Source organism: Desulfobacter postgatei 2ac9, assembly GCF_000233695.2.
GTDB classification, from domain to species: Bacteria; Desulfobacterota; Desulfobacteria; order Desulfobacterales; family Desulfobacteraceae; genus Desulfobacter; species Desulfobacter postgatei.
Genome location: NZ_CM001488.1, coordinates 3,252,896 through 3,293,341, shown reverse-complemented (window position 1 = coordinate 3,293,341; position 40,446 = coordinate 3,252,896). Strand labels below are relative to the sequence as shown.

The 40,446-nt window shown below is 47.5% G+C and carries 33 protein-coding genes; 5 read left to right on the top strand and 28 right to left on the bottom strand.

All coding sequences use genetic code 11. From position 1 onward, the window contains the following. Nucleotides 1-24: 24 nt before the first annotated feature. Genes DESPODRAFT_RS20670 through DESPODRAFT_RS21610 form a run of 3 tightly spaced genes read left to right on the top strand, consistent with a single transcriptional unit; the run spans nt 25 to nt 1,389 of the window. Nucleotides 25-546: a reverse transcriptase domain-containing protein gene (locus tag DESPODRAFT_RS20670; protein WP_245531934.1), complete on the top strand. Its 522-nt coding sequence runs from the start codon at nt 25-27 to the stop codon at nt 544-546. Then, a complete protein-coding gene (locus DESPODRAFT_RS21215; RefSeq protein ID WP_337833565.1) occupies nt 483-773 on the top strand; it encodes a group II intron maturase-specific domain-containing protein in 291 nt (96 codons plus the stop codon). The genes DESPODRAFT_RS20670 and DESPODRAFT_RS21215 overlap by 64 nt, the downstream gene beginning before the upstream one ends. Continuing rightward, nucleotides 766-1,389 (top strand): group II intron maturase-specific domain-containing protein, encoded by a 624-nt coding sequence (locus DESPODRAFT_RS21610; protein WP_337833559.1) that lies wholly within the window; start codon nt 766-768, stop codon nt 1,387-1,389. The genes DESPODRAFT_RS21215 and DESPODRAFT_RS21610 overlap by 8 nt, the downstream gene beginning before the upstream one ends. 194 nt (nt 1,390-1,583) lie before the next feature. Here DESPODRAFT_RS21610 and DESPODRAFT_RS15135 read toward each other — a convergent pair whose 3' ends face one another. From DESPODRAFT_RS15135 to DESPODRAFT_RS14995, 28 genes are all read right to left on the bottom strand, one after another. Next, nucleotides 1,584-2,594, bottom strand: coding sequence for an Rpn family recombination-promoting nuclease/putative transposase (locus DESPODRAFT_RS15135; RefSeq protein ID WP_004074524.1), 1,011 nt, complete (start codon nt 2,592-2,594; stop codon nt 1,584-1,586). A gap of 54 nt (nt 2,595-2,648) precedes the next feature. Next, the gene (locus DESPODRAFT_RS15130; protein WP_004074523.1) at nt 2,649-2,864 is read right to left on the bottom strand and encodes a hypothetical protein; all 216 of its coding nucleotides are present in this window, start codon (nt 2,862-2,864) and stop codon (nt 2,649-2,651) included. Between the two features lie 88 nt (nt 2,865-2,952). Beyond that, nucleotides 2,953-4,362, bottom strand: coding sequence for a mannose-1-phosphate guanylyltransferase/mannose-6-phosphate isomerase (locus DESPODRAFT_RS15125; RefSeq protein ID WP_004074522.1), 1,410 nt, complete (start codon nt 4,360-4,362; stop codon nt 2,953-2,955). Nucleotides 4,363-4,397: 35 nt separating this feature from the next. Next, complete coding sequence (gene fcl / locus DESPODRAFT_RS15120) at nt 4,398-5,363, bottom strand: GDP-L-fucose synthase (RefSeq protein WP_004074521.1); 966 nt, start codon at nt 5,361-5,363, stop codon at nt 4,398-4,400. A gap of 36 nt (nt 5,364-5,399) precedes the next feature. Next, entirely contained in the window at nt 5,400-6,512 is a 1,113-nt protein-coding gene (gmd, locus tag DESPODRAFT_RS15115; protein ID WP_004074520.1) for a GDP-mannose 4,6-dehydratase, read from the bottom strand. A gap of 19 nt (nt 6,513-6,531) precedes the next feature. Further along, nucleotides 6,532-6,801, bottom strand: coding sequence for a GDP-mannose 4,6-dehydratase (locus DESPODRAFT_RS21205; protein WP_245531933.1), 270 nt, complete (start codon nt 6,799-6,801; stop codon nt 6,532-6,534). Then, nucleotides 6,776-7,432: a GDP-mannose 4,6-dehydratase gene (locus DESPODRAFT_RS15110; RefSeq protein WP_245532077.1), complete on the bottom strand. Its 657-nt coding sequence runs from the start codon at nt 7,430-7,432 to the stop codon at nt 6,776-6,778. The genes DESPODRAFT_RS21205 and DESPODRAFT_RS15110 overlap by 26 nt, the downstream gene beginning before the upstream one ends. A gap of 136 nt (nt 7,433-7,568) precedes the next feature. After that, the gene (locus DESPODRAFT_RS15105; protein WP_157488499.1) at nt 7,569-8,387 is read right to left on the bottom strand and encodes a sulfotransferase family protein; all 819 of its coding nucleotides are present in this window, start codon (nt 8,385-8,387) and stop codon (nt 7,569-7,571) included. A gap of 237 nt (nt 8,388-8,624) precedes the next feature. Then, nucleotides 8,625-9,479 carry an IS1380 family transposase gene (locus DESPODRAFT_RS21200; RefSeq protein ID WP_052314677.1) on the bottom strand — a complete coding sequence of 285 codons (855 nt, stop codon included), beginning with the start codon at nt 9,477-9,479 and terminating at the stop codon, nt 8,625-8,627. Next, nucleotides 9,464-9,985: a hypothetical protein gene (locus DESPODRAFT_RS21195; protein ID WP_052314674.1), complete on the bottom strand. Its 522-nt coding sequence runs from the start codon at nt 9,983-9,985 to the stop codon at nt 9,464-9,466. Before DESPODRAFT_RS21195 ends, DESPODRAFT_RS21200 begins: the two co-directional genes overlap by 16 nt. 91 nt (nt 9,986-10,076) lie before the next feature. Then, the gene (locus tag DESPODRAFT_RS15095; protein WP_004074518.1) at nt 10,077-11,402 is read right to left on the bottom strand and encodes a sulfotransferase family protein; all 1,326 of its coding nucleotides are present in this window, start codon (nt 11,400-11,402) and stop codon (nt 10,077-10,079) included. 395 nt (nt 11,403-11,797) lie between these two features. Next, nucleotides 11,798-13,696: an HAD hydrolase-like protein gene (locus DESPODRAFT_RS15090; protein WP_004074517.1), complete on the bottom strand. Its 1,899-nt coding sequence runs from the start codon at nt 13,694-13,696 to the stop codon at nt 11,798-11,800. Continuing rightward, a complete protein-coding gene (locus tag DESPODRAFT_RS15085) occupies nt 13,690-14,643 on the bottom strand; it encodes a glycosyltransferase (protein WP_172635733.1) in 954 nt (317 codons plus the stop codon). Before DESPODRAFT_RS15085 ends, DESPODRAFT_RS15090 begins: the two co-directional genes overlap by 7 nt. A gap of 2 nt (nt 14,644-14,645) precedes the next feature. Then, nucleotides 14,646-15,425 carry a sulfotransferase domain-containing protein gene (locus DESPODRAFT_RS15080; protein WP_004074515.1) on the bottom strand — a complete coding sequence of 260 codons (780 nt, stop codon included), beginning with the start codon at nt 15,423-15,425 and terminating at the stop codon, nt 14,646-14,648. Between the two features lie 92 nt (nt 15,426-15,517). After that, nucleotides 15,518-16,774, bottom strand: coding sequence for a glycosyltransferase (locus DESPODRAFT_RS15075; protein WP_004074514.1), 1,257 nt, complete (start codon nt 16,772-16,774; stop codon nt 15,518-15,520). Between the two features lie 376 nt (nt 16,775-17,150). After that, nucleotides 17,151-20,687, bottom strand: coding sequence for a glycosyltransferase (locus DESPODRAFT_RS18800; RefSeq protein ID WP_004074512.1), 3,537 nt, complete (start codon nt 20,685-20,687; stop codon nt 17,151-17,153). Between the two features lie 238 nt (nt 20,688-20,925). Then, nucleotides 20,926-22,464 carry a zinc ribbon domain-containing protein gene (locus DESPODRAFT_RS15045; protein WP_004074511.1) on the bottom strand — a complete coding sequence of 513 codons (1,539 nt, stop codon included), beginning with the start codon at nt 22,462-22,464 and terminating at the stop codon, nt 20,926-20,928. A gap of 356 nt (nt 22,465-22,820) precedes the next feature. Beyond that, nucleotides 22,821-23,057: a hypothetical protein gene (locus DESPODRAFT_RS15040; protein WP_040016021.1), complete on the bottom strand. Its 237-nt coding sequence runs from the start codon at nt 23,055-23,057 to the stop codon at nt 22,821-22,823. A 153-nt stretch (nt 23,058-23,210) separates the two neighbouring features. Continuing rightward, nucleotides 23,211-23,339 carry a four helix bundle protein gene (locus DESPODRAFT_RS21890; protein ID WP_371905025.1) on the bottom strand — a complete coding sequence of 43 codons (129 nt, stop codon included), beginning with the start codon at nt 23,337-23,339 and terminating at the stop codon, nt 23,211-23,213. Nucleotides 23,340-23,408: 69 nt separating this feature from the next. Beyond that, complete coding sequence (locus DESPODRAFT_RS15035) at nt 23,409-24,092, bottom strand: RpnC/YadD family protein (RefSeq protein ID WP_245531932.1); 684 nt, start codon at nt 24,090-24,092, stop codon at nt 23,409-23,411. A gap of 464 nt (nt 24,093-24,556) precedes the next feature. After that, entirely contained in the window at nt 24,557-25,468 is a 912-nt protein-coding gene (locus DESPODRAFT_RS15030; RefSeq protein ID WP_004074508.1) for an RpnC/YadD family protein, read from the bottom strand. Between the two features lie 358 nt (nt 25,469-25,826). Continuing rightward, entirely contained in the window at nt 25,827-27,104 is a 1,278-nt protein-coding gene (locus tag DESPODRAFT_RS18795) for a class I SAM-dependent methyltransferase (protein WP_004074507.1), read from the bottom strand. Nucleotides 27,105-27,109: 5 nt separating this feature from the next. Continuing rightward, nucleotides 27,110-28,843: a coiled-coil domain-containing protein gene (locus DESPODRAFT_RS15020; RefSeq protein ID WP_040016020.1), complete on the bottom strand. Its 1,734-nt coding sequence runs from the start codon at nt 28,841-28,843 to the stop codon at nt 27,110-27,112. Further along, nucleotides 28,840-31,347 carry a coiled-coil domain-containing protein gene (locus DESPODRAFT_RS15015; RefSeq protein ID WP_004074505.1) on the bottom strand — a complete coding sequence of 836 codons (2,508 nt, stop codon included), beginning with the start codon at nt 31,345-31,347 and terminating at the stop codon, nt 28,840-28,842. The genes DESPODRAFT_RS15020 and DESPODRAFT_RS15015 overlap by 4 nt, the downstream gene beginning before the upstream one ends. Nucleotides 31,348-31,390: 43 nt before the next feature. After that, complete coding sequence (locus DESPODRAFT_RS15010) at nt 31,391-32,686, bottom strand: glycosyltransferase (RefSeq protein ID WP_004074504.1); 1,296 nt, start codon at nt 32,684-32,686, stop codon at nt 31,391-31,393. Beyond that, entirely contained in the window at nt 32,683-34,863 is a 2,181-nt protein-coding gene (locus DESPODRAFT_RS15005) for a glycosyltransferase family 2 protein (protein WP_004074503.1), read from the bottom strand. The genes DESPODRAFT_RS15010 and DESPODRAFT_RS15005 overlap by 4 nt, the downstream gene beginning before the upstream one ends. Next, the gene (locus DESPODRAFT_RS18790) at nt 34,860-37,196 is read right to left on the bottom strand and encodes a glycosyltransferase family 2 protein (protein ID WP_157488498.1); all 2,337 of its coding nucleotides are present in this window, start codon (nt 37,194-37,196) and stop codon (nt 34,860-34,862) included. The genes DESPODRAFT_RS15005 and DESPODRAFT_RS18790 overlap by 4 nt, the downstream gene beginning before the upstream one ends. Nucleotides 37,197-37,255: 59 nt before the next feature. Continuing rightward, the gene (locus DESPODRAFT_RS14995; RefSeq protein WP_004074501.1) at nt 37,256-38,527 is read right to left on the bottom strand and encodes a DUF4214 domain-containing protein; all 1,272 of its coding nucleotides are present in this window, start codon (nt 38,525-38,527) and stop codon (nt 37,256-37,258) included. Between the two features lie 291 nt (nt 38,528-38,818). Between DESPODRAFT_RS14995 and DESPODRAFT_RS21190 the strand changes: the two genes are divergently transcribed. After that, a complete protein-coding gene (locus DESPODRAFT_RS21190; protein WP_245531931.1) occupies nt 38,819-39,271 on the top strand; it encodes a helix-turn-helix domain-containing protein in 453 nt (150 codons plus the stop codon). Then, entirely contained in the window at nt 39,184-39,789 is a 606-nt protein-coding gene (locus tag DESPODRAFT_RS21185; protein ID WP_040016018.1) for an IS630 family transposase, read from the top strand. Before DESPODRAFT_RS21190 ends, DESPODRAFT_RS21185 begins: the two co-directional genes overlap by 88 nt. The last annotated feature ends 657 nt before the right edge of the window (nt 39,790-40,446 follow it).

Below are 40,446 nucleotides of genomic sequence, written 5' to 3'. Positions count from 1 at the left end.
AGTTCGGTATCACACGGATGACAGATGGGTGCTTCTGTATATAGAACGGTGGCTGAAAGCCCCTGTGATGATGACAGACCACACACTATTCCATCCAAAGAAGGGAACCCCGCAAGGAGGTGTTATCAGTCCCTTGCTGGCCAATCTCTTTTGCATTATGCATTTGACAACTGGATGGAAAGGCAGTGCCCGGCCACACCGTTTGAGCGTTATGCGGATGATGCAGTGTGCCATTGTAAAAGCCTTGCCCAGGCTGAATATTTGCTTAGAAAGCTGAATGAGCGAATGGAGAATGTGGGACTGGAATTACATCCGGAGAAGACGAAAATAGTCTACTGCAAGGATACAGACCGGCAAAAGGATTATGCCCTGACAAGTTTTGATTTTCTGGGTTATACATTTCGTGCTCGGAAATCAAAGAACCGATGGGGAAAATTCTTCATTAATTTTCTCCTGCTGTCAGCAATAAAGCAGCAAAAGCAATTCGGCAAACCTCACGAAAGTGGAATTGGCCCAGGCGCAGTGACAAGAGCCTGGAAGATTTAGCCCACATGTTCAATCCTGTCATTCAAGGTTGGATTAACTACTATGGCAGGTTTTATAAATCTGCACTCTACCCGGCCTTAAGGTGCCTGGATCGCCGGTTGGTGATTTGGGCAACAAGGAAATACAAACGTTTTAGGGGACATCGACGAAGGGCAAGTCAGTGGCTGGCTCGAATTGCACGAAGACAGCCAAATTTGTTTGCCCATTGGAGACTACTCTATGCATAGGCTGGTCAATAGGAGCCGGATGAGCGGAGACGTTCACGTCCGGTTCTGTGAGGGCCTGAGGGGGTGGTTCCCTCGGGCTACTCGACTTGTGATACTCTGTAAAGGTAAAATAGACGCACCGATACAAATGGTGAAGATGGTTCTGGATAGATGCGAACTCAGGCTCAATGATCAGAAAACCAAGATAATCAATGCCTATCAAGATAGCTTTGATTTCCTTGGGTTCCGATTTCAAATGAGACGCAGCCCCCGAAGCGGGAAGTGGTACCCACACACTGAGCCATCCAAACGCTCGGAAGAGCGCATCAAGGCAACGGTGAAAAGGTTAACTCACCGCCGAAGAACACCGGTATCGGTGCCGGACTTGATTGATGAGATCAACTATGCGACCCAAGGCTGGTCAGCTTACTTTCACTACCAGCACAGCACGAAAGTGATGGCTCGGGTCAAATGGTTTACCGAAGAAAGGGTCCGTAAGCATTTATGCGTACGGCATAAAGTTCGTACCAGGACAAATGGGTATAAACGGTTTTCTACAGATTTTCTGTACAACAAGTTGTATTTGTATAGAATCCCAACTTACGCAAAGTGGAAAAGGGCGCAAGCCTTACAATGAAGAACATCGGAAAGCCGTGTACGGGAGAACCGTATGCACGGTTTGATGAGGGAGCACTGAGGATGCAAGGCCTTTGGAACACGTAGTAGCCGCGTGCGGCAAGGCGTCTCGAATATAAAAAGGGCCGAAGAAACCGGCCGAATCAGTGCTCTACTCTACCCGGAATTCCATGATTTTATGGAAAAAGGTTCATGTTATTTCAGCAGGGATAGAATCTCCGAGATGTCTTTTGCGGTGTGGATCGCCTTTGTAATTTCTACCAGTGTATCCAGGTCATCAATTTCATTCACCCTGGCCATCACAGTGCCGATGTCTCCAGGGAATTTAACGGCCATGCTAAGCTCTATGGTTTCTCTGTAACCTTCCAGCTTACCTTCCAGCTTACCTTCCAGCTTGCCCTCGTTCTTTAATTTCTCAGCCAGTGTCATAATATATTCTCCTGTCTCTTTAGAAATAGCCTCTTCCGCTATTTCCTTTATTTGTTTCACCGATAATTCATCATCTTCCAGGGCCGATGCCAGGTACCTGACCACCACCTCAATCCATTGCAACCCGGTTTCTTTTTCCATCAATTTACGCATAAGTGCCAATATACCCGGCAGCTTCTGTCGTAAATCCGGATCTCTGATGTGTTTGAACAGCAGCAATATCACCCGGCTCATGATGGTCCCTTTGATCTGATCATCAGAGTACCGGTGCAGGTCGTACAGTTCAAACGCAAAATCCGGGATGTACCCGGCAAGCTCCTCCACCGGCCCGGACAACAAGGATGACAGCCGCTCTGTATTTTCCGGCCACTCCTGCCTGGCGTGACATACCAGCAGCGGAATCACAATGGGAAGACAGACCGGCTTTTCTTCATGCTGCTTAATATGCAGCCGCCATATCTTGACCATGTATTCCAGCAGCTGGAGATGCACAAACCGATCATAGTAGCTTTTGTGTTCAAACAGCACATAGATGAATCCCTGGCTGCCGTCTGTCAGTTTCACCTTGTAGAGCATGTCGGAATAATAATCAGCCAGCTCTTTTTCTATGAAGCTGTCTTTACTGATCTCCAGGCTGTTCAGGTCCACCAGCTTCAGCACTTTGTCCGGCAGTTTGTCGGCTAAAAGGCTGCGGGCATTTTCCTTGTTGCCGTAGACCTCCCTGAACACCTTGTCATGGGGATTGACCACCTTGCTGTTATTTTTCTCGTCTGTCATGATGGAATTTTACCCTTCGGAGGGGGATTCAGTCAAGGGTTACCGAACTAAAGCTTATTCATGGCCCAGCAATTCTGATTCAGTCATGGCAAAGTCACTATGCATCTTAAAGCTGCCTTTCCCTTCATATGGTCCAAAACTTCTTTTTTTTTCTTTCGGTTCATCCGCAGGGAAAATAATGACCTCGACTTTGGTATAATTAAACCCTTTTGGAATGTTAATAACAGTCTCCAATTTGTTTAGATCAACTATTTGTCTGATGGCCTCCATAATTGCCCCCCGTAAATCTATCTTTTCCAGAATTGATCATTCACTATGATAGCATCAGTATCCGACCTGTCAAGCCCCTCCCTTCTTATCACTCAACCCGCCCATACCTGTCTTCCAGCCGCACAATATCATCTTCTCCCAGATACGACCCGGACTGGACCTCTATGAGCTCCAGGGGGATGGTTCCGGGGTTTTCCAGGGCATGAACCTGGCCTACCGGGATATATGTGGACTGATTTTCAGTGACCAGAAAAGATTTTTCTCCGTTGGTCACCCTGGCGGTACCTGAGACCACCACCCAGTGTTCAGCCCGGTGGTGATGCATCTGAACGGACAGTTTGGCGCCGGGTTTGACGGTAATACGTTTTACCTGGTATCGGCCCCCGATATCGATGCTGTCATAAGATCCCCAGGGCCTGAACACTTCTCTGTGGGTGATGTGCTCAGTCCGGTCCCTGGCTTTGAGTTCTTTTACAATGGACTTGATATGCTGGGCCTTGTCCTTGCTGGCTATCAATACGGTATCCTTGGTCTCCACCACGACCAGGTCCTCGATTCCCAGGGTGGCCACCAGCCGGCTGTCAGCCATTATCAGGCTGTTGCTGGTATCAAGGGCCAGCACATCTCCTTTGCAGGCATTGCCTTTATCATCCTTGGCGCTGATCTCCCACAGGGCGGTCCAGGAGCCCACATCGCACCAGCCCGCATCCAGCGGCACCACTGCTGCGGCATCTGTCTTTTCCATGACCGCATAGTCGATGGAGTCATCCGGGCAGGTCAGAAAGATTTTCTTGTCCACCCGGATAAAATTCATATCCTGAGAGCCATTTTCCATGGCCGCTTTGCAGGTTTTAATGATATCCGGTTGAAACCGTTCAAGCGCTTCAATATATTTTTGTGCCCGGAACATGAACATGCCGCTGTTCCATAGATAATCGCCTGAATTCAAGTAGGTTTGCGCCCTGGCCGCATCCGGTTTTTCCTTAAAACCGCTCACACAGAATCCGGTGTCACCCAGACTCTCCCCTTTACGGATATAGCCATACCCTGTTTCAGGCTTGTCAGGAACGATCCCGAAGGTTACCAGCCTGTCCTGCTCTGCAAGAACTTGCGCATTCTGTATCCCGGCATGAAACGCCTGCTGATGGTCTATCAGGTGATCCGCCGGAAGTACCAGCAACAAAGGATCCCTGTCCGCCTGAACCGCATGCAGCGCTGCCAGAGCGATGGCCGGGGCAGTATTGCGGCCTTCAGGCTCAAGGATAATGGTAACATCTTCCAGGCCCATCCGCCGCATCTGTTCCGCTGCCATGAAACGCTGTTCTTCATTGCAGACAATGACAGGTGGGTCTGCATCAAGCCCCTCCAGGCGTTTCAAAGTCTCCTGGAGCATGCTCATCTCACCGGCCAGGGCCAGGTATTGCTTGGGATACAGTTTTCTGGACATGGGCCAGAGTCTTGTGCCGGAACCACCGGCAATGATGATTGGCTGAATCATGATAAACACCTTTGAAAAGCGAACATACAAAAATTCTATCGTCTGAACTTATTAATATTGTCCAGAAACCAGGCATAGGTCTGACGCAACCCATCTTCCAAACCGATAGATGCCTCCCACCCCAGGGCCTTCATGCGCGACACATCCAGCAGTTTGCGCGGTGTGCCGTCGGGTTTGCTGGTATCCCATACAATCTCTCCCTCAAACCCCACCACTTTGGCCACGGTTTCGGTCAATTCACGGATGGTGCAATCGACCCCCGACCCCACGTTGATGTGGGACATCTTTGGTTGCGTATGGGCCTGATAGGTTTCTGTGTCCAGTTCCATGACATGGACACAGGCCGCAGCCATATCATCCACATGCAGAAATTCACGCATGGGTTTGCCGGTTCCCCAGGCGGTAACCTGCTTTTTACCGGCCTTTCTGGCTTCATGAAACCGGCGCAGCAGGGCCGGTATTACATGACTGTTTTTGGGATGAAAATTATCATTGGGGCCGTAGAGATTGGTGGGCATGACACTGCGGTAATCATGTCCATACTGCCTGTTATAGCTTTCACACATCTTGATTCCGGCAATTTTTGCGATGGCATAAGGCTCGTTGGTAGGTTCCAAAGTCCCTGTAAGCAGGGCATCTTCACGCATGGGCTGTTCCGCATGTTTGGGATAAATGCAGGACGATCCCAGAAACAGCAGCTTGTGCACGCCGGCCTGGTGTGCCGCATGAATCAGGTTCGCTTCAACCATCAGGTTTTCATAGATAAATTCAGCCGGGTATTCATTGTTGGCATGAATCCCCCCCACCTTTGCTGCGCCGATATACACCTGATCGACCGGATTGTTTTCAAACCAGGTCTGCACCGCTGCCTGGTCTAGAAGGTTCAGTTCAGTGCGGGCAGCAGTGAGAAGTTCAACATTGGTTTTTCGCTCCAACTGACGGACAATCGCCGAGCCCACCATGCCATTGTGCCCTGTTACAAATATTTTCTGTTTGGCCATTTTTAATTCTCCCTTGAAATAGTTGCGCTGAACCCCTTACTCATTGTAAGCGCAGACTTTGAAGCCGGCATCGGCACACAACTTGTCCCGCCGGGCTGATTCCAAGTCCTGTTCCACCATTTCCCGTACCAGGGCATCAAAAGATATCCGGGGGACCCAGCCCAGCTTTGTGCGGGCTTTGGTGGGATCACCCAGCAGGGTTTCCACTTCTGTGGGTCGAAAATACCGGGGATCCACCGACACGATCTGCTGCCCTTTTTTCAACGGGGTGTCCGGGGTGTTCACCCCTGCCACCATACCTTTCTCCTCTTTGCCGCTTCCCTGCCACAAGATCTCAATGCCTAAGGCAGCAGCGGCAATCTCCACAAATTCCCTGACTGAATGCTGCTCCCCTGTGGCAATCACATAGTCTTCAGGCGTGTCCTGCTGGAGCATCAGCCACTGCATCTGGACATAATCTTTGGCATGCCCCCAGTCCCGCCGGGCATCCAGGTTGCCCAGATACAGACAGTCCTGCAGGCCCAGAAGAATACGGGCCAAAGCCCGGGTGATTTTCCGGGTGACAAAGGTTTCTCCCCGTATCGGGGATTCATGGTTGAACAAGATCCCGTTGCACGCGTAAATGCCATAGGCTTCCCGGTAATTGACGGTGATCCAGTAGGCATAGAGCTTGGCACAGGCATAGGGGGAACGGGGATAAAACGGGGTGGTCTCGGACTGGGGGATCTCCTGGACCTTTCCATACAGTTCTGAAGTGGATGCCTGGTAAAACCGGGTCTTTTTCTCCATACCCAGCAGGCGGATGCCTTCCAGCATCCGCAGGGTCCCTAGGGCATCGGTATCTGCCGTGTATTCAGGGGATTCAAAAGAGACCTGGACATGGGACTGGGCTGCCAGGTTGTACACCTCATCGGGCTGCACCTGCTGCAGGATGCGGATCACATTGGTGGAATCGGTCAGATCCCCGTAATGCAGGATGAATTTCCGGTTTTCCGCATGGGGATCCTGGTACAAATGATCCACCCGGTCCGTGTTCAGCAAAGATGCCCGGCGCTTGATACCGTGGACTTCATATCCTTTTTCCAGCAGAAACTGGGCAAGGTAAGCGCCATCCTGTCCGGTAACGCCTGTTATGAGCGCTTTTTTCATTTTTTTGTCCTTTTTCCTGTTAATTTAACAATACCATTTCCGACGCCACCATCATCCGGGCCACATCTTCTATGGTATGCCGGGCTTCCCAGCCCAGAACCCGATAGGCTTTTTCCGGATTGGCGCGGGAGATTTTAATGTCTGTCGGCCGGAGAAGTTCCGGCCGGGTCCGAACATATTTTGACCAGTCCAGTCCGACACCGGCAAAAACGATTTGTACGAAATCCTTTAAACTGGACGTCCGGCCTGTGGCAATAATAAAGTCATCCGGGCTGTCCTGCTGGAGCATCAGCCACATGGCCTGAACATAGTCGGGCGCGTACCCCCAAGTCCCGCTGTATATCGATGTTGCCCAGATCCAATACATCCTGCAACCCCTTGGCAATTCGACAGGCACTGCGAACAATCTTGCGTGTAACAAAACGTTCAGGCCGCAGCGGTGATTCATGGTTAAACAGGATGCCCGAGCATGCAAACAGGTGATAAGCTTCCCGGTAGTTGGCTGTGGTCCAGAAGGCGGTAGATTTAGCCACGGCATAGGGACTGCGCGGCCGAAACGGGGTTTCTTCGGTGGCAGGATGTTCTGCTGTATTGCCGAAACACTCGCTGGAAGAGGCATGATAACTTTTTATTTCGATTTCCAGAAACCGTATTGCCTCCAACAGATTCAGCGTACCCAAAGCAATACTCTCATAGGTTTCTACAGGCAGCTCAAACGACATGCCTACTGAAGACTGCCCGGCTAAATTATAGATTTCATCCGGTGCAACTGTACTCAGCGTCTGTATCACGCTGCGGAAATCATTCAATGTCATGGACTTGAGCATGACCTGTTTCCGAATTCCCAGTTTAACCAAATTGTCAAACAAACATGTCTGGGCGTCTCTGGATGTCCCATATACAAGAAACCCTTTTTCCAGCAGCAGTTTCGCTAAATACGCCCCATCCTGACCTTATACGCCGATAATCAAAGCGGTTTTGTTTTTCACAACCTTAAAGAACCTTGTTTTTTATTTTTTCAAACTAAACGGATATTCTAATTTAATGCGAGGTGAATTAATCAAGACCTTGTGGTGGACGAATATCATCCTGATATCCCAGCAAGTCACAGATTTGCTTGAAAGACACAGATTCTTTAACTTCCTGAAAAAAATCTTGCCCATATTCTCTTCTATCAAGTTTTTTAATTTCTTTGAGTTTTTGTTTACTGCCGCGCCCGCTATCCCCTGTTAATGTAATTTCATGAAAATTGTTTTTATATGATGGATCATATTCAATTCCATAAATCTCGCACATTCTTTGAAGAGTTCTATCAGGATTGTCTACAAAGTCTTCATAAAGAAATACTTCGGCGAAACTGTATTTTTCAATAAACGCCAATACCCTTTTACAGTACTCATCAAAACTCTTTACATCTGTAGCACTGGAAAAGTGTTTCATCATAGACAGGTATGAGTCAATGGGATTTCTTAGTGTAATTATTGGAACAACATTGTATAATTCATTCAAAAAAGAATAAACAGGCGGATGCTCTAATACCCCCTGAAATAAGAAGTCGCTGTGAGAATGGTCTCGTATAACCAAAGATTTTTGATGTTTTTTACATTTCTCTATTACCCACTTTATACGTTCGTAAAAAATAGCCTTGAAACTATCCGCATCTTTATATGAAATTTCAGGATACTTCTTTTGAAAATGTTTAAGTGGATCAAAAGGATCAAAAAAAAGCCCGCCCATTTCGCTGCATGGATTGATCTCGCTGAGCATGACCACATCTGGCATGGCTGAAATGCATTTACTGATCAATGTCCCGCCTGAGCTTGATAAATGGTGTATTGTTCTTATTGGGTATTCTTTATCCTGGATTCCCGGCATAAAATTTGCTTAGCCAACCCTTGCGCTCTGATACATAAAAATCTGCTGAGGCTTGGCCTCTGCAAACCCTGACCCAAGATCATATTTGATGACTTATTGGCCAGCAATCTTAGCTAATCCATTTTTTTACTGAACTATACTTGATTACCCATGGTCAAATCACGCCAGATAGGCACAGTTCACCATTAGCGCTCTGCGCATAACTTCTCCATCCCGATTTTTTACCCAATAATGTGCTTATCCTGGAGAACAACGTAACCGGTACAATACGTTCTCAGCCAATTGGGCAAACGGGTTGATCTTACCAAATGAAATGCTCCACCGCCGACCACTATATATTAAACGGCCAGCCATATACATTAAATCCTGCATAACTGTTCTTAACCTCCTTCGTGAGACTTTTTTTCTACGGTTGATCGGAAGATTGTTCTCATCCTGCTCCTCAAGGCTAATTTGGCCTATGATTCTAAGAATGTTATACGCCAAAAGAGCAAGATGGAGAATCAGGCTGTTGCTGCTAAAACGGCAACTGGGGAAGCGTTCTAACCCAAGATCACTTTTGATTTCTGAATGAAATTGTTCACTGGTTCCATGATCATGGTATAAATTGATGACCTCTTGGGGGCTCAGCCCGGCGATGGTAACCCAATAGGTCTCGACTTCAATTGTGGGAAAAAGCAGGGGCTCCCCTTTTTCTTCATATCGTTCAGTCACTTTGAAGACAATCGGACGTGGCAATGCCCGCCCTTTTGGGTCAACAGTTGTTTGCCCGACCCACACACTTTTGTGTCCACAGCGAATCAATCTAACGCTTTCAGTATTCTGGGCCAGGATAAGCCAACCATCCAAAGATTCTTTACGTAAATTGCGCTTAACCAAGACATCAACACCTTCGCATGTTTTTATTACTTCAAAATTATCCTGACTGTCATTTCCTGAATCAAGACGGATAAGAAGAGGTTCCTGGGTAATCTGCCTGGTTAATTTTAATATTTCTTGAATGAATTCCGGGGTGTTTTTTTGACAATGCTGGCTGCCTTCTCTAAGCTCTACATTGATTAAGTATCCTTCAGTTCCTAAATATCCGAACATTGGTGCATAGCCATCACAGCCTTTGTATGTCCTGGAAACTCCCTCTTTTTCGTTTTTGAATTGTCAAAAGGGCTAACGTCCAGATCTAAGGGAATATAATTGCCGACACTCGTCTGAACCGGTGAAATGGCGGGTGCTTTGCCTCGAATCATTTCAACTGAAGCCTCCTTGATAAGTTCATTGGCAGATTCCCCGATCAGGTCAATGCGTTCACGCAATGTTGATTGAGAAGGACAATTGCTGATTCCCAGAGATTGTGTAAAGAAAAATGGATCCTGCCTGAAAATTTCAATAGCGATATAGTCTGGCTTACCAACACAAATAAGTCCCAACATGGACGAAAGGATCTCTCCATGAGAAATATTAGGATCAACACAATGTACATCCGGTAAATTTTTGAACCGCTGGGCAAAATTAATCGACTTAAGCAATGCACCTACAGGGAGCAATCCGCTTTGACTGACAAGGTTTTCATTTCCATGTTTTACATTGATAGTGGTCGGCATCGGTCTTCACCTCCGAAGTGAATGTTTTTTTAATGCCATTGTATTAATTTTATATTAAAATTTCAATATGTTATAATTAAAAAAGCAATCTTTATGCCGCTAACTCAGGTTTATCTCTGATTGAAGAAAGTGGGAGAAAGTTCGTCAGTTCGTCTTGCTGTGTAGAAACTTTCAGGCATACATGCAGCTCTGATGAGACGTCCCATGTTTGATTGAAAACTGGGAGTGTAATTGTTGGGTCGTTGCCAGTCACTAAAACAGTTAAACCTGCTGAGCTATTCAGCCTAATGGCGGAGCCGGTAATATTTACCTGATCAAAGTCTTTGACTTTATTTGCTTCCCAGATTGCTTTTTCAGTAACCTTATTAACCAAATTAATATTCGATACCTTAATAAAACCATGAGTATTTAATGGATGGATTGTGATGTTATTCGATGTCAATAATTCAGGGTTAGGCACAGGCAAGGAGATTTCTTGCCACTGATTTTCTATGAGGGGAATGGTTTTCATGACTACGCCATTTTCGCCATTTTTGCTGGTTGTGGGGAAAGTAATGGTAGCGTATAAATGGAAATTTGCAACGGGCAATGAGCAATGGTGGTAATGCCGGCTGCCTTCAAGCATACTGATGACGTTCAAAAGGGAGTCGATCAAATCAATTTCAGAAGAGCCAATACTCTTTATCCGCTGATTATAGCTATTCAGTGCTGATGAAGCGTATTGCGTTGCTCTTAGCTGGTCATATAGCTTGGCGTAGGGTTTGAATTTTTCCTTATCGGCATCGGATAGGTTGGAAGCGTGGTGGTTTTTAAGATCTGGTTGGACAAGGTCCAACAGATCAGATGTCAGAGATCGGAGGACAGAAGTCAGTGAAGATCCGAAGACAGTATTTAAAGTGGAAACTGGATCAGCCAACAACTGATCAAAAGTAACCGAAGAATAATCCAGCTCGTTCAAAGCCCGCAAAGTCTCGCGAATGTGGGAAAGCCAGAGGATGTGAGCCTGGTGTAGATCCATGTTCTGGTTGGACTGGAGACTGAGTGCGACTTCATATGGATGGCGCAAGATATGAATGAGCTTTACCGTGATCTCATGCTTCTTGAACGTATCCAGCCAGAGAGGAAGGGTGAGAGCGTTTAAGTTTACCTGAAGCGGCTTATCCGGCAGTGTTCCGGTTTGGGATATGAAGTTGCCAATTCTTCCCTTCGCCCTTGAATATGCCTCTGATGCCATCCAGTCATAAGGCAATGAGCCCGCAGGCTGGCCCAAATCCTGAAGCAACAGTCTGTCTATGGTCTCTGGATCTGGCTGGATATGATTGCCCGTAGGAAAACCAAGTACCTGAAGGCAGGTCGCTAAAGCCTTAACCCCGCTTCGTGGGGCACCCGTGCAGACGATGATTGATTTATTGTTCATTAAGTTTGTTGTTCCATATAATTACCGAACTGAAGTTCAAAAAAGGGCCGCCGAGAAGGGGCTAAGGGCGGATGGTAATATATACGCCGGGGCAATCCCCGGATATAAGTGTGGTGTCCCCGGAATTCACCAAAATCCCCACACCTGTTAAAGACTTGTGCAATCAAAGTCTTGCTCAGGAGAAAGCATGTGAGATGCTGGCATGTCATAATGTGTGATGACTATGTCATTGGCCGGGCAGCCTCGTAGTAAAAAATATGCCGGTTGACATTTGGTGGCATGATATAGTGGTCTTCTACACGACCCGACCACTATAGTTGCATTTAAAAATTTAAAAACCAAAAGTGTAAACTACTTTTGAGCTCAAATGAAGGATGCCGATTTTCTCACGTTTTTTAGGAACAAAGCCTAACGTATCTCCTAACAAAATCAACAAAATCTCGCCTTGAAAGGACAAAAGCCGCTTCAAGCCATTCGTTATGATGGTGTTTCTTTCCATGCCGAAAGAAATCAATTAGTTCGTAGAAATCATACCCTTTTGCAAGCCGAACAAAATAAGATTCGTTTTGGTCCTCTGCATCTTCGTAAGCACCGTAAGCTCGTGCTTCTTCGATGGTTGGATCGGTAAAAAAAAGCTTAAGCGTTCGTTCAACCTCATCCGCAAACAGCTCAGGGACATCGTCTATCTGAGCAGAATCACTACATTGAAGGAATCGCTCAGCAAAATCCAAAATACCTTTATGCTGATAATACAGCCCCCATTTAAGTGCTCTATCATTTCTCTCATATCTTAAATTTACTTTAATATCTTTTTCCCCCAAATAATAATCAATAACACCTCCATGGTTAGCAGCAAAAAACAACTCAACCACCGGAATTATATAAAAATTATTAATCAGATCTCGCTTTCTTTCCAAATCAAAAAACCAACCGAGCATCGGATCCTGCGGCAGCGTTTTTTTTCGAGTAATTCCAAAGTAAAAGCCAGTCAAAGATTCAGGGAAATCTTCTATGCCAATAATTCTTGAAAGAGATCGTTGTAGAGTACCACTCCAACCAACGTCCACAATACCTTTATTAGTACCCGCTAAAAAACCTTCTTGTGCGAGATACGCTACTAATAATTTTCGTTTTTCCGCTGCGATTTTCAAGATATCACTAGATATTGATCTAAAAAACTCCTTCAGAATAATCCGAGCTTCCTCATCCAGTTGTTCATCGAATCCCATCCCTAATCCAACTTTCTGAAGACCTTCTCTATAAGCCTCTGGCTGTAATCCAACCCTTTTAAATACAATATTTAAACTAAAATAATAAGTCGGCGCCAAGATCCATTCGAACTCTTCTTCTACAAGTTCAGTCATAGCTGGTAGCAACAGTGCTTGACGAGATACAAAAAGATAACGTACATGAATCTTAGGAAACGAAGATTTACCTATTAACTTGGCGACTTCAGAAATAATTTGTCCATCACGTGACAAAAAGTATAAATTTGTGATATTCTTTTTGTCGGCCTCCCGTAAACACCAATACGCGAATGCGAACACTAATGGCCCAACCAAAGATACGCTAACGTCATAAATTGTATCATGCTTCCGACAAGAGATAGCTTCCTTGCTTAACCTTACTTGACGAGCTACACCATGTGCGAGCTTGATAAGAATATGCGAATTGTTTCCATGCTTTTCATATCTGTTCGCTTCCATATATTTGAACAGTTCTGCGTTTAAACCTTCTTCTTGCGCCATCTCGACATCGCTACGTAAATTATCGCCTACATGAAATATTTGGTCGGGCTCGATGCCACGCGCTTCAATTACAGCACGAAAAAGCTTTCCATTGCTTTTCATGCCTTTAAGTTCACTTGAAAGATATAGATTAGAATCTGCCACCGGGACCCCGTTCTCATTTAAAGCCCTCATTATCGTGGCACGATCAAGGTATATATCACTAATGAAGCCAATATCATTACCCTCAACAAGCGATTGCCGAAGCCTTTCGTGCCCTAATCTGATTGGTTTGAGGCACCGTACCTCTTCATACTTTTCCAGCTCAATCAATCGAGCTACTTTTTCACTCGTGAGATTTAACTGTGTTTTTAGAAAACGGTATATATCCTCTATGGTAACCTCGGATTCAAACTTGAGTTCTTTACGAGCGTCCAGCTCTGCAAGTGGGCGATGCTTGCCGAATTGCGGAATATTGTATTTCCACTCAATAAATTCAAACAGTTCGATTGGATGAACGAAACAACGGCAAAGCAATGTATCGAAGATGTCAAATGTTTTTAACATGGCGTAAAATAATTCCGATCAAAAATTGTACTATTTCTCTTTTCCCAACATTTTTTTGAGAAATTCCAAAAGATATAATCTCCTATCAGTTCATGCCGCTGAAGACCAAACTCATCCTGTAAAATTACTTCAGAGTCAAAGCTCCACAAAACTCTTTCCTTTTGAAATTCAAATTTACTGAGCAATAGATTGAGTCTTTTCAATCCTTCAGGTGGGGTTTTAAAATCCCCTAACTCTGCATTATAGAGTTCGGGGTTTCCAGTGATTTGATTTCCGTGAAAACGGTAGCCTCCTAAGAACGAAAATACCTTCGTAAGCTTTGAATACCGCGCAAAATCTCGCCACAGGAAAAAATCGGCAGCATATCGATATGTCAGATTAAGCTTTTTCGACTTCTCCCAAAGTTCACGCCTCCAGAAAGTTGACTCCTGTTGAATCCAATTAAATCCGTATTCTGCAAGATCCAGCCGATAGTAACCTAGCTCAATAAAAAACTGGGAATAACAAAAAGGTAAATAATCGAAGCCGGCCCTCGCGCCATCGCAATTAAATGAATTTGGTATTCCGGTAATCCATCCAACGTCGCGAAATTCCCCAAAGACTCTTGTAATCGTTTTCAACGCGAACGGATGGTACATATCGTCTGAATTAAGCCATGCCATGATTTCGCCTGTAGAGTTGGCAAAGCCTCGAGTAATGGCATCGTACATTCCATTGTCTTTCTCGGAATACCAGCGAAATTCAACTGATCGACACCTTTGCGGTATTCTGCCGATGGAAAGATCCCGTTCAATTCTTTTTATTAAGTTTATTACCTCATTTTTAGAGCCTCCATCTTGAATGATGTACTCAAGATCAAAGTCTCCTTGCTGGGTTAAGATAGAGAAGGCGGTTTCATAAAGGTAGTCCGGCCTGTTATAAGATGGGGTTACAATGGAAATTTTCATAATCATTCTTTACGATCATATCCTGATAAATGGATTATTTCAGAGTAATATCGATAAAAATTTTCTATCTGGTCATTCGTTAAAAATTCGATATGATTATTTGGTTTTTTCCGCCAGTAAAAACGACCACCATCAACTGTTTTTTTCGTATCTATTAAATTACGAATTTCCTCCAAGTTAGATGGAAAGTGCAAATTTAAAAAATTACATATTTTGTTTACTTCTTGTTCAAAATTAAAGTACAGATCCTCATATCTAATAACGCATGTTGGGGTGTCGCTTTTACCGGATAACCAGTACAAATAGTTTTCTGACCAGGATCCTGCATCAAAAAAATATGGTTGCAGTGTTCCAAACAACATAAAAGCTGAGTAGAAGTCAGTGATCATTCCACTTTCTTTGGCAGCGGACACATCTTCAGGAAGATATTTTTTCGGGAGGCTCCAGTCTCCGGGGGCTACGCGCAGCAAATAATTTAGTTGAGAGCAAAAGACATCTAAAGGGTGTCGGACAATATAAATTATCTTATCGGTATGTAATGGTTGCCCTCTGTAAGCCACGGTAAGTCTTTTTGAATGGGATTTATAGAAATTTAATTGATGATTATCCGCATCAAATAATGGCTTTGAAGAGCGGATGTCAGCTTCCCAATATATATCTGGACACCATTCTGGTACTTGTGCTTGGGTCTGTAGAAGATCCCCGATAATAACTCTTAACCACGTACTTCCTGTTTTCGGAAAACCGTAAATACCAATACATTGATTTTTTGTAGATTCCATACGTTCATCTCCTAAAATAGTGTTTCAATATCTTGAATTTGTTATAAATCTATGTGATGTTGACTCTGATTTCAACATTCTGCTGTAATTAATTAAGTCAACGACTGATAAACATTCAAATATTCTTCAGCTTGTTTATTGGGATTGCACTCTTTAGTAACAAAGGCTCTAGCATTTTCACCAAGTCTATTTCTCGTATCTGGATAATTAATCAGTAATTTTAAATGCAGTGCAAGCTGAATAGCAGATCCAGTTTTTGCCAATAATCCAGTTTTTCTATCAATGACAATGTCTGAAATTCCTCCTGAGTTGAATGCCACCATTGGAGTTGCACAGGCACCTGACTCAAGCAGTGTATTAGGCAAATTGTCTTCCAATGACGGAAGTACAAAAACATCGGCGGCATTGTATATACTAGACAACATAGAATCATCATTTATGTAGCCAAAATTTTTCGTCTTATAACCCAGAAATTCGATATCTTCGGCATGTTCACCAACAATCAGAATCACAATTTTCCCTTGTTTAACAAAAGTCGAAAGACTATAATCGTCGTTTATTATTTTCAATGCATGAAGAAAATAGCTGTACCCCTTCCTTTTCTCCTTATTATCATGCGCACCGGCGAGAATAGCAATCGAATCTACTGGTATTCCAAGACGCTCTTTTTCTTTCCTTTTGTCTAACTGTGTAAAAATATCAATTTCCACACAGTTCTTGATCGTTAAAATTTGGTTATCGCAAAAAACAGCGGATTGCTTTGCACGCCGACTTAACCAGCTACTTGGACAAACTACAGTAACTTTTTTCCCTTTGAGTAAATTATTTGATTTCTCCAAGTTTTTTTTTGTAAGGGATAGCGGATCTTGTTTTAATTGAGGACAATTGGCACATTTTTGGGAAATAAATTGATCACAGCCAGCGGTGTAATGGCACCCACCTGTATATGGGCGCTCATCATGGAGCGTCCAAACTATCGGAATGTGAAGGCTTAGCAAACGCTCAAGAATTTCGTATGATAAAAATCTTGCAACCCAATGTAGATTAATGATATCCGGTTTTATCTCCAAAACCAAATTCATAATATCATAGTGAGCTAAACTTACAGAAAAAAAGGTGTTTGATAAACTTGTGCGGTTTTTATTTATATAGTTACCTTGAATATCGCCATCAATTTCAGCTGACTTGTAATCCGTTATTTGAGCAAGATAGTCTCTCTCTGTTCCAATACCGTCTGAAGAAAGAAAGAAAGAATCTATGTTTTGGTCCAATAAAGCATGATGTAATCGCCTCGCGGCGCGCGCGGCACCACCTCCGCACGAAAATGTATTGATAATTAGTACTCGCATTTGGTAAACCTAATTTATTTGTGTTCGTAAATTTTGAGACCTTTGTACGGGCATCGGCTCCAGCGCATCCCTGCCTCTTGAGTCACCGATAAGTTGTTGGGCTTCACTTCGTTCAACCCAACATACGTTATGGCCGATGTTCTGATTAAGCCCTATTTGGGAAAAATGACCAGTGGCATCTTTGGCAATTGTATCGTTGTCTGAATTGATGAGAATTTCTTTAATCTTGTCTGACTGCTTAAAAATGGAAACGATATGTTGGAACAGGGCGGGGGGGCAAAGGGACGAATATTTTTGTTGGATAGCCGCTTTGAATGACATTAAAAGGGTAGCAGAGTGGTATTTTCATATTTGGTTTCCCCAAAGAATTTAGTGATCATTGTTTATGTGTAAAAGTAAAGTTTTGTAACGTCTCGCTTGTATAAATCAATGCAAGTTTCTTTATTGTATGATGTGCATCAAAGATTGTTCTGAAAAAAAAAGCTCCCTCCTTGGCCAGATGGCCAGCCAGAGTTTTGTTACTGAAAATTTCTTTTGTTGCCGCTGCAATCCCTTCGGCGTCGGCTTTTTGAAGCACATATGCCTTCTTACCGTGGGCCGCCTTCAACCCCAGGTTGGTCTTCGGCAGCACCACCGGCCGCCCCATGGCAAAAAATTCCGGCAGCTTGCAGGGGATGCGTTCGTCATTGAACGGGCCGGGTTCCCCCGGTTGGACCAGGATATCGGCTGCAGCCAGGATATCGGGAATCTGTTCTCTTTTGACCCAGCCCAAGTGCTTTTCAAATTGCCTGTTCCAGTTTTCAGTGCCCAGGCCTTTTTTATCAAGACCGGTGCGAAGCAGCACCGTGGGACAACTCTGCTGATTCAGGATATCAACAGCCTTGTATAACTCATTCACCTCATCCTTGTTGCCGGCATGTACATTGCCTGTATATACAAGAACCAGGTGATCATCCGGGATATCGTTGGCCCGGCGTAGTTTCATGTTAAGGGGCCTGGGGTAAAACAGTCTTTCATCCACTTGCGGAGCCAGTACTTGGACGGGAACGTTTCGGGTATTGAATCGGTTGAGGGTGTCAATGATCAGAGTCAGTCCCGAGGCTTGGTCTAAAAACCGACGGCCCCGGGTTGGGTGATACCGGTTTTGTGGAATCAGCTTGTCCAGCTCTGATTCAGGCAGTGCGACAAGTTCATGAAAGGGACGATTTAAAGCTGTTTCGGTTAAATATTCCTCGTTGTCTTCCAGGTGGATGATCAATGAGCACGGGTGTCTCTCCAGCATTTTTTCTGTAAACCGGCGGACGACTTCCCGGGGGGTCCAGGCGTGGATAAGGTCCAGGGGGCCAAGGGTCAGAGATGCGGGATCAGAAGTCAGCAGGGAAGAATAGGAGACAACAGAAATCAGAGGTCGGATGTCATAAGTATGATTGGACGCAAATGAAGATGCGTTGCTCATGGCTGATTGCCCCTCGCTGAGCTCCGGAACGGCAACAATGCAGTGTGTGCCCTGGGATGAAAGCATTCGGGCCAAAAGTTGGACTTGATATCCGTTGTTGCCGTCAATGGTCTGGGGCAGGACAAAAAGAATTTTGGTTGGAAGTTTTAAGTTGTAGGTTGTAGGTTTTAGATTGTAAGTTGTAGGTGAAGCAGTAGTGGTGGGCTGCTTTGTTTGGATAAGGTTGTTTTGGATATACGTGTTCCATTTTTCCTTAAACACCTTATGATTATTCTCAATAACCTCTGACTTATCCTTATACATCCCCTTCCGCGTTGCTCCTTCCACATGCTGCAGGCCCATATCATTCATGCAGAAGCACTTCTTTTGAAGGTCCCGGCCCAGGCGGAGGCAGAAGTCGATGTCTTCGAGGCCGTAGGTGTAGGCGGTGGTGAAGCCGTTCAATGTATTGAAATCGGTTTTGCGGACTAGCATGGTAGCGGCGGTTACCGCAGTTGTAAGTTGTAGGTTGTAGGTTGTAGGGGCGGAGAGGAAATCCTTTAATGAGGGGTGGCGGATTTGTTGGGGTTGGTGGTAGCCACGTTTTTCGTTCCACTTGAACTCGATTCCCAGGTGCTGGATGGTCTGGGTCTTGCCTTGGGCGGGGACGTCATCCAGGCGGACTCCCACCGCTCCGATCTTCTCATCTTTTTTCAGCGTTTCCAGGGCTTTTCCCAGCACATCATCCGTATAAATTATGTCGTTGTTGAGAAACAGCAGATAGGGGTGTCTGGCCCTGGTTGCGCCGAAGTTGCAGGATTCGGAAAAGGTGTAGTTCCTGTCACGGTGGATGTACTGAATGTCGCCTTTGTTCTTGTATTTGGCCACGACATCGGCGGTGTTGTCCGTGGAGGCGTGGTCGATGATGATCAGTTCAACCGGGTTGTGGGTATTGGTTTTTATAAAGCTGTTCAGGCAGTTGTCCAGGTGCTGGGCCGCGTTGCGGGTGAGGATGATGATGGAAACCGCGTTTTCTGTTTTCAGGTGTTTGGTATCAGGTGCTTTGGTTTTGCTTTGCAGGCCGGCCAGGGAACTATAAGGGGCCAGGGGTGCTATGTGTTGCAGCAGTGGGTGCAGGGTATCCAGCGGTTTGGGGGCGGACCGGGCGGTTTCCAAGGTTTGGCGCAGTCTGGGGGTGTTGGCGGCAAAGGAGAATTCCTTGAGAAACAGGTCCTGGGCCTTGGTGTCGGGCTGGGCCGATGGGGGCTGGGCAAGGGCCCGTTCCAGTGCCCGGGGCAGGGCGTTCTTGTCCTTAACCGGGATGACTGCGCCGGACTGGATAACGTCGGCTGTGGGCGGGAGATCCTGGAGGATCACGGTGCGGCCCATGGCCAGGGCGTCGGTGAGCTTGGCCGGGATCTGGAAATTGGAAACCATGGCGCCCGGTTCCTGGAGCAGCACGCAGACATCCCCCAGGGCGGTCACTTCCGGGATGGACTGGACGGGCTGGTTGCCCAGGAACAGTGTCTCCACTCCTTTGATCTCCTGCAGCTTCTGCTTCAGGGCCGGATCTGGAAAGTCTCCGACCACGGCGAAAACCACATCTTTGCGTCCCAGGCCGGCAATGGCCCGGGCTGTTTCCAGCAGGCCCTTGTGCTCCCTGGGCGTGCCGAAAAACAGAACCACCTTCTTGTCCGGCGGAACCTTGAATTTACTGCGGCTTTGGCTGCTCAGCTCCGGTGAGGGCTGAAAGCGTTTCTCGTCTCTGGCATGGCGGATGATCTGCCCGCCGTAGCGCTTCTGCAATGCCGGGTTGGAGACGGTTATTCCGTCAAACGCTGTGGCCAGTCCAACACCCAACCGGGTCCACTCCTTGCCCTCCAGGGATGTCAATTCGGGCAGGCGGCCATGTTTTTGCAGATGGGCATCCAGCGTTAGGGGAGTCTCTGCGTCAGCAAAGGCCAGTTCTTCGTCATCGATGTCCATCAATACGGTGGCACCCCAGATCAGCTTGTAGAGCAGGCCGAACAGGATGTTGGGCATCCGGGGCTTGGACAGGTGCACCACGTCGTAAGGATGGGCCATGACCAGATCCAGGGCCTGGTCCGCAAACCGGGTCTGGTCCTCGGCCACAAAGCTGTGCACCGGAATTTCCACATTGCCCAGCGGCGGCCAGATCTTTCGGTCCCATTTCGGGAAATACGCGCCGATGATTTCCGTGTCTGTAAAGGCCGCATACATCTGGGCCAGGTTATAGGCTCTTCCGGCTGGATTATGGGCAAGTTCCCACCCGCAGACGGCCACGGTAGGCTTCTGCTTCTGGCGGGCGGCAAGATGCCTTTTGCGGGCCAGGATGATGCCGGGCGTGATGACGCGGCTGAGATCCGGTGTGGTGCGCAGGGCCTGGAGGTAAAGGGGGATGGCCTGGGCTGGGTTGCCGGAGCGGAGGTGGTTGTTGGCTTGGGTGAAGGGGGTCATGGTTTAAGTTGTATGTTGTATGTTGTATGTTGTAGGGGTCTTGTGATGTCACTTTAAGCCCAAAGTGTGTCTCAAGGCATTGTCTATAGACTCCATCTCGAACAAGTGACCTATAACTTTATCAAATTCATGAATCATAATCGTAGCCAGATTGTCTGCCATGATTACAGAGTCGAAAAGTAAACCTGAACGAAGACCGTTACTTTTTATCACTACAAAAATAGACAAATATGCTCATTTATACAATTAACGGATACGCCTTCCAGTTTTTCATTTCAACAATGAAAGGAGCAACATTCAGACATTTTTTCCATCCATTAAGCCATCTGTCTATCTTACTCAAAAATTCCCCAGCGGTAACAGCGGCGCTGGCAGATTCTGATATATAACCAAAACCTGTTGAACTTTTAAGCGAAATTTTAAAAAATTTTCGTGCAATATTCTGCGTTGCTATGTAATCTCTGTTGCCTGAATACCCACAATGGGAGCAGGTGAATTCACCGTAATTTTTATGATCTCCACACTCACCGCATTTGGGGCAGAATTGAGAGGTCCAGGCAGGAAATACTGTCTTTACTGTTTTTCCAATGAGGTCTGCCTTGTATGTCAGCTTTTCAAAAATACCGGCTCTGATTGTTCTGTAAATCCTGCGGTTAAGCCGGCGGGCAAATTTTTTGCCGTTAAGCCCTCTGAGATCTTCGATAACTATGGTTGAACAGTTATGAATTTTTGCAATTGCAATAATTATATTTGAGGCCAGGTGTTCAAGTTCTTTTGAAAGCTTTTTCAGTTTTTTCCATCTGAGTTTGATTTCCCGCTTTAAAATTTTTATTTTCTTTTTATCTGTGCTTTTTGACAGTTTTGCTTTCAGCCGGTCAATCTCCTGATGGATCCGTTCTATTTTGTTTTGTACGCCTTTTATATCTACAAAAAAAGGGCGTGAAAATTGAACCGGCAGACCTTCATCCGTCATTTCAAAACAGGTTATCACCAACAGTTTTCTCAAGCCGTAGTCAATACTTAGTATCCTGTTATTATTTTCCTGTTTCTGGTTTGCTATCTCGATTTTATAGTCAATAATAACCTGGCCCTCAGCATTGATCCTTATGTCGGGAGGTTTAACATCTTCCTGCTTATCAGCAATAAAGTCGGGCATTGAAATCTGAAATTCTTCCCATTTCCAGCTTTTACGACTGACTGAAGATCTCTCTTTCAGAACTTTAATTTTGCCTGTCAGATAACGCTTTTTCTTAAATTCCGATGTGCCTTTTATTTTGATAAACTGTCCGTCATCAGGCGCCATGGTTATAAATTCCCCAACGAGAAGTTTGGGCACCAGTTCATGATAGGATGCAGGCAATCTCTTGTGTTCATCAATAAATTTTTGAGTCTGACTGCGAATGTTTTTTACATAATTGTATTTTGAAGCAAAATCGTTCTTTTTAAGGAAATCATAAGTCCACTCGTCAGGATTCGAGGTTAACTCACAAAGGTTATTATATAAAGCGCTGCGTTCAAGCTGAGACTTTAATATCCTTCCCATTGTCTCAAGCATACATCGCTTCACCCTTGAAGGCAGGTAAGTATTAAAATCCACAATGGGTTCCAGTATCTTGTAAACCTTTAATCCTCTTCGGGCTGAAATCAGCTCCTCGAAGACGCTTTCATCGTTCCACAGAGGATTGATCTTTTCACACATCACAGGTGAAAGGCTTTTTAAGGTATGGCTGAAACTATTTATAAATTTGAGCGGATATGAAAGCGTTGTGGTACTCATGGCTCCTTTATCGCCTTTAGAACCGGTTAAAAATAGGGTATTATATCAGAATTAACATGATACATGTGAATTTTTTTAAGTTTTGGTATAAAATAATGATAAAAATTTGCGAAATTTGTCATATTAAGACGATATTTGACTATATTTTTGCTAACAGTTAAAAACCCTCTTCGCTGTCAAGACGGATCAATATCCGGCTGGGATGATTGGCCCGCTTTAAATTGGTGCTGACCATGGCCACAATGCGCTAACAAAGCCCAGAGTCCAAATCGTCTGAATCTACAATTATAACCGGCCGTTTCTTACCGGTCGTGAGATCTGAGTTTGGAAAAATCACCAGGGCAATATCGCCTCGCCTAAAGGTAATCATACGCATCCATCTCCGGACGTTTCCAATCTTCAGTAAAACATTTTAAGCGATGTCTTAAATCAGCCGCATTCTCCAGGCCAATTCCCTGCTTCCGTAAATCTAAGCTCTGACCATGTTCATCGTCCAGAAAGATGACCAGTACCGAGACATGATCAACATCGGACGGTGGGGTGTTGATGAATTCGACACGCCCGTCTTTGTAAATTGCTCTTACTGTCTGCATGACAATACCTCCTGTTTTCCGGCTCCTTGGTGTCGACAATATATTTTAAGTCTCTGGATAGGCGAAGGAAATATCTGAATTTTTCCGATCATCCTCTGGCAATATTGAGAAATCTGAGGAAGTCTTTTTGCGCGTTTCGGGAAGGACCCGCCACTATGCTATGTTCGCAGGCACAGATGCAACCGCTCTTTTTATCTGATCTGCCAAAGCGTATTGTTTATTTTTTGGAAAACAACGACTACATTGTAAATCATCAGCATCAGTTAATGACTTTCCCGCCAAACCACAAACGCTTTCCAATGATTCATACAACTTACAACTTACAACGGAGCCAAGCCTGATCCCGAATTATCAGCTGTCTGACAGCAGGTGCAGCGGGATTTCCACCGGCTCATTGTTCAGTATCTGCCTGACCAGGTTTACATCAAGATCTACAAACTGTGCGATCATTTCTTCAGACATTCCTTTTTTTCCGGCTTTGCGGACCAATGCGATCACAGTCTCCTGCCTGCCTTTTTTTCTGCCTATTCTTTCGGCATTTGTAATATAAGGCATGTTTTTCTCCTTTTCATACGCTTTCAACTCTTCAACAAAAATTTCTTCAAGGGCTTCGGGCAAAGTCAACACCCAGTCTATAAAACGATAGAGATTTATGATCGCTGCTTTTGAATATCTCTTTTCGTATAGAAGCCTTGTCAGCTCAGTTTTCCACTGCTTTCTTAACGAATGGTCTTTTCTTGTCTCAAGCGCTTTTAAATGTGCCATCAGCACAATGGCAAAGGGATTATTCTCTCTTTCAAGATACGCCCATTTTTCCTTATAATCAAGTAGTTTGGTTGTAAGATAGTCCAGCCCCATGGTGGCGCCCCACATCCCATATCGAAATGGACCAGGGCGCCAGGTGGGGGAGTCATCCGCCAGAATTGCCACACTGGTTACCGGTATTTTGAACCTGTCATAAATTCTGTAATTGTAAACGAACATCCGTTCTGAAAAATCTAATTGGTTCTGAGCCTGAACTTCTATGTGGATCAATATCCATTTTTTGCTATTATTCTTAAGCGTTACTTCTACGAGTTTATCCGTATGCCTTTGGCCGAGAACCGATTCTTTGGTTAATTTTTGGAATTCTTTATCAAAAAATTTGATGTCTGTCCCCCAATCAATGTCTTCCTCCGAACCGGGAACAAAAAAGGCCATGAACTGAGGGAAAAAAATTCTATGATCTCTTTCCAGGGGGTGTCGTATGCTTGTTTTTTTTTGGTCATAGTTCCGCTGCCGGGAGTAATTATTGTCTGTGCGATCATTTCTTTAGAGGGGTGGGGTCGGACTGGGCCACGTCCCTGGTCAGCTCCTGGATCGGGGTTTTAATGTTTTCGTATTCTTTGAGGCGCCGCTTAAAAACCGGACGGTGAGGTGTAATTTTTCTTCAAATCCGATCGGGGTCAGGCTTGGCTTATTGCAAAGGTCCGAAATAAGCCAAGCCTGATCCCGAATTATCAGCTGTCTGACAGCAGGTGCAGCGGGATTTCTACCGGCTCATTGTTCAGTATCTGCCTGACCAGGTTTACATCAAGATCTACAAACTGTGCGATCATTTCTTCAGACATTCCTTTTTTTCCGGCTTTGCGGACCAATGCGATCACAGTTTTCTGTGTACCTTTCTGCATGCCTTGCTGCATGCCTTGCTGCATGCCTTCCTGCCTGCCTTTATCTTTTATATATTGCGCTAACATGGCAGTCTCCTTATGTTGAATGATATTTTCATAAAGCTGTTGCTGTTCCTGGTCGCTTATTTCTGAATACACATCAATAAACTCCACATATTTATCAAAAAGCCCTCTGGTGACCAGTTCGAACAGCCCCTTGTATGCCTGGCAGATCACCTCTATACGTTCGTGCTTTTCATACTGCATCTTGGGCAAAAGGATTTTTACCACCGGATTATCCATATTGTAATAATCCCGGGCATTCAAGTCAAACAACTTGTGAAATACATATTCAAAATGAAGGAAAACCCGATCGTTAATTTGTGTGTGCAGATCAAGGGGCACTGTTTTGCGCCACTTTTTCCTGTCAGTGAACAATACTGTCGGAACCACCAGCGCATCCGGATAGGCTTCCATCATGTCGGTGGTGTACAGAAGCAATTTGTGTATGGAAAATTTGGATTTATCTTCCTGAAATTCCACCAGCCATAAGAGCAATTGTTGTGTTTCAAAATGGAACAATATCGGCAAATCCAGTGCCAGCCCGGCATCTGAAAGATGGTGTTTTTTGGGTTCCTGACGTGTAAAATCGATGGAAACGATCTTGCCCCAGTTCTGTTCCGCCTGGGGAAACAGCCATTGGAGTGTTTCCCTGGGAAAATCTTGAAACAAATTTTTGAAATTAGGGTCATGGGCAATCATTTGTTACACCTGGCTTTCCACAGGCAGGTACAGCTAAACGTTGCCTGTGATTGTTATCTGACGTACCCTTTCATGAAAAAACCTTTCGGTTACCAACACCCTCCGAAGAGGGGTAAGATTCGCCTCGCCAATGTTCAGCAGGCTTCACAATATGGTTGACCACCCCTACCTCACAGGGCTTTTACAGAGGCACGATAGTGTTTTTGACTGGCGAATATATCCAAAGATATCTACATTCTGCCGAACGTAGTCCCCGATAACAAGGACTCAGGCTAGTCAACTCGGGCTTTTACAAGCCCCCTTCTGAATCTCTGATTCACAAGGGGGTAGTTGACACCACCACTTCTTATCATACAACTTAAAACCTACAACCTAAAACAAACTCCCGAATAACCCGCTGATCCGGAGCAACAGCATCGCTACGGGTGGTTACCTTCTCCGGAACCACTTCCACCGATTGATAATTGGAAAGGATTTCCGGGGTCTTGTCACTCAGGATGGTGCTGGCCGGGTCAAGGCCGGTGATCAGCAGCAGACCGCTGGGGGTTACGTCCAGAAGCAGCCGGCGAAGATCCGGGCGGTGGGTTTGCAGGATTTCAGGGAATTTCCAGATGTCGCCTGTCCAGTCCTGGCCGGTGCGCCGACGCGTGGCCTGGGCCGGGTCCGGGGGCAGCACTCCGGGGACCATGATCAGGGTCTTGGAATGGGCCAGGGCTTCGGCATGGATGAAATCCCGCAGCAGGTATTCCAGAAGCGGCATGCCATCGAGCAGAATCAGATCCGGGGTATGGGGCAAAATGTGCTTTGCCATGTCTGCAAAAAATTCGTCGCTGGTGGCCGTGACCACACGGGCTGTGTCCGGCAGGTGGTCCAGCTGTCTGGGAACCGGGTCCACGCCTACGGCCGGGCAGGCAGGCAAAGCCAGGCTTTTGCCTTGCCCTACCCCGATTTCCAGATACAATGCCGGCTTTAAAAGCGCATGGATCAGGGCCAGTGCTGCGTATTTGTCCGAGGGGGTCTGGTGCGCAGCCGCGTCCGTGGGCGGCTGTTCAGAAGTGCTGATGGTCAACAGGGAGTTGCCGGAGCCACGGCCGGGAAATTGAAATCCTTCCGCCTGCCAACTTGCCCTTGCCTGGGTCAACAATTTTACATCCCCGCCATCCCCGGCAATGCGCAGACTCTCCTGAAAATGCCCGATCGCGCGCTGTTGCTGCCCGCACAGGGCAGACGCCTTGCCCAGGGTATTGTACACCCCGGCAATCAGCACCTGGCTGATCATTTTTCTGCTTGCACCCCATTCCTTTGCAAGACGGGTGAACTCGCGTGTGGCTTCCGTGTTTCCTTGTTGCTGATGCCCGGCTGCGGCAAGCAGGGCGAGGCTGGTCCGCTGCGGGTGATGGTTCAGGGATTCACGCTCGATCCGGGCCAGGCTCTCCCAGTCGCCGAACTGCCACTGGGTGCGGGCACGTTCGAAAAGATTTTTATCATAGTACGCCGCCAGCATCACTTCAGAGGAACTTTCCTCTGAACATGTTTCCCAGGTTTCCGAATTTTCTGCTTTCACATACGGGGGAGAATACCCTTGTGGTCTTGTCTTGTCCCGCAACCAGTTAAATATGTTGGCAAAAACACCCATATCAGCTAATCCTCTTTTTCCTGTTCGCGCAGGAGCAGATCCTTGATCAGGTCGATCTGTGCTTCAGCCCGGGCAAGTTCTTCCTGGAGCAACCGCTGGCGATGATTCGCATCCGCTGTCTGCTCCTGGAGTTGCTGTTCTTTCATGCTCAGGCTCTGGTTTTGCTGTTGGAGTTCTTTTATTCTGGCGTTTGCCTGATCTTGCTCAGTGTTGGCTTGTTCCTGAGTCTGTTTGTGTGCCTGCTGGGCTGCGTCAAGCTGCTGTTTGAGCTGGTCCCGCTCTTTGGTCAGGGCCGCGGCTGCGTCGTTTTTCTGTTTCAGCTGGGCTGCGGTTTCTGTGTTTTGCTTTTCTTTCTGGGTCAGCTGCTGATGCAGGGTATTTTTCTGCTCGGTGATCTGCTGAACCTGCTGCTGGTATTCCGCCAGCTGCTGGCGCAACTCTTTTTCTGCGGCAACTTTGGCTTCAAATTCTTTTTTGCCGGCATTGAGCTGTTGTTCAAGACCGGCTTGGGCATCCTGAAGCTCTTTGTTGGTCTTTTCAAGAGCTGCTTTTTCCCGGCCAAGGATTTCGGCCTGCTTTTGCTGCTGGGTGTGCTGCTGCGAAACCTGTTCTTTTTCCTGTTTCAGTTTGGTGAGTTGTTCCTGAGTCTGTTTGTGTGCCTGCTGGGCTGCGTCAAGCTGCTGTTTGAGCTGGTCCCGCTCTTTGGTCAGGGCCGCGGCTGCGTCGTTTTTCTGCTTCAGCTGGGCTGCGGTTTCAGTGTGCTGCTGTTCCTTTTGGGTCAGCTGCTGTTGCAGGGCGTTTTTCTGTTCGGTCATATGCTGAACCTGCTTCTGTTGTTCATCCAGCTGTTGGCGGAACTCTGTTTCGGCCTTGATTTTGGATTCAAGTTCTTTCTTGCCTGCAGTGACCTGTTGCTCAAGACCGGCTTGGGCATCCTCAACCTCTTTGATGCGCTTCTCCAGGGCTGCTTTTTCCCGGCCCAGGGTTTCGGCCCGCTCCCGCTGCTGGACATGCTGCTCAGAAGCCTGTTTTTCCAATTCAAGGGCATGGGCATGCCAATCGCGGATAAAAAATGCGTGCCCTGCTGCGGGATTCAGACCGGGGTGCAGGTGCACAAAGCGGAACCCCCGGGGTTCCAGTATAACGGTCATGGCATGCAGGGTGGAGGTATGCAGCAATTCGTCTTCAGGGTCTGAATCGGTGTTCAGGACCCTTGTGCACACCAGGTTGCATACAGGCAGCAGAGTGGCTGCCCCCTGCACAATGTCGGCGGCACAGAAACAATCGATCACCAGCCAGGTATTGTCATGGGGGGTTGGAATGCCGGCACTTTCAAGGGCCGTATCAAGCGTTTGCACCTGCACGTCTGATTCTCCTGCCGGTTTCAGTCCCGGCCAGATATACTGGAGAGATGCCGGAGGAACAAGGCTGTTTTCATCGGGGTTACCGGCTGTATAGAAAGGGCGCTGTTCATTCCGGGCACCGACCACGGCGTTTATTGCATGCCCGAATTTTGCTTCGGCCCAGGCAAGCTTTTCCGCGCCTGCATCCACAACAATCGCCTGGTTCAGATCCCAGGTGTGCCACTGGTGCAGATATCCGGTGCCGGTGCCGGCCCCGACATGCACAATATTTGCAGGCGGGGCCAGCCTGGACATAAGGGTGAAAATTTGTCTCTCTGCTGCGCGAATGCTCATTGTGTTGCCTCTTTTCTGCTTGTTGTCCTGTCGTTTTTTCAAGCCACCCGAATCTCATGCACCTGGGTGCGGCGCTTGAAAATCTGTTCCACATTCCGGGCCACAGCCGACCATTTAGACTCTTCCTGTCCCGATGAGGTGGCGTTTTCCTCGACCAGGGCCGGAAGATGAGAGATAAGCATACGGATAAATTCGGCATCCTCTCCGGACAATTGGTTCCACACCTCCAGATCCATGGCTTCAGGGAGGGCAAACCTCAGTTCGAGCCTGGGATCATCAGGATTGTTTGAACTGTCAAACCAATTTTTCAGGATGATGCCGGTTTCCTGAGGGAATTCCAGACGCGGGTTGCTGCCGAAATCAAAGGATTGCAGCCCGGCACAGGAAAGCCGGAAAACAAATTCAGGGGCAGCAAAATCTCCACAACTCACGTTTTCCAGGCAGATTTCCAGGTACTCGCAATCTTTGGAAAGCGTTTTTTCATCAATATTGACTTCGTCAAACCGAAGTGTTTGCGGGAATCCGGCAATAACCTCGGAAAAACGGTCCAGACCCCTGAGGGTTTTCTGGACGAGAGAGGCCGGCAGCGTCTCTTCATCAAATATTTCCGTCTTGAGACAGCTTTTAAGAAACTGTGCCGTGGTATGCAAAAGGCTCCACTCCGATGTTGACAGGCTTTTGAGGAGCTTACTTTGTTTTTTGGCTTCTTCAGATGTTTGGGCCACCGGGATCAGATCCCCCTGTGTGATATGGTCAGGATGTTTAAATCTCAACCCGGCAACGCCCCCCAGGAGAAATGTTTCAAATTCAAGCGCAGGATACCTCTGTGACCCGACTTCCAGGTCCCGGACTTCACAGATCAGGCCGGTACCGTCTTCCCCCTGGATGATCCGGACATCACCGTAATCGCAATAATCGGGCATGCGCTTCAACAGGCGTTCCCATCTGGCCTCGGCCATTTCAAGGCATTTGGTTTGTTCTTGATACCGGATCAGGTAATGCGCCAGCTTTTCCTGGGCCTCGTGCAGCTCATACAATCGCTGTTCACTTTCCCGCATGTTTTTTTTGTGTTCGTCTCTCAACGATTGCAATTGCAGCAATGTTTGTTCTTTTTCTTTATTGACCGCTTGATTTTTCTGTTCCAAATCCTTGAACCGGGTCTCTTTGTGCCCCAGTTCTTTTTGCAGGGCCGAAAATTGATGCTCCGTTTCCTGTTTTTTAAGGAATATGGACTCCAGCTCCTCCTGCACCTGGTGGAGCTGCTGCAGGATCAGCTCGTTCTCTTCATTGATCTCTTGATTTTTATGCTCCAGATCTTTGAATCGGGTCTCTTTCTGTCCCAGTTCTTTTTTAAGCTGATCAAGATCACGATCTTTCTTTGCCGCAGCCTGCTGCTGTTGAGTGAGCTTTTCCGCGCCCTCCGTCAACTGTTTCTCCAGGATGGAGATCTGTTCTTCGCGCTGTTTTAACTGCTGATCCTTGCCGTTGACATCGGCTTGAAGTTTTTTCTGTTGCTCACCCCATTGCTTCTCCACTTGCTGTTTCTTGAGCAGCATGGACTCAAGTTCCTCCTGAACCTGGTGCAACTGGCGGAGGATCACTTCGTTTTCTTCACTGGCTTCCCGGCTTTTCTGTTCCAGATCCTTGAACCGGCTCTCTTTCTCTCCCAGCTCTTTTTGCAGGGTGGATGTCTGTTCTTCAAAAACGCGCACCCGGCCGGCTTTGTCTTCAAGCTGTTCTTCTAAATCCGATATCCGGCGGAACTCTGCACTCCTGTCTTTTAATGTCTGATAGCTCTGGACCACATGAATGAACGAAACATGGCCCGGAGGCGTGCTATCTGAAGACTCGAAGGTGTCCGGGATCAGGGTCGAAACCGTGGATTTTATCTCATTCCAGAGGCTTTCGGCTTCCTTGAGCGGACCTGTAAACCCGGCCGCTATATGCCGCGCCAGGGGGACCGGGAACGGATACGGCTCCGGTCCGGGTTCCGGGATACCTGTCAGAGACAGATCCCATTTGTCCCGGCAGGCCTGAATCAGGACGTTGAAGTGCGCGGCACAGTCATGGATTTCCACAAGCAGGCACCGTTCCGGGTGGGCGTGATAGAAGTGGAGCAGATGGGCATGGCACTGATGCCACTGGGAGACAAGGACCTCCAGGTCCAGGGAGGCGGCATCCCGATTTTCCATGAGCCGGGCCAGGTAATGCTCCAGGGAGCAGCAGGTCAGCACAAACACAATGCGGGGATCGAAATCGCCCCAGAAATCCAGCAGGTGTACGCTGCGGTTATCTGCCCATCCCCAAAAAGAATCCATGTTGGAAAAAAAAATTTCACTGGCAAGCTGCTCACCAAATTTGCCGATGGAAGGCATCTCTTCGGCCATCAAAGCGTCATCGCAAAAACGATCATGCCATTGCCGCATGTTCAGCTGCTTGCCGTTTCGTTCAATGGAAAGTGATGCTGCCATTCCGGCCTGGCAAAAGCGTTCTTCAATCTGGATTAAATCCGGCTCTGAAACTCCTGTGATACAAAGCATTTTCATAAGAACCAATTCCTGCGGTGTTATGGGTAATGAGTAATGAGAATTATCTTCTGCGATTCTTTCTCCTGGACGCCGGCTTTGGGCGCAAAGGCTCAGGCGCGCTGACGACCGGGCGCGGGCTATGGATCGGACCCGCCTGATTCAGCAGAAGATCCGTAAGGACGGGCAACGTACTATCCAGGCTTTGATCTTCCAGGTCGTTTGGCGTCCGTGATACCGGCTGCCCTAAAATGTCCACAACCTTGGCGCCAAGGGCAGCATAATCGAAAAAGTCTACCAGGTGCAACCCGTTAAGACGGGAAAATTCGCGAACCGGTGCCGTACCGGAAGCGACCATGGGCACGCCCAGGGCCGCAGTTTCGAGAAATGACCAGGAAAGGATAAAAGGCGTAGTGAGATAGACATGGCAGGCACTGAGGCCGAGTATGGTCAGGTAAACTTTATAATCGACAGTACCCAGGAAATGAACATGCGAAAGGTCCAGGTCCCTGCCCAATTCATCCTGAAGGCTCTGACGCCAGGTACTGCCCAGGGGGTTGATGCCGCCGTATCCGGTGTATCCGGTACCGGCATCCTTACCCAGGATGACGATGTGGGCATCGGGGCGCTTGCGCAGGATCTGGGGAACGGCCCGCATGAACATGTGAATCCCGCGGACCGGCTCAAGATGCCTGGCCACGAAGGTAACGACGGGATCCCCGTACTTCAGGGAAACCGACTGCTTCGGAATCCCAAGGGCACCGGGCTTTGCTGCCCTGATTTTGGCAATGTCCAGGCCGTCATGAACCACTTCCATCTTCTCCTGTGCCCAGGACGGGAAACGGCTCTTCTGCCACTCGGTCGGGGTAATGGCCAGGTCGGCATCGTTCAGGGCATGAAGAAACGGGGTGTTTTTGAGGTGGATGCGCAGTTTATCCGCATCGGAAGTGGGCGGGAATTCAGGATCAAACCCCACCTCCTGGCCTTCTGTATTGTAAAACCATTCCGCATAAACCACAAGCCGGGCATCCGGCCAGACCTCCTTGACAAACAAAGCTTCTCCCCAGCCGGGATGTGCATAGACGACATCGGGATTAAATCCCTGGCTTTTCAGTTTCTGCATGGCGTCTGCCGCGCTTTCACCGCGAAGGATTTTGACATCGGTTTCCTTGAGCAGGTAGGGCATATCTTTTCCAGGGGTCCGTTTCAGGCTGTATCGGATCTGGCTGACACCCGGCACCTGGCCCTGGGGGGTCAGGGCCAGGGCGATGACCCGGTGTCCTTCTTCTGCGAGTTTTTGTGCCAAACGGCCGAATTGGCCCGGAAAACTTTGGTGGATGAACAGGATACTTTTTTTCATAGGCGTGTTTTTCGTTTTCGCGGCGGCAGAGCCAGACCATCAAAAGGCTCTACAACAGCGCTGAGAGTGAGGTTCGGGTTATAAAAAGGATCATCATAATGCCCCCATCGGGTTCTGAAATGATGATATTCCATGTCGCTTCTGGCCTTTTGAATGGGGGTAAGGTCTTTGCCCCGGCTGGCGGATTCCAGATGGTCAAGCTCCGCCCAGGGGGTCCAAAGGATTTGATGGCCCAACTCCCGGATGCGCAGGCAGTAATCAACATCGTTAAAGGCAACGGGATAATGAACCGGATCAAATCCGCCATTGTCCAGGAAAATGGATTTCCAGGTGAGCAGACAGGCTGCGGTCACGGCGCTCCATTGCTGGGTCAGCTGGTTCCGGTACATATACCCTGGGGCATCTGTAGTCCAGGCATTGCCCACGTGCGCCGCAAGCTGATGGGTGCCAACAACCACCCCGCCGTGCTGAACCAGCTCATTGGGCCAGATGAGCTTGGCGCCGACACATCCCACCTTTGGTAATAAAAGAAGGGAAAGCATTTCCAAAAGCCACTCCCTCGACCTTACCCGGGTGTCGTTGTTCAAAAAACATAACACTTCGCCCCGGGCCTCGACTGCCGCCCGGTTGTTCATGGCCGCATAGTTGAAGGCATGGGGATAAGGCAAAATCCTTGCCCCTTGCTGTTCAGCCCTGCGAAATAACTCAAAGGTTTTCTCTTCTGTTGAACCGTTATCCACAATCAGAATTTCCATGGCTTCGTAGGCGGTTTTCTGCCCGAGGGATCCAAGGCAGTCGCCAAGAAGATCGGCCCGGTCCCGGGTGGGAATGATGATGCTGACCCGGGGACGGCGCTTCAGGGGAAAGCTGAGGCGGTTCAGATATGTGAACTGCGGATGCGCCGTTATCTGGGCGCTTGTTGTCCTCAAAAAGGCGCTGTCACGGAGTACCTCCCGGCGCTCGACCGGGTCGACCGGAATTTCGGTTTTGCACAAACTTACAGGAAACGGAAGATGGGCGACCCGATGTTCGGCAGCAGCCAGAATCAGCCGCGTACGCAGGGAAACATGGGATTCTCCAGGCCGTATGTCAAGGTCCCGGATGATCCGGGAGTCGATCAGCACAGGGCCCAAATAATCGTACCCGCAGAATAAAAAGGGATCCCAGGCCGGTTTGAAAAGGGGGCGGATGGTTTCTTCTTTTTCGATCTCGCTATCCCCGTACACCAGGGCCGCCTGTTTCTCGCGGTGGGCTGCTGCCATCCGGACAAGTGCCTGGGGCAGAAGATTCGTGCCCTCACACATCAGCAATACCCCTTCATTTGAGGCTGCCAGGCGTCCTATTTCGGATGCCGGGGCCTCTGCCGGACAGACGGCAACGCCTTTTAATTTTAGAGCAGGGGCGTTGGGGGGAAAATTCTCCTTCCATTCTCGGTAATGCCCAAATCCCAGTGATTTGGGGAGGATGTTTTCGTAATTTTGAAGAATTATTTTTAGCAGCGCCTTGTTCGTCCCAGTGATTTGAACGTTATGAAGCCAGTCGCTTGTAAGCTCAGGAAAGGTTTGTATCCGGACCGGACTGCCGTTCAAGTTACGGTTTTTTTCATCCTGAATCGTAATTTCGTGGGGATTACCGTCTGCAAGGTCCAGAGGCAGGGTCAAGGTAAACCCATGACCATCGGTATTATCCGGCTGGAACCTTCGCTGATCCGCCTGCACCGATACAAGTATTCTGTTGTTCAATATAGCGCTGATCCGAAGGCTTTTACGGTAATTATCCGGATCCACGGCCCATCCGGACAGCCGCAGCCCCCCGTCCGTCATAACCTGGCTCAATTCACTGGTTCCCGAAGCCGTTTTCTCCAATTCCCAAGGCCGGTCAAAGGTTTCGCCGGTGTTGGCCACGAAAACCTCCACCGCCTGTGCCATTGTCAGGACCACCGGGGGAATGGGAATCCAGAATCCGTAGCAGCCGTCGCCATAAGGTCCGGCATCCGGATGAAAGTGCTCTGCCCGGCCGACACCCAGGCTGACACCGTCCACCATCAGCTCAATCCACAGGCGTTGCTCGAGATCCGAAGGGCGAAGGGCCCATCCCGAAATTCCCTGCCCGACGACTCCGTCTATCCGGCCTTTAATAACGCTTTGATCTGTTGTCTTAAATTTTTCAGGAGTCATGCGACGCTCAAGTAGCAGGGAATTTTCCGGTCAGCAGCCCAGGCTGACCACATACGAATCTGTTCCGGATCATTTCCAATGATCAGCATTGCCCTGGCAGGGGTGCTTTTCTCCCTGTCAACAGGTGGGCAGGGGCGGATATTGGCCGGCCTGGGTGTATTGCCCCACAAATCATTAACTCCCAGGACATAAAAAAGCGTACCGTAGCGGCTCTGCTGACTGGCTTGACTGCATAGTCGCCGAAACTCTTCCAGGTGACGGGGAGCCGGCACCAGCCATGCGGGAAATGCCGGTATTTCTGCACAAAAATATTCAGACACCGGGATATGATTTTCCCGTAAGACCACCTCGGCATTGATGCCGGCAGCGCTGATCCAGCCGGCCACATCCTTGTCCAGACAATGGACCCGGCGGATCATGTTAAATGCGTCTTCCGGACAAGGGCTCCCGTTTCGCCACAGCCTCAGAAGCTGCGGTGTTAATTGCCCCAGGCATAATTCCATGGGATAACCGAGCTGCTGTGCGAGCTTGAGAACCGGGGCGGCAAGGCTGTGCAACATAAGGCAGGTGGGGGAAAGGCGTTCCATTGCGGTTTTCAAGTTGGGCCACTGAAGGGGAAGAATAAACCGGGTATCAGCCAGCTTGATCTCCCGGCGTACCTGGAGTGTAACATAGGTCTTAGTACCCAAGTCTTGGATCAGCAAGGCCCCCCATGCTTGATTCTGCAGTTTGCCCGCCTCCCGCAGCAAATCAATATTGGGGCTGTCCTTATCCCAGGCATAGAGGATATGCAGGGGACCGTCCAGGGGCCTGTAAAGTTTCAGGCTCACCGCTTCGCGATGGGGGCGCAGAGGATCGTCCTGAAGAAACTGCCGGTACTGTTTGTCGTATTCGGGATAACGGGAAAACAACGCTTTATTGTTCTGTGCGACCAGGGCCTTTTTCCGGAGACCAAAGGAGCGGTTACCGAAATGGGCCACGAAAACGTTCAGGGCGACAAGGTTGCAAAAGCCCGCTTTTTTCGCCCGCAGGCAGAGATCCACCTCTTCTCCGTACCCGCTGAACAACCAATAGCCGTCAAGGCCGCCGATCCGGTTCAGCAATTCCCGGGTCACATACATGCAAAACCCCACCCCCACCGGAATCTCCAGCCAGGGACGTCTACCCGCAGCGTCCTTAAAGGCTTGATCAATTTTAGCTGTTGTCTTTCGCGAGGTCACATCCGCCGGGTCTCTTGGCGAGGGAAAAGATACCAGTTCGGCAAAAGAGCCCATGGGCGTAATCGTACCGACCTTGGGGCATGCCCTGGAAATCCGGTGAAGACGGTCGAACCAGTCTCCATTGACAATGGTATCTGCATTGAGCAGGACAATATCCCGGTTCGGATACTGCCGCAAGCCATGATTCACCGCGCCTAAAAATCCTAAATTTCGTGGCGTTACCTCAAGTTTTATCTTTTGAAACCGGGCCAACCTTTCAAGATATTGGAACAAATGCCGGTCCGGGCCATGATCCCAGACGACCACGATATCAAAGGGGGTGGTGCAAACCCTTTGACTCGCCAAAAGGCTGGCAAGGCTAATCCAGGTGGCCCTTTTATCGTCATATACCGGCATAAGCACGACCGGCCGCCCTGTCCGGTTTGTTTTTCTTACACTGATACTTGATACCGGCTCACAGGTCAGCGGGCTTCCCGGAATGTCCTTATGATCCGGACTGAATACCCGCAGGGAATAGGCGTCTTTCGACTCCGGCAGAGCCAATGCAAAGCTTCGCAACGCGTGGGTTCCGCAAATTTGCATGGACGTATGTAATATTGTTGGAGACGACGCCCCACCCCCTATGGGTTCAATTCGCGGGCCCATTCCAACGGGAAGCCAGGTCCAGCCCATTACCTGATTACAGTGAATGCCAACGCTTCCGCTGACAATGCGGCCTTGCCGGGTCAATTCAGCTAATAGCCCAGCAGACGGCGGATGGATAAAAATACCTTCCAGCAGGCTTAAGAGACGCTTGATCACCTCTTCATTACCGACTTTCACGGCAACCTGGATAGCCTGCGCCAGCCATATTGTCTTCAGGGGAAGGTAGTTAACAGCCTCTTCCCATACTGCCATTGATTGGGAAAACCGCCCTGCTTTTGAAAGGGCCTTGGCGTATAGAACATAGCTTTCCGGCAAATTGGGATAGTTATGGTGCATGATTGAGGCGCTGCTGACAGCCTCGTCCAGGCGGTCCTGAACCATCGCACCAATCGTCTGTTGTGCAAGTATTTCTGCGCTGGTGCCGGGCCTTATAGGAAGATAGGCGATGTGATTTAAATCTGGATTCAACAAAATAAAAAAACATCCCCGACCCGAAGGTCGGGGATGAATAGAGCGTTTAAAATGACTTATTGTCCACTGTCAATATCAATGACGTACTGTGTTCCGTTGATGCCCATAAGCTGCACGGCTTCATCGCTTTCAGCAAAATGAGCGGCAACCTCTGCCTGGGACATTCCTTCAGATATTTTGCCCAGCCAGAATTCCTTACCTTCAGTATCCGCTTCACGTTCGAATGTGCTATCATAAAGGTTGTCCAGGAATTCGGAGTTCATATTAATGACATACTCCGTTCCGTCGATGCCCTTAAGGTGAGCTTCATCGCTATTAGCAAAACCACTGACAACCGCAGCTTGGGACATACCTTCAGACATCTTGTTCAACCAGAATTCCTTGCCTTCAGTATCCGCTTCACGGCCTAATATACCCTCATAAAGGCTATCTATAAACTCCGAATTAGTTTGAGATCCATTCTGGGAAAGATATTCCTCTGACGCCATCATGGAAGCAGCGATATGTTGCAGAGAATCTCCGTCCTCAAGCTTTCCAAGCCAGAACTCCAGACCGCCAAGGTCAGCTTCACGATCGAAAAGGACTTCATACAAACGCCCAACTACGGCTTCAGAGGCGCCATCTGCCAAAATGGAGATACCGTCGTTGTACTGAACCACTTCAACGTTCTCAAGCTGGATGGGTGCACTATTCAAAGTAACTATACCGTCCTCAATGGTAATTGAGTGTTCGCTACGGCTATCATGCACATAAGCATCATCAAACCCGGTACCACCGTCAACAGTCGCAGAACCCTGATCGGTGTTTACTATAATAACATCGTTACCGTCTCCGGCGTCAATCGTGGGGGTACCGTTACCGGTCAGTGTAATGGTATCGTCACCACTACCTGTTGCAATACTACTGTTTCCCCCACCGGTGACAATGACCTCATCCTCACCGTTACCTGTAATAACGGTATCATTTCCACCGCCGGTTTCAATACTTACGTTACCGTCTCCCGTCGTAGTGATCCTATCATCACCAGAACCGGCAACAAAGATCCGGGCGCTGGTATTTGTATCCAACGCAACTGTTGCAGGCGGTGCATCCGCATCCATAATAATGATTGGGGTACCCGGGTCTTCGGACAATGTCTGACCAGAACCCACGCTCAGGATAACGGTTCCGTCGTCCGGAGGCATGCCATCATAGGCCTGTATGGTTGTCTGACCAGCAGTACTGTTATTTTCTAAAAGAGCTGCAATAGCCGAAGAGGTTTCTTCGCTGAGCCCAGAATCCTTCAAGGTATCGACGACCTCAGAGGTACTTTCAGTATATTGCGCCATAAACGCTACTCCTCTACCTTTATATTATTAATGATAAATAAATTCAATCTGTTCGCCATTAAGGACTGAGGATTGAATAAAACATGAGCCTTTGGATTTTTCTTTTCGATTTAACTGACCCCTGACAGTTTTTTTTAAAAATGAACATTATCGAAATCAGGCAGTAAGTAGGTGGACAAATATAATTCCTGTATAATCTTGCTTTGCAACAAATCATTGTTTTTTTAAATTTGCATAGCAAGGATATCAGATGAGACGTACGGGTAAAAATTTATTTCTCCAATTGAGCCGTTGGCATTAAAATGGCTGTCACTTATTGAATTTTCGGATGAAGAGTCAAACCGTACTAAACTCAGGGCTCAAGCAATCCGATTGAGCAACTCTGGGTATAGTATCAGTCAGATTTCACAAATATGTTTGACCACTCAGGAAACAGTTTCGAAGTGGATTGATGGATGGGAAAAATATCAATTTGACTCTTTAATTGATAAACCACGTTCTGGAAGAACGCCGCTGATCCATAGTGAGATGCATGATGAAGTTATTGATATTGTGAAGAAAAATCCAAGACAACTTAAAAGTGCCATTACTGAAATACAGGAAAAATTTGGTAAAAAAGTCAGCGTAAAAACCCTGAAACGGATTATAAAAAAAAACTGCGTTGGTGTCGAGGACGGAAATCTCTCAAAAGCAAACGCAATGAGAACGAGTTCAGGGAAGCGCAAAAGGAAATTGAAATCTTGAAAGATGAAGATCAGGCAAATATCATTGACTTGTATTATTTTGATGAATCTGGCTTTACCGGCGTGCCTGAGATTCCATATGCCTGGCAAGATGAGGATGAGCAGCTTTTGCTTCCGAGTGGAAAAACCTCAAGAATCAATGTGTTGGGATTCTTGAATAAGCAAAATGATTTCTTTCCTTGCGTTTTTGACTGCTCAGTTACTTCAGATATTGTAACCGCCTGCTTTGATGCGTTTTCACGTTACATAACAAAAAGAACCATTGTTGTTCTGGATAATGCTCCAATACATCACAGCGCCATTTTTAAATCTCAAATTGGGACATGGGAAGAAAGAGGCCTTTTTCTATACTTTATCCCCAAATATTCACCGGAGTTGAATCTGATTGAAATTTTATGGAAACATATCAAGTACTTTTGGCTATCAACATCTGCTTATAAAGGATTTGAATTTTTGAAAACTGAGTTGAATAATATATTGGCAAGCGTCGGTAAGGAATTTACAATTTCGTTTTCTTAACCTGGATTTATATTTGTCCATGTACTTAAATCAAGCATGATCTAAGGAAAAATCTATGAATAAGACCTTTGTAGATCAATTCTTTGAAATTATCAAATTCAATTACATTTTGAAAGGTTTTTTTAGTTTCTCACAACTATTAAAATTGTATGATTTTTTAAAATTTCAATTAAATTTCAGTCGAGAACTCGCGACTGTCCAGTTGTATCAATATTTATTTTAAACGCTGGATCATCGGTGCGCCACGAGGCGCCTATACTACTCGTGGATGAAAGTTCCACCGGAAAAGCGTAGACCCAGCGCATTCCGTATCGAGTCTTGGGCTTGTGTCGGTAACGGCACAGGCTAAGCGTAGACAGAGAGATTGCAGGCCGTAAGCATTTGCTGAAGTGATTGAGCCCCGAAAAAAGTATGTTGGAATGGCCGATGATTTCGATGATTCAGAAGGCAATATTCCATGTGTCGTTTATGGGAAGATACACGGAGCATTCCCGGGGTCTGAGAGCATGGCATGTAATCAAAGCAGATAGGTGAACGTGGGAGATCCTGACGTCTCTTTCAAGGAGGAAAGTATTGACTGACAAGTGTAAAGGCGAGGAGGTCAAGATGGATGGCAGGAAGTCAGATGAGTCATAGTACCGTTGAACCGGGGTAACG

Excerpts from the sequence above, each read along its gene's own strand:
- DESPODRAFT_RS20670 (WP_245531934.1), top strand. The coding sequence starts at position 25 with ATGGGTGCTTCTGTATATAGAACGGTGGCTGAAAGCCCCTGTGATGAT.
- DESPODRAFT_RS21610 (WP_337833559.1), top strand. The coding sequence starts at position 766 with ATGCATAGGCTGGTCAATAGGAGCCGGATGAGCGGAGACGTTCACGTC.
- DESPODRAFT_RS15135 (WP_004074524.1), bottom strand. The coding sequence starts at position 2,594 with ATGACAGACGAGAAAAATAACAGCAAGGTGGTCAATCCCCATGACAAG.
- DESPODRAFT_RS15130 (WP_004074523.1), bottom strand. The coding sequence starts at position 2,864 with ATGGAGGCCATCAGACAAATAGTTGATCTAAACAAATTGGAGACTGTT.
- DESPODRAFT_RS15125 (WP_004074522.1), bottom strand. The coding sequence starts at position 4,362 with ATGATTCAGCCAATCATCATTGCCGGTGGTTCCGGCACAAGACTCTGG.
- fcl (WP_004074521.1), bottom strand. The coding sequence starts at position 5,363 with ATGGCCAAACAGAAAATATTTGTAACAGGGCACAATGGCATGGTGGGC.
- gmd (WP_004074520.1), bottom strand. The coding sequence starts at position 6,512 with ATGAAAAAAGCGCTCATAACAGGCGTTACCGGACAGGATGGCGCTTAC.
- DESPODRAFT_RS21205 (WP_245531933.1), bottom strand. The coding sequence starts at position 6,801 with ATGCTCCAGCAGGACAGCCCGGATGACTTTATTATTGCCACAGGCCGG.
- DESPODRAFT_RS15105 (WP_157488499.1), bottom strand. The coding sequence starts at position 8,387 with ATGCCGGGAATCCAGGATAAAGAATACCCAATAAGAACAATACACCAT.
- DESPODRAFT_RS21200 (WP_052314677.1), bottom strand. The coding sequence starts at position 9,479 with ATGTTCGGATATTTAGGAACTGAAGGATACTTAATCAATGTAGAGCTT.
- DESPODRAFT_RS21195 (WP_052314674.1), bottom strand. The coding sequence starts at position 9,985 with ATGCCGACCACTATCAATGTAAAACATGGAAATGAAAACCTTGTCAGT.
- DESPODRAFT_RS15095 (WP_004074518.1), bottom strand. The coding sequence starts at position 11,402 with ATGAACAATAAATCAATCATCGTCTGCACGGGTGCCCCACGAAGCGGG.
- DESPODRAFT_RS15090 (WP_004074517.1), bottom strand. The coding sequence starts at position 13,696 with ATGTTAAAAACATTTGACATCTTCGATACATTGCTTTGCCGTTGTTTC.
- DESPODRAFT_RS15085 (WP_172635733.1), bottom strand. The coding sequence starts at position 14,643 with ATGAAAATTTCCATTGTAACCCCATCTTATAACAGGCCGGACTACCTT.
- DESPODRAFT_RS15080 (WP_004074515.1), bottom strand. The coding sequence starts at position 15,425 with ATGGAATCTACAAAAAATCAATGTATTGGTATTTACGGTTTTCCGAAA.
- DESPODRAFT_RS15075 (WP_004074514.1), bottom strand. The coding sequence starts at position 16,774 with ATGCGAGTACTAATTATCAATACATTTTCGTGCGGAGGTGGTGCCGCG.
- DESPODRAFT_RS18800 (WP_004074512.1), bottom strand. The coding sequence starts at position 20,687 with ATGACCCCCTTCACCCAAGCCAACAACCACCTCCGCTCCGGCAACCCA.
- DESPODRAFT_RS15045 (WP_004074511.1), bottom strand. The coding sequence starts at position 22,464 with ATGAGTACCACAACGCTTTCATATCCGCTCAAATTTATAAATAGTTTC.
- DESPODRAFT_RS15040 (WP_040016021.1), bottom strand. The coding sequence starts at position 23,057 with ATGCAGACAGTAAGAGCAATTTACAAAGACGGGCGTGTCGAATTCATC.
- DESPODRAFT_RS15030 (WP_004074508.1), bottom strand. The coding sequence starts at position 25,468 with ATGATTGCCCATGACCCTAATTTCAAAAATTTGTTTCAAGATTTTCCC.
- DESPODRAFT_RS18795 (WP_004074507.1), bottom strand. The coding sequence starts at position 27,104 with ATGGGTGTTTTTGCCAACATATTTAACTGGTTGCGGGACAAGACAAGA.
- DESPODRAFT_RS15015 (WP_004074505.1), bottom strand. The coding sequence starts at position 31,347 with ATGAAAATGCTTTGTATCACAGGAGTTTCAGAGCCGGATTTAATCCAG.
- DESPODRAFT_RS15010 (WP_004074504.1), bottom strand. The coding sequence starts at position 32,686 with ATGAAAAAAAGTATCCTGTTCATCCACCAAAGTTTTCCGGGCCAATTC.
- DESPODRAFT_RS15005 (WP_004074503.1), bottom strand. The coding sequence starts at position 34,863 with ATGACTCCTGAAAAATTTAAGACAACAGATCAAAGCGTTATTAAAGGC.
- DESPODRAFT_RS14995 (WP_004074501.1), bottom strand. The coding sequence starts at position 38,527 with ATGGCGCAATATACTGAAAGTACCTCTGAGGTCGTCGATACCTTGAAG.